The 57,671-nt window shown below is 37.2% G+C and carries 25 protein-coding genes, 3 tRNA genes and 2 pseudogenes; 14 read left to right on the top strand and 16 right to left on the bottom strand.

Annotated features, from left to right (window positions below):
* From FS875_RS03365 to FS875_RS03400, 6 genes are all read right to left on the bottom strand, one after another.
* On the bottom strand, nt 1–4,780 hold a 4,780-nt coding region (locus FS875_RS03365), incomplete at its 3' end, for a hypothetical protein (RefSeq protein WP_144753049.1).
* An 857-nt stretch (nt 4,781–5,637) separates the two neighbouring features.
* On the bottom strand, nt 5,638–13,320 hold the full coding sequence (locus FS875_RS03380) for a Vomp family autotransporter (RefSeq protein WP_166428881.1): 7,683 nt from the start codon (nt 13,318–13,320) through the stop codon (nt 5,638–5,640).
* 549 nt (nt 13,321–13,869) lie between these two features.
* Nucleotides 13,870–18,384: a Vomp family autotransporter gene (locus tag FS875_RS03385; RefSeq protein WP_144753052.1), complete on the bottom strand. Its 4,515-nt coding sequence runs from the start codon at nt 18,382–18,384 to the stop codon at nt 13,870–13,872.
* 708 nt (nt 18,385–19,092) lie between these two features.
* Complete coding sequence (locus FS875_RS03390; RefSeq protein WP_144753055.1) at nt 19,093–24,678, bottom strand: Vomp family autotransporter; 5,586 nt, start codon at nt 24,676–24,678, stop codon at nt 19,093–19,095.
* Nucleotides 24,679–25,365: 687 nt separating this feature from the next.
* Nucleotides 25,366–25,887 (bottom strand): helix-turn-helix domain-containing protein, encoded by a 522-nt coding sequence (locus tag FS875_RS03395; RefSeq protein WP_144753058.1) that lies wholly within the window; start codon nt 25,885–25,887, stop codon nt 25,366–25,368.
* Between the two features lie 533 nt (nt 25,888–26,420).
* Nucleotides 26,421–26,927: a helix-turn-helix domain-containing protein gene (locus tag FS875_RS03400; RefSeq protein WP_144753061.1), complete on the bottom strand. Its 507-nt coding sequence runs from the start codon at nt 26,925–26,927 to the stop codon at nt 26,421–26,423.
* 491 nt (nt 26,928–27,418) lie between these two features.
* Here FS875_RS03400 and FS875_RS03405 point away from each other — a divergent pair, with 491 nt between their 5' ends.
* Both FS875_RS03405 and FS875_RS03410 read left to right on the top strand, forming a co-directional pair.
* Nucleotides 27,419–27,877 carry a hypothetical protein gene (locus tag FS875_RS03405; protein ID WP_246067846.1) on the top strand — a complete coding sequence of 153 codons (459 nt, stop codon included), beginning with the start codon at nt 27,419–27,421 and terminating at the stop codon, nt 27,875–27,877.
* Entirely contained in the window at nt 27,874–28,143 is a 270-nt protein-coding gene (locus FS875_RS03410; RefSeq protein ID WP_144753064.1) for a hypothetical protein, read from the top strand. The genes FS875_RS03405 and FS875_RS03410 overlap by 4 nt, the downstream gene beginning before the upstream one ends.
* Nucleotides 28,144–28,413: 270 nt before the next feature.
* Here FS875_RS03410 and FS875_RS03415 read toward each other — a convergent pair whose 3' ends face one another.
* Nucleotides 28,414–29,625 carry an MFS transporter gene (locus FS875_RS03415; RefSeq protein ID WP_144753067.1) on the bottom strand — a complete coding sequence of 404 codons (1,212 nt, stop codon included), beginning with the start codon at nt 29,623–29,625 and terminating at the stop codon, nt 28,414–28,416.
* Nucleotides 29,626–30,248: 623 nt separating this feature from the next.
* Between FS875_RS03415 and FS875_RS03420 the strand changes: the two are divergent.
* The 3 genes and pseudogenes from FS875_RS03420 (at nt 30,249) to FS875_RS03430 (ending at nt 33,952) form a co-directional block, all read left to right on the top strand.
* Nucleotides 30,249–31,024: pseudogene (locus FS875_RS03420) on the top strand (class I SAM-dependent methyltransferase).
* 499 nt (nt 31,025–31,523) lie between these two features.
* The gene (locus FS875_RS03425) at nt 31,524–32,750 is read left to right on the top strand and encodes an MFS transporter (protein ID WP_144753070.1); all 1,227 of its coding nucleotides are present in this window, start codon (nt 31,524–31,526) and stop codon (nt 32,748–32,750) included.
* Nucleotides 32,747–33,952, top strand: a complete 1,206-nt coding sequence (locus tag FS875_RS03430; protein WP_144753073.1) for an ATP-grasp domain-containing protein — start codon at nt 32,747–32,749, stop codon at nt 33,950–33,952. The genes FS875_RS03425 and FS875_RS03430 overlap by 4 nt, the downstream gene beginning before the upstream one ends.
* Nucleotides 33,953–34,049: 97 nt before the next feature.
* Here the strand turns inward: FS875_RS03430 and FS875_RS03435 are convergent.
* The 4 genes from FS875_RS03435 to rplU form a co-directional block, all read right to left on the bottom strand.
* Nucleotides 34,050–34,139 (bottom strand) — tRNA-Ser (locus FS875_RS03435).
* Between the two features lie 622 nt (nt 34,140–34,761).
* Nucleotides 34,762–37,296: a phosphoenolpyruvate--protein phosphotransferase gene (gene ptsP / locus FS875_RS03440; protein ID WP_144753076.1), complete on the bottom strand. Its 2,535-nt coding sequence runs from the start codon at nt 37,294–37,296 to the stop codon at nt 34,762–34,764.
* Nucleotides 37,297–38,705: 1,409 nt separating this feature from the next.
* Complete coding sequence (rpmA, locus tag FS875_RS03445; RefSeq protein ID WP_139412700.1) at nt 38,706–38,975, bottom strand: 50S ribosomal protein L27; 270 nt, start codon at nt 38,973–38,975, stop codon at nt 38,706–38,708.
* A gap of 12 nt (nt 38,976–38,987) precedes the next feature.
* Complete coding sequence (rplU, locus tag FS875_RS03450; protein ID WP_144753079.1) at nt 38,988–39,434, bottom strand: 50S ribosomal protein L21; 447 nt, start codon at nt 39,432–39,434, stop codon at nt 38,988–38,990.
* 293 nt (nt 39,435–39,727) lie between these two features.
* On the opposite strand from rplU, the gene FS875_RS03455 reads away from it, so the two are divergent.
* A tRNA-Ser gene (locus FS875_RS03455) sits at nt 39,728–39,817 on the top strand.
* Between the two features lie 642 nt (nt 39,818–40,459).
* Here the strand turns inward: FS875_RS03455 and pgi are convergent.
* The 3 genes from pgi to FS875_RS03470 all read right to left on the bottom strand — a co-directional run bounded on the left by pgi (nt 40,460) and on the right by FS875_RS03470 (nt 46,575).
* Nucleotides 40,460–42,124, bottom strand: coding sequence for a glucose-6-phosphate isomerase (pgi, locus tag FS875_RS03460; protein WP_144753082.1), 1,665 nt, complete (start codon nt 42,122–42,124; stop codon nt 40,460–40,462).
* Between the two features lie 177 nt (nt 42,125–42,301).
* Entirely contained in the window at nt 42,302–45,439 is a 3,138-nt protein-coding gene (locus FS875_RS03465) for an efflux RND transporter permease subunit (RefSeq protein WP_144753085.1), read from the bottom strand.
* Entirely contained in the window at nt 45,436–46,575 is a 1,140-nt protein-coding gene (locus tag FS875_RS03470; RefSeq protein WP_144753088.1) for an efflux RND transporter periplasmic adaptor subunit, read from the bottom strand. The genes FS875_RS03465 and FS875_RS03470 overlap by 4 nt, the downstream gene beginning before the upstream one ends.
* 362 nt (nt 46,576–46,937) lie before the next feature.
* Between FS875_RS03470 and FS875_RS03475 the strand changes: the two genes are divergently transcribed.
* The 4 genes from FS875_RS03475 to FS875_RS03490 all read left to right on the top strand — a co-directional run bounded on the left by FS875_RS03475 (nt 46,938) and on the right by FS875_RS03490 (nt 51,780).
* Nucleotides 46,938–47,014 (top strand) — tRNA-Arg (locus FS875_RS03475).
* A gap of 727 nt (nt 47,015–47,741) precedes the next feature.
* A complete protein-coding gene (locus FS875_RS03480) occupies nt 47,742–49,415 on the top strand; it encodes a formate--tetrahydrofolate ligase (protein ID WP_144753091.1) in 1,674 nt (557 codons plus the stop codon).
* A gap of 167 nt (nt 49,416–49,582) precedes the next feature.
* Entirely contained in the window at nt 49,583–49,816 is a 234-nt protein-coding gene (gene rpsU / locus FS875_RS03485) for a 30S ribosomal protein S21 (protein WP_144753094.1), read from the top strand.
* A 1,406-nt stretch (nt 49,817–51,222) separates the two neighbouring features.
* Nucleotides 51,223–51,780 carry an SH3 domain-containing protein gene (locus FS875_RS03490; protein ID WP_144753097.1) on the top strand — a complete coding sequence of 186 codons (558 nt, stop codon included), beginning with the start codon at nt 51,223–51,225 and terminating at the stop codon, nt 51,778–51,780.
* Nucleotides 51,781–51,826: 46 nt separating this feature from the next.
* On the opposite strand, the gene irrA is transcribed toward FS875_RS03490, so the two are convergent.
* Nucleotides 51,827–52,339: an iron response transcriptional regulator IrrA gene (gene irrA, locus FS875_RS03495; RefSeq protein WP_144753206.1), complete on the bottom strand. Its 513-nt coding sequence runs from the start codon at nt 52,337–52,339 to the stop codon at nt 51,827–51,829.
* Nucleotides 52,340–52,573: 234 nt separating this feature from the next.
* On the opposite strand from irrA, the gene fabA reads away from it, so the two are divergent.
* The 4 genes and pseudogenes from fabA to FS875_RS10965 all read left to right on the top strand — a co-directional run.
* Nucleotides 52,574–53,083: a 3-hydroxyacyl-[acyl-carrier-protein] dehydratase FabA gene (gene fabA / locus FS875_RS03500; protein WP_120121634.1), complete on the top strand. Its 510-nt coding sequence runs from the start codon at nt 52,574–52,576 to the stop codon at nt 53,081–53,083.
* A gap of 55 nt (nt 53,084–53,138) precedes the next feature.
* A complete protein-coding gene (fabB, locus tag FS875_RS03505) occupies nt 53,139–54,359 on the top strand; it encodes a beta-ketoacyl-ACP synthase I (protein ID WP_144753100.1) in 1,221 nt (406 codons plus the stop codon).
* Nucleotides 54,360–54,407: 48 nt separating this feature from the next.
* Nucleotides 54,408–55,226, top strand: coding sequence for an enoyl-ACP reductase FabI (gene fabI / locus FS875_RS03510; protein WP_144753103.1), 819 nt, complete (start codon nt 54,408–54,410; stop codon nt 55,224–55,226).
* An 836-nt stretch (nt 55,227–56,062) separates the two neighbouring features.
* Nucleotides 56,063–56,270 (top strand): annotated as a pseudogene (locus FS875_RS10965) (integrase); the annotation flags it as partial.
* Nucleotides 56,271–56,648: 378 nt separating this feature from the next.
* Here the strand turns inward: FS875_RS10965 and gpsA are convergent.
* Entirely contained in the window at nt 56,649–57,653 is a 1,005-nt protein-coding gene (gene gpsA / locus FS875_RS03520; RefSeq protein WP_144753106.1) for an NAD(P)H-dependent glycerol-3-phosphate dehydrogenase, read from the bottom strand.
* Between the last annotated feature and the right edge of the window lie 18 nt (nt 57,654–57,671).

A 57,671-nucleotide genomic window follows, 5' to 3' on the forward strand; every position in this document is an offset into this window, starting at 1 on the left:
TACCATCAGCGTTAACTGTATTAACCTTAAAGTTAGGCGCTTTCCATTTGCCTTCCGTATCATAGCCGGCGCCACCACCTAAATAGCTCGCAAGATGCTCATTCATCGAATAGAGTTGTCCACCCGTGACTGCATCTGTAGAACCAGAAGCAATATCACCATCCAAAAGATGCGTAATCTTACTCTTTGTTTTTTCTCCATCCTTCTTATGATCTGCTACAAATGCATTATCAGTATTGCTCCATAATAAGGCATCACCCTGAACTTGTTGTGTCACATTACCAACTGCCTCTGCTAATTTCTCCTCAACTTTCTTGATGTTTGTATCAAGCTGAGCTTTGTTAACAGCTTCATTATCATTTACAGCTTCCTTAACACCGGAAAGCCTACGTGCCTCATTCATGTTGTTGGCAATATTGATTTCATCACCTGCTACTTCTTTACCAATGGTAATACGTTTTGTTTCAGGATCTTGTTTTACAAAGCTACTCGCCGCGACTTGCTTTTCGACTTCTTGCTTGGTTTTATTCAATTGTCCAAGATTCACAGCATCAGTCTCATCAGTCCCCTCTGCTACTCCTGTGATCTTTTTACTGCCTGCATCAATGCCCTCAGTCGTGATTTGTGGACCACCCGCAATTTTCAAGCCTGTGGCATCAAAAACATTCTGCCCTGCTGTTACGCTTTCCAGTGTAAGGCTCTTTGCGAGATCAAATTTTACATTATTGTCGTCTTCGCCTTTGGTAATGGTAAGGTTGTTACTTCCAGCTGTAAAATCTACTGTATCTTTTATCCCTACAGTTTGAGCATTTTTACCATCAACAGAGAGTTTCCAACCTTGATTTACGTAATCCCGTAAGGACTTCAACTGCGCAACATTCACCGCATCACTATCTTGAAGACCCGCTGCTACCCCTGTAATTTGCCGTGAAGCCCTATTAGCAATATCACCAACACTAACGGCACCGAATCTACTAAACCACTCAGGACTTACACTGTGTGATCGTCCACCTGTCAAAGGATCATAACTACCAATACCAGGACTAACATCCGCTACAGAATGTGATCCTATAGCAACGCCATCTTCTACCGTTGCTCGTGATTTTAACCCTAAAGTCACAGAAAAGGAAGCAAGTGAAGATGCCGTAGAACCTATAGCAACTGAACCAGTACCATCAGCTATAGGATCTTCAAAATCCATTCTACTCGTGTCAATTTTCCACCCTTTGGTCACTTCTTTTAGCTGTGCAAAATTTACAGCGTCGGTGCTTCTAGTACCAGCTGCAACACCGGAAAGGATTCGTGCCTCATTCTTGTTGTTGGCAATATCGATTTCATCACCTGCTACTTCTTTACCAATCGTGATGTAATTTGTCTTTGGGTCTTTCTTAATAAGGCTATCACCTTGTACATTGGTAATCGCATTATTAATCTGGTTGGTCATTTCATTTTTTATATTCGTGAAAGCAGTACCAACACCTTCAAAAGCTGCGGCTACACTTGTATAACTTTGTTCATCTTCTGTACCATCAGCTTTAACGCGTTTAATTTTAAAGGTTGGATCGGTCCATGCGCCATTTTCATAACGAGCATTACCACCAAAATAGGTCGCAACCTTATCACCTAAAGAATGAAGTTGATTACCCGTAATGGCATCTGTTGAACCAGACGCAATATTACCATCCAAAAGATGTGTAATCTTGCTATTGGCTTTTGCGCCCTCATTCTCATGCTGAGCACTAAAAGCTTTATCAGTTTCGCTCCACAATAAGGAATCGCCTTTAACAGTGTTAATCGTATTATTAACCTCTTTGGTAATCTCATTTTTAACATTCGTGATAGACGTTCCAACCCCTGTTAAAGCTTCAGCTACGTTATGATAAGTTGCATTCTCTTCGTTGCCTTCATCGGTAACAGTTTTCACTGTAAAAGTTGGATCGGTCCATTTGCCATCTTTATATCCAGCGCCACCACCAAAGGACTTGGCTATATCTGTGGCAGCAGTTTGGAGATTACTGGAAACAGTATTTACATTTTGATTTGTTTCAAACAGCTGTGAACCAGTGACAGCTTCTTTTGAATCTTTTGAGATGTCACCATTCTTTATACCCGTAAGCGTACGTGTCTCTTTGTTATTATTGGTAATATCAATTTTATCACCACCGGTATCCTTACCAATGGTGATGTGTTGCGTATCAGCATCTTGCTTAACAAAGCTATTGGCAGCTATTTGCTCTTGAACATCATTTACTGTGTCTTTGATCTCTTGCTTGACTTCCTTCAACTGTGAAAAATTCACTGCATCCGTTTCTCCTGTACCAGCTTTCACACCAGAAAAAGTTCGTGCCTCACCATCTTTATTGGTAATATCAATTTTATCACCATCTGTTTCCTTACCAATGGTAATATGTTTCGTTTCAGGATCTTGTTTAACAAAACTATTAGATGCAACTTGCTTTTCGATTTGTTCTTGGACTTCTTGCTTGGCTTTGTTTAATTGTCCAAAATTCACAGCGTCTGCCGCATCTGTACCATCTGCTACATTTGTAATCTTTTTACTGCCTGCATCAATACCCTCAACCGTGATTTGTGGACCATTCGCAATTTTCAAGCCTGTGGCATCTAAAGTATTATCCCCTGCTTTTATGCTTTCCAGCGTAAGGTTCTTTGCTAAATCAAATGTAACCTTCTTCTTTTTAGTGTCGTTTGTAATGCTGAGATTTTCACTACCGGCTGTCAATCCTAAGACATCTCCACTACCAATAACGGTATTCCCCCCATTGTCAACAGAAAGCTCCCAACTTCCTTGTTTTCTAATCAGTCCTCTTAAAACTTTTAACTGTGCAACATTTACAGCATCAGTATCTTGAGTACCGGCGGCTACACCTACAATCTGCCGTGTAGAATATCCTGGGTTACCAATACTCAACGCACCTTCCTTAGATCTCCATTCAATACCTGTTGATACTGAGGCTTGTCCTGTCTTCGGATCATAACCAGCAATATTCCCTCCAATTTTAGCACTAGAGTTAGCACCTAAAGCAATAGCTCCCGTAACATTAGGGTGCACTGTCGCAAAATAACCAATAGCCATCCCACCTTCAGAATTATTTTTAACTGAAGTGTTTGTCCCTATAGCTATGGCAAAATCGGATTTTGTCATGGGACCTTTGTAGACTGCACCAGCACCAGCACTATTCAGTTCGCTCCAGTTTGCTCCTATCGCAACACTTCCTCTCGAGGTAAAGAAATCAGGCACACCCAATCTTACTCTGTTGTTAGTCCATTCAGAAAATTCGTCTGTAGATGCCGCTGCAGATACAGCATTTTTTAACTGGGCAACATTCACAGCATCGTTATCATCAGTACCCATTGCTACATTTGTAATCTTTTTACTGCCTGCGTTAATACCAGTAGTGGTCATTTGTGGACCATTCGCAATTTTAAAGCCTGTGGCATCAAAAATGTTCTGCCCTGCTGCTACGCTTTCCAGTGTAAGTTTTTTTGCTAAATCAAATTTTACCTTATTGTCTTCTGCGCCTTTGGTAATATTAAGGTTGTTACTTCCAGCTGAAAAATCTACTGTATCGTCTATTCCCACAACCTTAGCATTTTTATCATCAACAGAGAGTTTCCAGCCCTTATCCACATAGGTTTGTAATGACTTTAACTGCGCAACATTCACTGCATCAGTAGCTGCACTCCCTGCTGCAACTCCTCCAATTTGTCGTGTTCTATTCTTAGCAATATCACCAACACTCACAGCGCCGTAAGTGCTTTTCCATGTAGAATTAGTACTTGTCGCTGCCCCCTTCAAAGAAGGGGCATAACCTGCAACACCAGCAGCAACATTCGCTATAGAATTAGCACCTAAAGCAATAGCGTAATCTGCTTCTGCTCTTGAATAAAACCCTATAGAAATAGCCCATTTTTCCGTTGCAGTTGCACGATGACCAACGGCCGTTGAACCATACTCCAAAGCCTTAGAAACAGCCCCCAAAGCTGTTGAATAATCAGCCTTAGCAGTGGTATAATCATTTGCCCCGTGTTGACTCTTTTCATTATATTCAGAACCTAATGCAACACTGCTTTTCCCCAATGCATGCGCCATACGGCCTATAGCCATGCTATCTTCGTGTGTTGCCACTGCCTGATCACCCATAGCGACAGCAAATTTTCCTGTTGCTTGTGTATTGAAACCAATAGCAACACTTTCCAACCCTGCTGCATTCGATCCTATCCCCAAATTCGTAGCATTTGACCCAGCTCTTGCGCTGGCAAACGACCTTGCACTCACTTGTATTGGATGGCTTGCTTTGCCATTCTCATCATCATCATCAATAGAAAGCTCTAAATTTTTCTGAGCCAATGCATTCGATGTTTTTTGCTTCGCTTTCTGTATAGAATTGCCCTCTTTAGCCAAAAGATTGACAAAAGAATCACCCCTTCTTTTTCTAGAAAGCATATTGTCTAAAAAATTTGCATAATCACTAGAAGCATTTATTTTTGCTGCCAGCGCTGCATTTAGCGCCGTTAAATAACCTGCCTTGGATGAAACAGAACCGTTAAAACTGTTCTGATTACCTTTGCCTTGAGAATAAACCGCTGTTGCCTTCTCTATGCTTTGAAGAACTTGTGCTATTATATCAAAGCTTTTCGCATAAACAGGCGAAATATTTGATACAAATATAGCCGCCACGGCTAATGAAAAAACTCTAACAAAAGAAAAACGAGAAACTTTCAAATGACTCGCTCTTTGTGTGGCATGCAATTTTTTCATAACAAACTCTCCAATGAAAAAATATGAAAACACACCCAAGACACAAAAAAGACATATTTTACTGTTATCCACTTACTTAGATGAAATTGGAGATTGAGTGTGGATATTTAAATAAGGGCGTTTTGAGTCTTTGTGTGTGTTTTATGTGTACTTTCTGTAATAACGTCTAAATGCGAAAATTTTGAAATATGTTTATATGGACATAAAAAAGACTCATTTAGATTCTAATAAATTTTAAGTTTACGGTTTACTCTCTAGCTTTGAAGGGAGATTTTTGGTTTTTTAAATATTAAGAGCATTTTACTTATTAAATTGTCTGATTACTTAATGAAGGTTTTATCAGGAGTTTTTTTATGAGTGTTTTTAATATATCTTTCTTGTTAAGGGCGCTGTTTATTTATTTGTTTAAGTAAATAAAAGATATAATATTTAAAAACTTTTAAATTTCCTTAAAAAATGAATTTTTTTTAGCTAGGATGTTATTTTATTGAAAGCAATGTAGTGGTATAAATCCGATTTTTTGATGTATTTATATTCATACACTTTTCTTCCTCCCTTTTGAATTGTGTTTTGATCAAAATGAGTCTTACTAAGATACTTTACGCAGCCCTATCCCCTCTATAATAAAATAGCAATAAAAAAATAAAACTTTTTATCAATTTGGATATATTTACAGAGTTGTGTGATCTTTTTTCAACAGTTTAAGTAAAATACTTAGAAAAATAATGAGAACTTATAACTCAATTTATAAATAATTGTGTTGCGTTATAAAGCGTATTGTAAAAATAAAATGTTTTTAATTTTTCATACAGGAAAATAGCATTTTAAAACCCATCGAAAAACTTAACGCCTCTCTTTCAATTCAGTTTCACTCTTAAACCTGCTCCTATGCCCCAATGTCTACCAGAGCTTGTAGCTGATATATTCGATCGGATCTTCCCATTTTCAGACATGTAACCCGCTCCAATCGCAAATGCGGATTGATTGCGCCATACTCCTGTCCCAATCGATAAACTTAAAGAGCCTGGTGTATCTTCATAACTCAAATTCGATACCGCTAAACCTACCGCTGCTGCCTGTTTGGATTCTTTGCGAAGCTTCTTAATTTCATACCTTAACGATTCAAACTTTATATCTGTATAAGATTTTGTTTCATTAACAGCATTATTGACCGTATTATTAACAATATCGTTAAAGCGCTCATCCGTATATCTCTTTGCATTCGAAAGAACAAGATTCATTTTCTGATCTGTATAATCGTATAACTGACCGCCTGTAACGGCTTCTTTTGAACCACTTTCAATACGGCCATCCGCTACATTGTCTATCAATACCGGATCACTCTCACTCATACCAATTAATGTCACTTTATTTTTTTTCTTGCCATCATTCCCTTTATCATACTTAACAGCAATATCTGCCACACTAGCAATATCTTTTACTTGCTTATCAAGCCTATTGACATGACTTTTAACCGCTTCAACTTTCTTATTCGTTTGCCAAAGTTGACTACCATTAACAGCCTCTTTCGAGCCTTCTGATACTTCACCATCCGCTACATGCTTAATCTTACTGTCTTGACCTTTATGGCGCGCGTCAAAAGCTTTCTCTGTCTCGCTCCAATTTAGACCACTCGAGAAAATACTCTGCTCAACATCATGAATACGATTGTTGATTTTTATCATGCTTTCGTTAACACCTTCAAATGCAGATGCAACATTGGTATAGTTCTCCCTTTTACTGACCACACCATCAGCAGTAAATTGTGCAACCTTAAAACCTGGCGCGAGCCACTTTCCATCCTTATATTCCGCATCCTCACTAAAATATCTAGAAAGTACATTGATGACCGAATAAAGCTGCGAACCATTGATCGCTTCCGTGGATTCTGCTGTAAGAAGCCCTGCTTTTACACCAGAAAGGCTACGCACACCATTCACACTATTTGCAATACTAATTTCACTCCCGTCCTTCTCTCCACCAATCGTGATACGCTTTGTCTTTTCATCCTGCTTAACAAGATTCTCGCTTGCTATTTTGCTAATCTCATGGGTAATTTTATGCTGAATATTCGTGAAAGAATTTCCAACCCCACTCAGCGCATCAGCAATATTGCTATAGCTCTTTTCTTCAGAGCTTCCATCTTCACCAAACTGCTTGATCTTAAAATTTGGAGCTGTCCATTTGCCTTCTTTATATTCAGCCCCCCCACCAAAATAGGTCGCTAGTTGCTCGTTTAAAAAATAAAGTTGAGAACCATTTATCGCATCACTGGAGTTTGCTGTAATATCACCATCCTTCAAATAGGTAATCTTGCTGTTTGTTCTTGTTTCTCCCTCCCCATGAAGAGCAACAAAGGCTTCTTTATTCTTATCCCATAACAAAGAATCATCGCTAATGCCTTGCGAAACTTCCTTAATACGCTCGTTGACATTCTTTATGTTGGTATTGAGACCATCAAAGGCTGAAACAATATTATCATGCTCTTTTTGTTCTACCGCCCCATTTCCAGAAATACTGAGTAATTTATAAATTGGTCCTGTAAAAATACCCTCTTTAAAGACTGCATTGCCACCAAAATACTTCACTAGTTGCTGAAATATTTTTGTAATTTGACCTCCGTTAATTGCATCATGTGATTCTTGTGTAAGTTTACCATCGGCAACATTATGCAAAGCAACGGGTTCTTTATTTGTACCACCTAAAGTGATACTCTTATAATTAACAGTATCATCCGACTGTTTATCATAAAAAACTGCAAAAGAGTCCGTAGTCTCAATCTTCTTATCGAGCTTATCAAGCTGCGCTTTGTTAATGGCTTCATTATCCTGTGTTGCTGCCTTGATACCAGAAAGCGTTCTATCCTCTTTATCCTTGTTGGCAATATTGATAATATTGCCTTCTTTTTTAGCACCAATGGTAATATTATTTGTTTCTTTCTCTTGCTGTACAAGATTCTCATCTTTTGCATGAGCAATTTCATTGTTCATCTCATTATGAATATTCGTGAGAGAAGTACTTAAACCTGATAAAGCATCCGCAACAGTTTTATAATCTTCTTGCGTTACATTGCCTTTAATATCAAATTTGTTCACTGTAAAAGTTGGAGCGGCCCAGCTTCCCTCTTCATAACTCGCTCCACCGCCTAAAGAAGCAGAAACCGCACTCCCCATTGAATAAAGCTGACTGCCCGTAATCGCATCCGTAGAACCAGAAGAAATGGCACCATCTAAAAGATGCGTAATTTTACTTTTTGTTTTTGCACTCCCCTCTCCATGATCAGCAATAAACGCTTTTTCATCCTTATCCCATAGCAAAGCATCGCCTTTAACTTGTTGCGTAATATTCGTTATATTTTTGGTAAAATCATTAAATTTATTCGTTATTTCGTTATTTGCATCTTTGATACTTGTATCAAGCTGACCTTTGTTAACCGCTTCATTATCTTTTGTTGCTGCTTTCACACCAGAAAGTATCCGATCTTCATCATTCTTGTTGGCGATATTGATAATATTGCCTTCTTTCTTAGCACCAATGGTAATATTATTTGTTTCTTTCTCTTGCTGTACAAGATTCTCACTTTCCACTTTGTTAATCACATGATTAATCTGTTCAGTCACTTGTTTTTGAATATTTGTAAAAGAAGTACCGACACTTTCAAAAGCTTCTGCTACATTGGTATAGTTCTTATCTTCTTCCTTGCCTTCAGAGTTAACAGTTTTGACCTTAAAGTTAGGTGTTTTCCAGTTGCCTTCCGCATCATAACCAGCACCTTTATCCAAAGAGGTCGCAAGCGTGTTGCTTGTAGTATAAAGCTGTTTACCAGTAATAGCATCTGTTGAATCAGAAGTAACAGCGCCATCTAAAAGAAAGGTAATTTTGCTGTTTTTTTGTTCTTCTTCTTTCCTTTTATGAAGTGCAGCAAATGCCTGAGCTTCATCGTTCCATAATAAAGCATCTCCTGTAACTTGTTGCGTAATATTCGTTATGTTTTGATTAAGTTCGCTAAACTTATTTGTTATATCATTGGTAACTTTATTCTGAACATTTGTGATAGACGTACCAACCCCTGCGAAAGCAGCAGCAACATCCGTATAAGCTTTATCTTTTTTATTGCCTTGATCATCAACAGTTTGAACCTTAAATGTTGGAGCACTCCATTTTCCATCTTTATAACTAGCTCCCCCCCCTAAGTAAGTAGCAACTTTATTATTTGTCTCAAAAAGCTGTAAACCGATAACGGCTTCATTTGAATCTGCTAAGAGTGCGGCTTCCTTTATCCCTGTAAGAGTACGCTTCTCACCACTTTTATTAGCAATGTCAATTTTATCACCGCCGGTATCCTTACCAATGGTGATGTGTTGCGTTTCTTTATCTTGCTGTACAAGGCTTTCACCTTGTATAGTGGTAATTACACTATTAATCTGGTTGGTAATTTTATTCTGAACATTTGTGATAGACGCACCAACTCCCGTTAAAGCATCGGATACATTATGATAAGTATCTTCTTTTTCCTCACCATCTCCGTTAACAGTTTTAAGCGTAAAAGTTGGAGCTGTCCATTCACCATTCTCATAACGAGAATCGCCACCGAAAGACTGAGCAACCTTATCACCCAAAGTATAAAGCTGTTTACCCGTAACGGCATCTGTTGAATCAAAAGTAATATTACCATCTAAAAGGTGTGTGATCTTGCTATTGTTTTTTGTATCATCCTTCTCATGCTGAGCACTAAAGGCTTGATCATCTACACTCCACGATAATGCATCCCCTTTTATAGTGGTAATCGTATTATGAACCTCTTTGGTAATTTTATTCTGAGCATTTGTGATAGAACTACCAACTCCACTTAAAGCTTCCGCTACATTATGATAAACTTTCTCTTCAGATTCCCCATTATCCTTAACAGTTGTAACTGTAAATGTTGGAGCACTCCATTCACCATCTTTATAACTAGCTCCACCCCCTAAGTAAGTAGCAACTTTATTATTTGTCACAAAAAGCTGTGAACCGATAACGGCTTCATTTGAATCTTCTAAGAGTGCGGCTTCCTTTATACCCGTAAGAGTACGCTTATCACCACTTTTATTAGCAATGTCAATTTTATCACCACCAGTATCCTTACCAATGGTGATATGTTGCGTTTCTTTATCTTGCTGTACAAGACTTTCACCTTCCACTTTTTGGATCACATTATTAACTTGTTCAGTCACATTATTCTGAACATTCGTGAGAGAAATACCAACCCCTGCGAAAGCTTCCGCTACATTGGTATAGCTTATCTCTTCAGCGTTACCATCAGCTTTAACTGACTTTATTGTAAATTTTGGATCAGTCCATTTACCGTCATGATATTCAGCACCACCACCAAAATATTTAGCTGTATTCGTAGCGGCAGTCTGAAGATTAGTGAAAACAGTATCTATTTTCTGATTTGTCACAAAAAGTTGTGAACCGATAACGGCTTCATTTGAATCTGCTAAGAGTGCGGCTTCCTTTATACCCGTAAGAGTACGCTTCTCACCACTTTTATTAGAAATATCGATTTTATCACCCTCTGTATCTTTTCCAATGGTGATATGTTGCGTTTCTTTATCTTGTTGTACAAGATTTTCACTCACCACATTTTTAATTTGATTTTCGACATTCGTGATAGAATTATTTACATTGGTAATTTGTTGCTTGACCTCTGTAAAAGAACTGCTCACACCAGAAAAAGCACTTGCAACGTCATGATAAGATTTGTCTTCAAAAGTATAAGTAGGCGCCTTACCATTCAGTACATTAGCATCACCACCCAAATATTGTGATGTATTGTTCGCTATTGTTGATAGATTTTTTTGAACCCCTGTCACACTCGTCTGCATCTCAGAAAAGTTACTCTTAAGAGTTGTAACATCATTATTTGTCACAAAAAGCTGTGAACCAGTGACAGCTTCATTTGAATCTTCTAAGAGGGCGGCTTCCTTTATACCCGTAAGAGTACGCTTATCACCATTCTTGTTAGCAATATCAATTTTATCACCTTCTGTATCTTTACCAATGGTGATATGTTGTGTTTCAGCTTCTTGTTTTACAAAGCTACTGGCTACAACTTGTTCTTTGACATCTTTTTCAATTTTCTTCAGTTGTGAAAAATTCACTGCATCAGTATCGTCAGCACCTTCTGATATGCCTGTTATCTTTTTATTGCCAGCATCAATACCAGCCGTCATTATTTTTGGGCCATTTGTAATCATCAAGCCCGTGGAATCCAAAGTTACTGTACCAGCTTCTTCCACATCATCTGCTAAAGCTTTTTCTCCCAATTTTACACTATCCAGCGTAACGCTCCTTGCTACATCAAATATAACCTTTTTCTCTCTGTTATCGCTTGTAATCTTAAAATTGTTACTTCCAGTTTTTAACTCTAATGTTTCACCTGGACCAATAACTGTCTTTTCTGCACCATCAACAGAAAGATTCCAACTCCCTTGTGCTGTCATCATTCCTCTTAAAGCTTTGAGCTGCGCCACATTTACAGCATCGGTATCATTCGTGCCAGCTGCGACACCTACAATCTGCCGTGTTGAGCTAATCTTATGAGTAGAACGACTTTCAACCCCAATACCGAGTGCACCATATTTAGATTTCCATTCAGGATTGGTTGATGTTGAGGCTTGTCCAGTCTTGGGATCATAACCAGGAATCTCTCCTCTAACGCTAGTAACAGTGTTAGCACCTAAAGCAATAGCTCCCTTAGCATTAGATTGTACTGTTGCAAAATAACCAATAGCAATCGCACTTTCAGAATTATTTTCAACTAAAGAGGTTGTCCCTATAGCTATTGCAAAATCAGATTTTGTCCTTGGACCTTGGAAGACGGGACCAGCACCAGCACTATTCAACTCCTTCCAGCCTGCTCCTATTACAACACTTCCTCTCGTGGTCGAGCTATCAAGTACACCCAATCTCACTTTGTTATTAGACCATTCAGAAAGATTGTCTTTAGACCCAGATCCTGAAGACGAAGCTTTTAATTGTGCAACGTTCACAGCGTCGTTATCTTCAGTGCCCTTTGCTACATTTGTAATCTTTTTACTGCCTGCATTAATCCCAGCAGTAGTCATTTGTGGACCAGTTTGAATTATTAAACCCGTTGCATCTAAGGTATTGGTGCCTAGTTTTACACTATCCAGCGTCAATTCCTTCGCAAGATCAAATTTTACCTTATTGTCGCTTTCGCCTTTCGTAATTTGAAGATTTTTATCTCCAGTAGAAAAATCTACCGTACCATCTATCCCTACAGCTCTAGCATTTTTACTACCAACAGACAGTTTCCAGCCTTTGTCTACATAAGCTTGTAATGACTTTAGCTGTGCAATATTCACCACATCAGTATCTGCACTACCCGCTGCAACTCCTCCAATTTGTCGTGTTTTGCTCTTAGCAAGATCACCAACACTCACGGCACCTAACGTGCTTTTCCATGCAAAAGTATCCTCTGTCGCCGCTTTATGTAGAAGAGGATCATAGCCTAGAACACCAGCAGCAACGTTTGCTATAGAATCAGCACCTAAAGCAACAGAATTTTTTTTCTCTGCCTTTGCATCTGCCCCTATAACAATACTGCCTTCTGCATTTGCCTTCGAATAAAATCCTATAGAAATAGCATTTTTTTCCTTTGCATATGCACGATGGCCCACAGCAGTTGAACCATACCCCAAAGCTTTCGAAACAGCACCCAAAGCTGTTGAATAGTCAGCCTTCGCAGTGGTATAATCATCATCTCCATGTTGACTCTTATCATTATATTCGGAACCTAATGCAACACTGCTTTTTCCCAAAGCATGTGCCATGCGGCCTATAGCAATACTATCTTCTTTTGTTGCCTCTGCCTGATCACCTATAGTGATCGCAAATTTTCCTGTTGCTTGTGCCTTGTAACCAATGGCAACACTTTCCACCCCTGTTGCACTCGACCCTTGACCCAAATTAGTAGCATTTGATCCAGCTCTCGCGTCTGCAAACGAACTTCCATTCACTTGTATTGGATATTTTTCCCCTGATGAACTAGGCGTATTTGAGAGAGCTGGACGACTTCCATAATTATCATCAATAGAAGACTCTAAATTTTTTTGTGTAGAGCTGCTATCTTTGTCTAAAACATTCACAGCAGTCTTACCTTTTTCAGAAAGCATAGTAATTAAGAAATCTGCATAACGACTAGAAGTATTCACTCTTGACATTATTGCTGTAGTGAGCACTGTTAAATAACTTAATTTTGATAAACTGGTATCGTCAAAGAACTCCGTATGAGGGTTATAATAATTATAATCAGAAAAAATATTTCTATTGTTTCCTTGAGAATAAACCGTTGTTGCCCTCTCTAGAACTTGAAGAAACTGTTCTATTATATCAAAATTTTTTGCATAAATGGGAGAAGTATTTGATAAAAATGCAACGATTGTGGTTCCCAACAAAAGCTTTTGAAACGAATGTCGAGAGAAATGTTCGTAATCTCTGTCATTTCTCTTTGATATGATAGATAATTCTTTCATCACAAGTGCCCCAATGAAAAAAAATCAAATCAAACATATTTATGACACAAAAAAAACATATTTCAATTTATAATATGTTGTTTTTATTAAAATATATATTAAGAATTATTGGAAAAGATTATTTTTTTCATGAAGCCATAATAAAAAAGCCACTTTAAAGGAAGTTGGAATGTTTTTGGCAGTTTTATTTTTGTGATGATGCGTTATTTGGATAATAGGCTCATTTAGGTAAATTTATAGAGGCATATTTTCATGCTAGGTTGGTGAGTTTTTACCTGTAAATTAAGGAACATATTGGTTTTACGCTCTTTTGCACTGCTTTTTTGTCAAAATAGAAGCTATTAAATCTGGTAATCTCCATTGTTATTAAACTATAAGTTGATATGTAAATAGAGCTTTAGCATTATTATTCGGCTACTTGCATATTTTTTTAAAGACTTCGTTATCTCATTTATTGACTTTATTGGCTGCTTCTTAAAATAAACTTTCGCCCTTGTCTTAAATGAGGACAAGGGCGAAATAATTTTACCCAACGTATTATGTTGATTATTAGTTCAATGTCATATTGAATCCCGCACCTATACCCCAGTGTCCACCAGAATTGGTAACAGATACATTAGACAGAACGGATCCGCTTTCAGATGTATAACCAGCACCAAAGGCAAATGCTGATTTGTTACGCCATAAGCCCGTACCAAATCCAACACTTAATTTTCCAGGTGTTTCATTATAGCGTAAGTTCGCTACTGCTATACCAATAGCCGCTGCTTGTCTTGCTTCTTTTCGCACACCCTCAATGCTGTAATTTAAAGCATCAAACTTCATATCCGTATAAGATTTCGCTTCATTAATAACATCACCCATTTGGTGATTGATAATGTCATTGAAACGCTCATCCGTATATTTCTTCGCATCTTTAAGAACTAACTCCATCTTCTGGTTTGTCTCCCAAAGTTGGCTACCATTCACAGCTTCTTTCGAATCCTTGTCTATTTTACCAGCCGCTACATTGTCTAACACTACTGGGTCACTTTCACTCACACCAGCTAATGTAACTTTATTTATCTTATCACCCTTTTCATTTTTATCATACTTAACCACGCCATTTGTAACCGTATTTTCAATATTTTCTATCTGTTGATCAATATTGTTTACACGGTTTTCAACTTTAGTAACCCTATTATTTGTCTCAAAAAGTTGGCTACCATTAACGGCCTCTTTTGAATCTTTGGATAATTCACCATCCGCTACATGTTTAATCTTACTTGGCTCTCTATTGTGACGAGCGTCGAAAGCTTTTTCTTCCTCGTTCCAATTTAAACCACTCGATGAGACACTCTGGGTAACGTTGTTAATACGCTCGTTGATACTTTCCATGCTTTTATTAACACCTTCAAACGCATCTACGACATTATCATAGCCAGTTTTATCATTACCATTTCCATCATTCTTGAATTGTGAAACATAGAATATGGGCGCTTTCCATTCCCCATTCTGATAACCCGCATCACCACCAAAATAATGAGCTATTTGATTTTTCAGAGCATAAATTTGAGACCCATTTATAGCATCCGTTGATTCAGCAGTAATGTCTCCAGCCTTAAGGTGCATAATCTTGCTATCTGCTTTTTTATCGCCTTCACCATGTTGAGCGACAAATGCTTCTTTCTCATTATCCCACAATAAGGCATCACCTTTTGTTTTATTGATCTCATTAGTAATTTCATTGGTGATCTTATTCTGAATATTCGTGAAAGATGTACCAACAGCAGAAAGTGCTTTTTCTACAGTATCATAACTTTCTTCACCTGCTGTACCGTCCTCCTTAATTGTCTTAAGTGTAAAAGTAGGTGCTTTCCATTCGCCATTCTCATCATAACCAGCGCCATCACTCAAATATGCGGCAAGGTTATTACCCATCGAATAAAGCTGAGAACCATTAACCGCATCCGTCGATTCAGCCGTAATGTCTCCATTTAAAAGGTATTTAAGCTTGCTTTTTGCTTTTTCTTCGCCATGCTGAGCAACAAAGGCATTATCACTCTCGCTCCACAATAAAGCATCGTCTTTAACCTGTTGCGTAATATGCGTTATGTTTTGCGTAAAATCGTTGAACTTATTGGTGATGTCTTTACTGACATTTTCGATACCTTTATCAAGCTGACTTTTGTTAACGGCATCATTATTGTTCTTTGCATCTGCCACACCAGAAATGATCCGACTTGCACCACTTGTGTTGCTAATATCGATTTCTGTACCTTCTGTTTTAGCACCAATCGTGAGACGCTTTGTTTCCTTATCCTGCTGGATAAAACTCTCACCCTCCACTTTGGTAATCGCATTATTAATCTGGTTGGTAATCTCATTGGTAATTTTATTCTGAACATTTGTAATAGAACTACCAACGCCTGCCAAAGCTTTTGCTACATCCGGATAAGTCTCATCTTTTTCTTCACCATCGCTGTTAACAGTTTTAAGTGTAAAAGTTGGAGCGGTCCATTCGCCATCCTTATATTCAGCTCCACCTCCTAAATACGTAGCAAGATTATTACCCATTGAATAAAGCTGAGAACCATTGATCGCATCGGTTGATTCAGCCGTAATGTCTCCAGCTTTAAGATGCATAATTTTACTATCTGCCTTTTCATCACCTTCACCATGCTGAGCAACAAAGGCATTATCACTCTCACTCCACAATAAAGCATCATCTTTAACCTGTTGTGTAATATGCGTTATGTTTTGCGTAAGCTCATTATATTTATTTGTTATTTCGTTATTGACATCTTTTATACTTGTATCAAGCTGACCTTTGTTAACGGCATCATTATTGTTCTTTGCATCTGCCACGCCAGAAATGATCCGACTTGCACCACTTGTGTTGGTAATATCGATTTTATCGCCATCTGTATTCTTACCAATGGTGATATATCTCGTCGTATCGTCCTGTTGTATAAAACTATTGGCAGCGACCTGTTCTTTGATATCTTTTTCAACTTTTTGCAGCTGTGCAAAATTCACTGCATCGGTTTCTGCCGTTCCAGCTTTCACACCAGAAAGAGTCCGAGCCCCACCAGTCTTATTGATAAGATCGATTCTCTCACCATCTGTATCCTTCCCAATAGTGATAGATCTCGTTTCATCATCCTGTTTCACAAAGCTACTGGCTGCGACTTGTTGTTCAACTTGTTTTTCAATTTTTTGCAGTTGTCCAAAATTCACCGCATCAGTTTCATCAGTACCCTCCAACACTCCTGTGATCTTTTTACCACCAGCCTCAATGCCTTCAGTCGTTATTTGAGGACCATTCTCAATTTTCAAGCCTGTAGCATCAAAAGTATTCTCGCCGGCTTTTACGCTTTCCAGTGTAAGGTTCTTTGCTAAATCAAATTTTACCTTGTTGTCGCCTTCGCCTTTGGTAATGATAAAGTTGTTACTTCCAGCTGAAAAATCTACCATGCTGTCTATAGCAATAGCTTTGGCATTGTTACCATTAACAGATAGCTGCCAACCTTTATTTACGTAATCCCGTAAGGACTTCAACTGCGCAACATTCACCGCATCAGCATCTTTACGACCCGCAGCTACCCCTGTAATTTGCCGCGATTGCATTATAGAATTATTACCAACACTAACAGCACTTTGTGTACTTTTCCATTCATAACCTTGTTTACTTGTTTCACCATCTGAAAAAGGGTTATAACCACCTACACCACTACCAACATCCGCTACAGAATGCACTCCTAGAGCAACTCCTCCGTTCACCGTTGCTTGTGATCCCTCCCCCAAAGCTACAGCGCTAGCAGCAAGTGCAGATGCCCTAGAACCTATAGCAACTGAAGATTCGCCCTTAGCGATAGCATCTTTAAAATTGTCGGCAGTCGTGTTAATTTTTAAACCTTTTATAGCCGCTGCTGCTTGTATTGCTTTTAGCTGTGCAAAATTCACAGCGTCAGTATCTGCACTCCCATCTGCGACGCCAGTTATCTTTTTACTACCAACATTAATACCATCTTTGGTTATTTGAGGGCCATCCGTAATTTTTACGCTCTCCAGCGTAATGTTTTTTGCGAGATCAAATTTTATGTTATTGTCTTTTTCGCCTTTGGTAATTTCAAGATTTTTACTTCCAGCTGAAAAGTCTACTGTACCGTCTATCCCCACAGTTTTAGTATTTTTACCGCCAACAGACAATTTCCAGCCTTTGTCTACGTAGGTTTGTAATGACTTTAACTGTGCAATATTCACGGCATCAGTATCTTTAGTACCTGCCGCTATGCCCCCAATTTGCCGTGTTTTACTCTTAGAAACATCACCAACGCTCACAGCACCTTGTGTACTTTTCCATACAAAATCAGCACCTTCTCCCTTCTTCCCAAGAGGATTATATCCTTCAATACCAGCACTAACATCCGCTATAGAATTTGCTCCTATAGCAATACTTCCCTCTGCCTGTGCTTTCGAATAAAATCCTATAGAAATAGCGTTTTTTGCCTCTGCATATGCACGATGACCGACGGCTGTTGAGCCATACTCCAAAGCTTTAGAAACAGCACCCAAAGCTGTTGAATAATCACCCTGGGCAATGGTATAGTCATTTTCTCCGTGTTCACTCTTCTCATTATACTCACCACCCAATGCGGTACTGCTTATCCCCAGAGCGTGAGCCATATAACCTACAGCAACACTCCATTCTTTTGGTGCTTGCGCTCCATCACCTAAAGAAACATTTTTGTTTACACGTTGTAATCCAGCATCACGCTCTGTGATCACTGGTAAATCATCTTGCGAGGCATCCAATATACCAATGGGCGCTGTATTTTCATCATGCTGTGCAAACTGTTGGCCGGTAGCTTTATCATAAACAGAGATAACACTTTGGGGCAACATCACAGAAACAGCTTTTATATTTGTAGAACCCCCTTCTCTTGGATCAAGATTTTTTGAAAAAACAGGAGAAACACTCGACAAAAGCGCAGCGATTGAAGTCAACGACAAAACTTTAATAAAAGGAAAACGAGAAAGTTTTAAATCACTCCCCGCTAATTGTGTATATAATTTGTTCATAACAAATTCCCCAATGAAAAAAACTTTAACTAAAAACACAAAAAAAGACACATTTAAATGCTAAAGGAGCCTTTAAGTTTAAATCTCTTTAACATCAAAATTTATGGGATTAAAAAAATAGAAGAATTGCGAATTTAGGTGTCATCGTAAATGTCCCCGCTTTTTGTGTTACTCTGAGAAAATAAGATTCATTTTTTTATATATTAGTTGATATTCGCTTAACTTCTAAGCTTTTTCGTTGTTTTTTGCAAGAGTGATATTGTTTTTCTAGCTTTTTGTTTATCACTTTTATTCATAGAAAAAGTATTAAGTAGAAATATTTTTTGTGTAAAATAAATAAAGTCTAAGACTTTTCTTCGGAAATGCGTAAAGAGGGGCATTTTTATCTTCATTGTTATCCCTCAAAATAACCTCATCATAGGCTCTGACAAATGACGAGAATAAAGATGATTTAAGTTATCGCAGGCTAATTTGGCATATCATTTTTATCACTTCTCCAGTCAAATTCAATCTGTTTTTCTTTACCTGAAGGTGAAACGTGCAGTTTTGTAGAGAGTCAGGCCAATTTATCTTTTCTTCTGAAACCTGTCGTTATCATTATATCCCTTATCAATCTCTCTATCCATATCTTTTATAGATGTAAAAAACAATTCACCCCTGCCTCATAAGACAAGGGTGAAAAGAATTTTTTATTTGGTTTGTTGATTATCAATTCAATGTCATATTGAATCCCGCACCTACACCCCAATGACCACCAGAAGTAGTAACAGATACATTAGACCGAATATTTCCATTCTCTGAAGTATAACCAGCACCAAAGGCAAATGCAGACTGACTACGCCATAAACCTGTACCAAATCCAACACTTAATTTTCCAGGTGTATCATTGTAGCGCAAGTTAGACACCGCTAAACCAATAGCCGCTGCTTGTCTTGCTTCTTTTCGCACACCCTCAATGCTGTAATTTAAAGCATTAAACTTCATATCTGTATATTGTTTGGACTTATCAACAGCTTCATCAATCGCATCAATCCTAATATTATTGATCTTTTGATCCGTATATTGCTTGGATTCATCGAGAATGATTTTCATCTGTTCTTTGGTGTAGTCATGAAGTTGACCACCATTTACAGCTTCTTTTGATCCTGTCTCAATTTTACCATCAGCAACATTATCAATCATCACAGGTTCACTAGGATCGCCACCTTTCAAAGTGATTTTATTAGTTTTTTTACCGTTTTCATCCCTATCATAGCGAACAGCATCCTCAGCAATATCGTTAACTTTATTATCAATGTTATCAACTTTAACATCAATATTGGTAACTATATCCCCAATATCAGCAATGGTATTGGAAATGTTATCAACTCTGTTGTTAAGATGCTTGACGTCTTTTTCAACACCAGAGACACGATTTTCAACATTTGAAACACGCTCATTGGTTTTCCAAAGTTGACCACCATTAACTGCATCTTTCGAGTCTTTTGCAATTTTACCATCGGCTACATTGATAATTTTACTTGGCTTACCACCGCGACCAGCATCATAGGCTTTTTCTTTATCATTCCACTTTAACGCATCGGAATCAACCTTGTTGATGACATCATCAATACGGTTATTAATGTTTGACATATTTTTATTAACGTCACCAAAAGCATCAGCAACATTATGGTGCTCTTTCTCGACAGTTTCACCATTCTCATTGACTTGAACAATCTTGAAAGTAGGTGCTGTCCATTTGCCATTCTCATATTTAGCACCACCACCGAAATAATTCGCAAGCTGGTTACTCATGGAATAAAGCTGATTACCCGTAATGGCTTCTGTTGAACCATCCGCAATTTCACCATCTACGAGATATTTAAGCTTGCTGTTTGTTTTCTTGCCACCTTTTTCATGACGTGCAACAAACGCTTCGTCTTCTTCGCTCCACAGTAAAGCATCTTTAGAGATCCCTTCAATTGTCTGATTAAACTCATTGGATACTTTCGTTAAGCGCTGATTCACATCTTGAACATTCTTATCAAGACCTGTTAAAGCCGAACCAACGTCATAAAAATTAGCCTTTCCTACCTTACCATCTACAATAGCGGATAAAGTATATTTCAGACCTTTAAAAGCACCATTAACAAATTTTGCGCCACCACCAAAAAACTTTGCAATATCTGCTGATATTTTATTAATCTGACTACCATTAATAGCATCGTGAGAGTCTTCAGAAATGCTACCATCTTTAACATTGAGAAGAGCAACTGGTTTTGTTCCTTTCTCGCCACCTAAAGTTACACTCTCATAATTAACGCTATTATCGCCATTTTTATCATAAAGAACTGCAGCAGCAGTTACTGTCTCAATATTATCCGTAATATCCTTTATGCTTTTATCAAGTTGGTCTTTGTTGACAGCTTCATCTCCTTTTTCAGCCGCTTTTACACCAGAAATGGAACGTGCTGCCTTGCCAACACCAGCAATATTGATTTCAGTTCCAGCTGTCTTCGCACCAATAGTGATAACATCTGAAATTCCCTTTTGTTGAACAAGGTTGTTTTCTTTCATTTCAGAAATCTTATTATCAATATTTGTAATAGAATAATTCACACCCGTAAAAGCATCAAAAACATTATTATATTTCTTATCCTGAATAAGGAAAGTAGGTTTTATATTTCTAAGTACATCTGTGCTACCGCCAAAATATTCCGATATATTTTTAGCAATCTTGAAGAGTTGAGACCCATTTATAGCATCTGTTGAATCTTCAGAAATTTCACCGTTCAAAAGATACGTAATCTTACTATTTGTCGTTTCATCTCCTTTTTTGTGACGCGCAACAAATGCTTGTTCTCCTTCATTCCACAGTAAAGCATCTTGAGAAAATTTATCAAATTTATTGTCAAATTCATTGGTAAAATATGTCAAACGAGTATTCACATTCTTGACACTTAGATCAAGTCCCGTCAGCGCGGAACCAACATCAGTATGCTCTTTTCGAACCACTTCACCATTGGCAGAAACATTAGATAAAACATATGTTGGTCCTGTAAAAACACCATTTTCAAATGATGCCCCACCACCAAAATATTTTGCAACATCTCCAGATATCTTACTGATTTGGGAACCATTAACAGCTTCTTTTGAATTCTTTCCGAGATCACCATCTTTCACACCCGCAATAGTCCGCTCCCCCTCAGTACCTGTGATATTAATTTTTATACCGCCTTTTTCCTTGCCAATGGTAATAAGTTTTTCGTCCTCATTCCATTTAACAAGACTATTTTCAGTTACATTATTAATCTCGTTATAAATATCCGTGATAGAAGTATCAACTGCAGCGAAAGCATCAGTTACGTTGTTGTGCTTTGTCTTCTGAACAGTAAAAGTTGGCTTGATACCATTGTATATATCTGTCTCCTTACCACCAAAAAAATCCGCTATAGTCTCTGTAATACTTAAAAGCTGATCACCATTGATTGCCTCTCTTGAATCATGGCTGATTTTTCCAGCTCTAACACCATCAATAACCCGCTCTTGGCCTTTACTATTAGTAATATTTATTTCATCACCTTCTTTTTCGGCACCAATGGTAATGCGCTTCCTATCTTCATCCCACTTAACAAGACTATCGCCAGCTATCTGGTCCTTCATTTCTTTCAACTGACTATAATTTACTGCATCAGTATCATGTTCTCCGGCTGCTACTTTTGTAATCTTTTTAGTGCCAGCATTAATACCATTCAGAGTTATTTTTGGTCCCTCACCATCAATAAACTCAAAACCTTCACTACTTATCTTGCTATTCCCTGCAGTGACGCTCGTCAATTTAAGATCATCATTCAAAGTAAATGTAACTTTATTTTCGCTATCTTTTACAATTTTGATATTTTTATTACTACCATTTGCATTATCACCGGCAACAAGATCTACTGTACTACCAGCTTTAACATCTGTAGCATTGTTACCATCAACAGAAAGTTTCCAGCCATTTTCTGCAATTTTTTGTACATCTTGTAACTGCTTATAATTTACAGCATCAGTGTTATCAGTCCCATCTGACACAGAGGTAATTTTTTTATCGCCAGCATCAATACCCTTCAAAGTTATTTTGGGCCCATTACCATCAATAAACTCAAAGCCTTCACTACTTATCTTGCTATTGCCTGTCGTAACACTCGTCAACTTAAGATCATTATTCAAAGAAAATATAACTTTACTTCCATCACTTTTGACAATTTGGATGTTTTTACTGCCACCCTCACCTGTAGCAGAAGTAAGATCTACTGTACTGCCTGCTTTAACATCTGTAGCATCACCGCCATCAACAGAAAGTTTCCAGCTGCCCCCGTTTTTTTCTACATATTTTTTCAGCTGTCCAAAATTCACTGCATCGGTATCTTTTTCTCCTGTTGCTACTCCTGTAATCGTTTTATCACCAGCATAAATGCCTTTAACAGTTATACTTGGCCCATCACCACTGTTAAACCGAAAGCCCGAAGCATCCATAATGCTTTCTCCTGCTGTGACAGACGTTACATTAATATCATCAGCTAAATCAAAAGAGACGTTTTTCCCACTTGTATTTGCAATTTTTATGTTTTTCTTATCAGTATCATTATTTGTAACAGCAAAAAAATGGACTGTGTTGCCTGTCTCAACATTTATAGCCTTTCCATTTTCAATAGAAAGCTTCCAACCGCCACCATTCTCTTTTACATATTTTTCCAACTGCCCAAAATTCACTGCATCGTTAGGCCTAACTCCATCTGCAACGTTTGTGATTTGTTTATTACCAGCATCAATACCCCCCACAGTCATACTTGGAGTATTCTCACCATTCACATAAAAGCCATCAACAGTCATGCTTGAACCGTTTTTACCACCACCCACAAAAAAACCATCATCACTCATGGTGCTTTGACCTGTAGTGACTTGCGTCAATTTAAGCTTATCATTCAAAGTAAATTGAATTTTATGCTTATTTTCTACAGTATTTTTTTCAATCTTTAAGTTGTCTTTTCCTACTTTTGTATCTTTCACTGAAAAATCTACTATATTGCCTGAATTCACGTCTGTAGGATCTATATCGTTAGCAGAAATTTTCCACCCCCCCCCTCCTCCTTCTCCTATGATACCTCTTAGAGCTTTTAACTGTGCCACATTAACTGCATCAGTATCTTCTTTACCAGCAGCCACACCAGTAATTTGCCGTGTTAATTTACCTTTGCCATCATTACCATCAGCGTTTACTTCACCAATACTAAAAACACCTGCCGTACTTTTCCATGCAAGACCGTTTTTTTCGCTCGAGACTTTACCTGTTGCAGGATCATAAGCCTCGGCACCTTTTTCTCTTCTAGAAACAGAGCCACCACCTATAGCAACACCGTCCTCAGAAAATACTTGCGCATTTACACCAAGGGCAACCGAATCTTCCGTTCTAGCATAAGCATAGGTACCTATAGCAATCGAATTTTCTTTCGCTGCTACTACTTTTCTGTTAGGTTTATTTTCTTCAGTTCTATCAGAGCGCCTCCCTCCTATTGCAATAGCACCTGAAGCTTGAGCTTCAGCATCTGTACCTATAGCAATTGTATAACTCTTTTCCGCCTTTGCCTTAGTCCCCAAAGCAATACTACTTTCACCTAATGCATTTGCAAGCCCTCCAATAGCAACCGCAGACTTTTCCGTCGCTTCTGAGCCTACACCTATAGCAACACTTGCTATACCCTCTGCAAGCGCAGAAACACCAAAAGCTTGCGCTCCACCAGCTTTTGCAGTTGCACCAGCACCAAATACCGTGGAATAATTCCCCGTTGCTGCAGAACCACAGCCCGTTGCAAAAGAATAAACACCATAAGCCTCAGGCATGGCATTTTGAACCCCATAAGTATTTGTTCCCATATAAGTAGCATTGTTGGTCAGAACCCCTTCACTTTGCCAAGTAACCTTTTCAGTGGTCGTGCCATAAGGACTGCGACCTCCAAACTGTTTCTCACCAACAAATCTGTTATATTGTTCCTCTGCAGTTATTTTTTGATTATTACTAACTCCCTGCTGTTGTTTGCCCCCACGACCGACGACGTTATCTGCACCACAGTAATCATCATCACCAGAAAAAACAATACTCCCATGGCTACCATGTAGATATGAAACGCCCTGAAGAGTTGTACTTTGACTCGCCCCTCCTACTATCGCGAGATTCGCAGCAAAAACAGGGGAAACACTCGACAAGAGTGTCGCCATTACTGCACTGAGCGAGACAGCTTTAATTAAATTTGGTGTGGAATATTTTTTTTTCATAAGAACCTCCTCCAACAGAGCTCAACATCATTACAACGCGCAAAAACACTCACGGCAAAACCCTTGTTTGCGCACCTAAAAAAAACAATAAATTAATACAACCCCCCCCTCTGATACCGATATTCACCCAGCATCAGCCTAAAATCTTTGCAACAACATCGAATCTAGAAAAGTCCCCAATCCTTTTAGCTAGAGGGATTCAAGCTAAAAAATAAATAAAAACACAAGACTTTGAAAATATACCGTTATCTCCATTCAAAAATACTGCGATTTATCTCTTAACAAAAACAGTTTCACTAAAGAGCAATTCTATCTTTCAAATAAAGCGCAACAGATGAATGGCAAGAGTGTAAAAAATAATTTTTTATAAATTTGTAAAAATACTTTTTATTAAATACAAAAAGTGTTGTTTTTATAACAGTTGTGCTTATCTATATGATAAGTTATAATTTTTTAGACTTAATTTTATAATCTAATAGATTATGCTCCTTATGAAACTTCGTTCTTTGTTATGAGATAACCTATTCTAGAAAATCATTATTTTCATAAGAAATATAGAATATTGAAAAAAATAAAAAGAAAATACTTTATAACTCATTGTTTTTACAGATGTTTTTATCACTCAATGCATTTTTCTTCTAACTGATTTTGTAGCAGAGGAGAATTTTATTTTAGAAGGCTGTTAATTCATATGCCTTGAGGCGTTTTATGTGCCTTTTCAGCCTCAATTTTACGCTTTAAATACAATTTTAAAAGTGGCAAAGTGGCTTCGACTTCTTCCATGTCGTTGAGCTTTTGAATAAGCTCTTGCAATTTTCCATAAAGCTCTGCTGCTAATTCCGCAACATCTTCAGGAGAAAGTGTTATGTTTGCATCATGATATGTTGTATAAGCTAAATATCCAAGCTTTTTCATCAAACCAGCAGGAATTGCTTGTGATCTTAAACCAGCTGCCTTCACTTTTGCCATATCTGAAAACATCTCGCCATCGCCCGTTACAAGCCAATTTAAATTGACTTTTAATTTCTGTGATAGAACAATCAAAAATTCTACATTAGGAAAGGTCGTTCCTCTCTCAGCGTGGTCATAAATGGCTTTATTAATACCTAAACGGGTTGCTATTTGATGCCTACTAAGCAGCAAACTTTCTCGTATCAAACGTAATCGCTTTGCCTGTTCTGTTTTGGGTTCAATTTCTTTTTTTGCCAAATTACACAATAATATAAATATTGCATTTACTTAATGCAATATTTATATTATACCTCTCCTTACTGCCCTTTATGTTGGGCAAAGATTTACATACATAACCCCACAAAAATGGATGTTACAGCATCCGTTTAAGCAGGAGCGAAAAATTTATGACAATCACACAAAAAATGCGATTGCCGTGGCTTTTTAATGAGCTGCACCGTTTTAATATGTTTGTAGCGAAACTCATGAAAGATCACCATACCGTCTTAAAAGTCGCAGTTGCATTTTTTTCAACAGTAAAAATGCTCACTACAACTTCCTCATCTTACTGTGCGTTAACGCCGAATACGCAAACGCACTTTCCATAGCTTTTTAATTACATAAGATAAAAAGTTTATCAATCTCTAAAAATGAATATAACTTAAGATCTTGTACAACCGAAAAGAGAAAGGATTCTTAAAATATGCTATAATTTATTGGTTCTTAAACTGGATTTTAACAATAGAAAAGATTTTTTACTTTAGAAAATTTAGCGATTTTTCTTGTTACTGTTAAAGGCGTTTTTCAGCCTCAATTTTACGCTTTAAATACAATGTTAAAAGTGGCAAAGTAGCTTCAACTTCTTCCATGTCGTTGAGCTTTTGAATAAGCTCTTGCAATTTTCCATAAAGCTCTGCTGCTAATTCCGCAACATCTTCAGGAGAAAGTGTTATGTTTGCACCATGATATGTTGTATAAACTAAATGTCCAAGCTTTTTCATCAAACCAGCAGGAATCGCTTGCAGTTTTAAACCAGCTGCTTTCGCTTTTGCCATATCTGAAAACATCTCGCCATGGCCCGTTACAAGCCAATCTAATGAAACACCACAAATTTCTTGATATTTGGAGAGCGCAGAGGCTGTAGGTTCACTGATACCCGTTTCATAAGTTCCTATAGAGCCAGCAGTGACACCAAGATGTTCAGCAAACTGCTTACGCTCTGTGAAACCAAGAGCATGACGCACTTCACGAAAACGTTTTGCCAACTCAGTTTTAGGTTTTGCTTCCGGACGAGCCAAAAAATTACTCCAAAATCAATATAATTGTTGACTAAATAATTATATTGATTTATATCTATCGTTACTGCTCTTAGAAAAAGCAGTTATCACATACATAACCCCACAAAAACGGATGTTACAGCATCCATTCCAGCAGGAGCGAAAAATTTATGACAATCACACAAAAAATGCGACCGCCATAGTGTTTTGCCAAGTCCCCACTCTCATACCCCTAGGCAAAACGCGTGGAATTCTACCAAATATCGACCTTCAGTGTCAAAAACATTTGGGCATCCTCTCATGAAAAAACAACACCTGCCATAGCCAATTATATAGCCGTCGAATAAAATTTTTATCAGCTGCTCTCTCAAAAAGCGTAGTCATATGTTTCACAGCAGTAAAAGCCCAATACGGTTCTCTTCATTGCGCGCTGTGCAATATACCATTGAAATCTTATTATAAAAATACGCAAATACACTTCTTATAGTTTTTATAAGATAAAAGGTTTATTAATGTCTAAAACTCAATATAAAAGAAGCAAAATAATTGCATTTCTACAAAAAGTGAGATTATCACGCATTCTCAAAGAGCTGAACGTTTACAAATCATGCTTACTTATTGTAGATATCAATGGCACTGATTTAGCTGTAATTGGCAATAAAGATTTCAGGATGTTTGGTGTATTGCCAAAATATTCTTCCTATGCGCAAATTAAAAGCCTTTTTGCAATGTATTTTAAATGCTATAAGTTCTATAATGAACGTATTGCCATCCATATTTACAATTGGGCGCTTCAAAATCTTGGAGTGACAAAGTTTTTAATAGGCATTGATTTAAAAGCGCGTATTTTGCAGAAAATTGATAAAACCATGAGGTTCGTATACATGGCAACTCTGAGTAATGATAGTGGAGTGATCCTCAAACAGACCAAAGCTGCACAGAAAATCGAAAGGTGGAGGAATTCAGCATGACCTCTTTATGCGATAAAGAATTATCCGATACACTAGTTGGTCTTTATGACGATTATCAACGGGGTTTTGACATTGGAGAAGAACTTAAACTATGTGTGGATTTAGCTTTATCTCTTGAATTGGAACTCAGTATCCTCCGTTTAAGTGAAACAGATGCGCTTTTAAAAAAAGATATTGTGCAAACCTTAAATCGTCGCAGAAGTTCTCATTCTAATGAGGATGAAATGGATACAATTTTTCATATGGATTTTGAAAAACAAAAATAATGTAACATTCTTCCCGTATGATTAAGAGAGCACTTTACTTTCTTCTGTGCTTAAAAAAATTTTTAAGAAGCTCTAAAATTTTGGGTCTTTGCCTCTTTACAAAAGTCCTATGAATTAAAGAAACATATCAGCCCTTTTTGGTTATCATCAAAAAATAAAGAGTATTCTATAACAATATAAATATTTGCCATCTCCTTTAAAAGTAAATGTGAAAAGCATGGTAAATACGTAATAAACATGGCATATATTGATTACGCATTTAAAGACAATTTAGTGTTTTTTATGTTTATAAAATAGCACGATGAGCATCCCAACAAATGCAACAATACTTTGAAGGAAATATATTGATTGAGGTGATATGCTACTGCTATCGTTTGCCATAATGAGATAAACTCCGAGGATAAAGCATCCAGAAAGACCATTAAAACTTGCCTGCAATCTTCCTTGGTATTCAGGATCACAAGAGAGTTGCGATAAAGAAATCGAAAGAGCCCAACTCGAAAGTCCAAATCCAATCATGAAATAAAGAGGAAAAACAGCAAACGTGTGTGTATTAATAGACAAAATAGCAAGTCCAATAGCCATAATAGCTAATAAAAATGCCAATGTTTTCCTTATGGATAAAACTTTACAAAGAAGTGGCGAAAGAAGCGCTCCTGTCAATACGCCCATAGAATAAAGCACCTCAAATATTGCAAAGATCCTGCTATCTGCATTTAAGATCTCTTGTGTATAAGGAACAAGAATAACAGGGATGGTCATTAAAAGTGTCATAATAATCATCTGGCTTATATAAGGCATAAAAAGAATTGGATTCTGCTTAAAATAATGAAGGGAGGCTGTATAACTTTCCCACCAATTTTGCTTACTTTGATTTTTAGCTCTACGCTTTTTAGGTACCCTCATTGCAAAATTAAATAAACCAGCAATAATAAAGAATATACCACCTATTAGAAGAGTTCCTTTTGTTCCTACACAGGCAAGTATAAATCCACTAAACCCCATACCGATAATTGTGCCAAGTTCATAGACCATATCAATGGTTGCATTTGCATTGATGAGTTGTTTTTTAGGAACAATACTTTGGATTAAAGGAACAGCTGAAGGCATATAAAAAGAAATAAAAATACCCAACAAAGCAGATAAGACCATCAAATCAATTTCTATACCCAATTGCCAAAGTATACTCCACCCAATAATCACCAAACCTCTGACAAAATTTGAAATAATAATCTGCGCTTTACGATTATATTTATCTGCCAATATGCCCCAAATAGGTGCAAAAATAATGCTCGGCATCCAGAGAAAAAACATCAAAAGTGCTACACCACGAATTGAATTCGTTTGACTGTAAGCAAGCCACGATAATGCAATATAATTGAGCCCATTTCCAAATGTGGCAAACAAACCGCTCAAGGTAAAATAGATGAAAGTTCTATTCTCGAATAGAGCAGCACGTTCTTTCAAATTTGCGATGAACATAAATCATCCCCTCATACACACGTCATTCAGGATGCAGTATAACCGCATTTAAAAACATATATTTAGCTCTTATTTTAATTCATTAAACTTAAAGAAACAAAATTCCTCATTTTGTTAGAGCCTGATTAATTCTTTATGAAAAAAACGCTCTAGATATCATATAGGATAATCTTAACATACTGAAGATTCATAAATATTTCTATTCTCATTAAGAATTACATTAGCGTCATAGATAGAATACAGTAGCTTTTCAATCAATTATTTTAACTTATAATAACGACAAAGCGAATAAGTGATCTCATTGTTATGATAGAGGATTTTGGATTAGTCGTTTCCACAGGCAAGTTATAAATTTGATGCTCATAAAAGACATTCAATAGGTAATCGCACCAGAAGTGAGACAGACTTTTAGAGGAATATATGGAATCTCAGCGTGATTTTCTCAAAAATAATTGACTTTTAAAATTGCATCATTTGAGGCAAAAGAAAAATTCAATATCAACCCTATAGAAGGGGATAAAGAGCAGCTCCCATTCAACTTTCTTTTAGAATTTATACTTGACATAATGGTCAAAGGAGGGTTCCTTTATGCACAGTGCAATTCGTGAGGGGGACCACACCACATGCTACAGACCATTCAATCGCAAAGTGAAAAATTTGATGGATTGGCTGATGATTATGATCGCTATCGTCCACGCTATCCCCTCAGCTTATTTAAAATCATGCTGCTTCCTTTTAAAGATAAAAAACATTTGTCCATTGTGGATGTGGGAGCTGGAACTGGCATCGCATTAGAGGGAATTATCAAACTTCTAGGCAATGAACATCAGTATCATGCGATCGATGTCTCAATAGTATGATTAAGCAGGGGAAAAGAAAATTTCCTTTTGTGCAGTGGTATCACGGTAAAGCCGAAAGCCTCTTGCCCCAAATCGGTAAGGTTGATCTTGTTGTTGCAGCACAAGCGTTTCAGTGGATGGATCGCCCTCTATTGCTTAGCATTGTCTCAAGCCAACTTCGCGCTGGAAGCGTTATGGCCGTTATTCAAAACAATCGTGATTTTAAAAATAGTCAATTTCTAGCTGCTTATGAAACATTATTAGAGGAGATGAGCCCTCACTATTCCCGTTATTATCGTAATTTTGATTTTTTACAAGAAATGCGTGATGGCCTTGGAGTCAATTCAGAAAAGGTTGATTTACATACACACAATTGGACGATGACAATCCCCTCCGAAGCTTTTATAGGTATGAGCCGCTCTTCAACGCAAGTGCAACGCGCCATTGCCAGCCATGGAGAAAAATACTTACAGCAATTGGTTGCGCTGATAAAACAATATGAAATACAGGGAAATTTGGAACTTTTATATCGAAGTGAACTCTACATCTATATAAAATAATCTTACATCTATGGTTCTCTCCATATAATATCCTAAAACAATGGAGTCATCCTATCCAAATCGATTGTATAAAACGCTACCTAAAATTGTATTAGCACACCTCAATCTGAGACCATAAAATAATTTCTGCCTGGTAATGAGGGGTGTTACCAACTCAAAATCCAAGCTTATCTCGACAATGATCAAGAATACCCATACAACCTTATATTAAACAGAGACACTCTTGAGAATACAAAAAATAACTCTCAAACGTAGCTGTGCTGATCAACTGGAAAAGTAACCTTTTATCGGCAAGGTTCCCACAAGAAACACAGCAAAAATACCCGCCTTCTCCGCTACTCAAATTTCTGAAATAAACTATTATTACAGTAAATATCAGCGTTCAACTTTATTATCATGGCCCTATCGAAACAACTTGACCTATCTAGTAATAGATGTACTAACTGTTTATGAACATGTGTATCAATTATGATATTGCGTGTTTTTAAGAGATGCCAACATGGGGGGTAATGTGCGCAAACAGCTAATGTTTCGGTTTTATGGGCTTGTTGTTCTGCTCTATTTTTCTGATATGGTGCTCTTCTTAAGTAACCTTTGGAATGCTTATCGCATAACATCCTCATCGATTTTTTTAGGGATAACCATGGCTTTGGGGACCCTTACACCCTATCTTTTGAAAAAAAGTGGTCTTGTGCATATTAAAGTCTCGTTGCAATTGGGAGATTTATATAAAAGGCGGATTGTCATCTATAGCCTTCTTTTATTGATTGCGCTTTTTCATTATGTTGACTCCCCTTTGGGTTTTATTGCGGTCTCTATTTCTATTGGTTATCTCTCGTTGATCACTTTAAGTACGCTGGAGACTTATAATACTAAACTCGCGCTTAGTGGTTATATTAACGCCCAAAAAGCTTCCCGCATTATGCAAACAGTGGTGCAGATTGGTGCCTTTTTGGGAGCAGCATTGAGTGGTTATCTCTTAGAAGCCACCAGTCCACGAGGAGAAGCAGCTGAAATCGGCTATAATGGTTTGATTGCAGCCATTTGTATATTTGACATTATCATAAGCCTTGTGGCTGGGTACATCATCTTTCGCGATAAATATAATACCAAGTGCACTACAAATGGCTTGCCATCTACCACTGATAAAGAACCAACGCTTATACCGCAAGCAGATAAGCTTTCCCTAGAGCTTAAACTTTTATGCGTCTGCATAGGTCTTATTGGCTTTCACATTTGCGCCTATAATACATTGGCAACCATTCTTTTTCAGAGTGTGAAAGATTTTGGCTCTGAATATTATGGACTGTGCAGTGCGGTTGCGGGTGTGGGCGCTTTTTTGGCTGCTTTTATCAAAATCCCGCGCTTTGAATTCATCTTCCCAGCCCTTATGTTGGGGTTAGCTGATTTTATTTTTAGCACCACACAATCACCTTATTTGGCTGTGGCCTTTTGCTTTTTTATTGGCTTTTCGATGAATACTATGCGGATTAACGCCCGCAAACATATGATTGAAGCGACAAAAACAGAAATTCAAGCAGAGCTGGTTGGAAGCTATAGCGGCATGCTTTATACGCTCTCCCAATCGGCGGGTTATGTTATTCTTGGTCTTCTTACAAGCTCTGCTCTTATGGGCCCCCAAGCAGCCATTTATCTTCTCCCCCTTATCGGGTTGATAATCTTTATCTATGTTCTTTTTCTTTCATTACAGCGGGCCCAAACATGAGCAAAACTATTCTTATTGTCGATCCTTTTTCCACGGGAGCTCTCTATGCCCCTGCTTTGCAAAAATTGGGCTATACCTGTTACGGTGTTATCTCTCAACCAGCTCCCTTTTCACACTTTATGCTCTCTTATCAGGGGGAGGGCATGGCAGAAGCAAAACTTCATAGCATCGATGAGATAAAGCAACGCTTTCCTGTCGGCACAATAAAAGCTGTGATCGCAGGTGCAGAACGAGGTATTTATTGTGCAGAACAATTGGCTGCTTATTATGGTTGTCCTGGAAATAACCCCTCAACCACCGATTGGCGGCGGAAAAAAGCAGCAATGCAAAAGCGCCTTTGTGAAAATGGTTTATCTTATATAAGGTCAAAGATTCTTACAAAAGACGATTGTGCTCTCAATGATTTTGAAAGCCTGAGCGGATATGTGATAAAGCCAAACGATTCTGCTGGGAGTGATGGTGTTTTGTTTTTCTCTAACCGTGAGGAAGTGGCAGCGTGGATTTCTGAAATTGACTGGACACAGAAAAATATTTTTGGTGTACCTAACGAGGCTTATTTGCTTCAAGAAAGATTGAAGGGAGAGGAATATATCGTAGATGCCATTGTAAAGGGAGAGGCTATAAAGATATGCGCTTTATCGCGATATAAAAAGGGTATCCATAATGGAAGTGCTTTTGTTTATGAATCGCTTGATGTGCTTGATGCTCAAGATCCCCTTTATGCCGCTCTGATCTCTTATGCAAAACAGTGCATTCGCGCAGTGGGAATTGAATATGGACCTGCGCATATGGAAATCATGCAAACCGCGCGTGGTCCAGTGATGATCGAAGTAGGGGCTCGCCTCCACGGAGGGATTGCCCCCATTTTGTTTGCGCATTGCTATGAAGATGGCTTACTTGAAAGCTCCGTTAACCTTATTGCGGGTGTGTTTTCGCCAACACCAAGTCGTTTTAAGAAAAAAGGGCGTATTATCTTTCTTATCAACAAGATCGATAATCATATTATAAAAGATATTAACTTGTGGAAGCAAAAGCTTCACTCTTGGGAAAATGTGGTTCATTTTATGCTCTTTTTTAAAGAAAATGAGCCTCTGCCCTTAACCATCGATTTAAATACCTGCCCAGCTATTGTAGCAATTTGGGGACAGAGTGATGATGAATTATCGACTCTGGAAAGGATAATTCGTAGTAATTTTTTATAGAAAAAACATCAATTGGAAATAATAAAAAAATAAATTAACAAAATCAAAGAGCTTGAAATTCCCTCACCTTTATATAATCCATTGATTTTATGATAAATGGCGGAGAGAGAGGGATTCGAACCCTCGATATGGTTTCCCATATACACGCGTTCCAGGCGTGCGCCTTCAACCACTCGGCCACCTCTCCAGAAGTCTCGCACTATACTCAGAAAGAAATAACGTGCAAGCCCAAATTATGCATTTAAAACTTTAAAAACAAATTCATTTATTAAAATAAAAGCTGATACCTTTTGAATAATAAGCACATCCTTTCTTTTTAAGAAAAAACTTTTTCCGTGGATAGTTATGTATAATACAAGAATGAGCATAAAAAGCTTATCCCCAATCATAAATTTTCATGCTTATTTACACACCTTCTGCTTTATCAAAAAACACTGCTCTTAAATTGGTAAACGATCTATATTTTCTTCACCATGGAATAATGAAACATCTCTCGCTTATTCACACTGATTATACCAACAATAAATAGAATAAGAACGATATGAATTTCATTTTAATAAAAATCATTTTCAACCCTCTCCCCTCCCCAAGAGTGAGAATTCTTAACCATGATAGATCTGATTTAAAATTACTCTCTTAAAATGAGAGCTATCTGCTTATCACTTTTATGTTTCACTTCATAGGTATAAGTTTTAATTTATCACTATAAATATTAATATATTGCCTATAAATCGCTCTAAAAGACAATGAGCCACCATACTAAAGATCTAAAACTTTACACAATGAATGTGTTTTTTCTCTTCACATTCTTACCACTGTATATCCTTGCTCAGAGCGCGTACAGCTCGTGCAGTTTCACATTGTAGTGCTTTTTGTGCTAAAATTTTCATCTCTTCGAAACTATGACTCTGCAAACACGCCTTTACTGGAGAAATATCGCAAGATATCATAGAAAGCTCATTAATTCCCAATCCAGTCAAAATCATCGCACCAAAAGGATCTCCAGCAACACCACCGCATACACTAACCCAACATTGATGTTGTGCTGCTCCCTGAATAGTCTTATAAATCATACGCAAAACTGCTGGATCAAGGCTATCCGCTTCAGATACAAGGTATGGGTTTTGCCGATCAACTGCCATTGTATACTGTGTTAAATCGTTGGTTCCAATTGAGAAAAAATCAACATGGGCACCTAACACATCTGCCATAATGGCTGCTGCTGGAACTTCGATCATAATACCAAGTTTTAATTTGGGTGCATCAACATCATTGCGGATTTCTTCTGCAATCTTTTTTATAGTAACAATCTCTGAAACAGACATCACCATTGGAAACACAATCCATAGATCTCCGCCCTCTTTTGCTGCTCGATATAAAGCACGTAATTGAGGAACCAAAAGATCACGCCGACGTAACAAAAGCCGTGTTCCTCGAACACCTAAAAAAGGATTATCTTCTTTAGATAAATGTAAATGCGTAACCTGTTTATCCCCACCAATATCGAGCGCACGAATAATTAATGGCTTATCTCCTACAGCTGCAATCATTGCTCGATATATATCAAATTGGGCCTCTTCATCCGGAATATGTGGATTCTCTAAAAATAAAAATTCTGTGCGCATGAGTCCAATACCCTCAGCACCCAAATCAAACGCAACAGGAACCTGATTTGCATAATTGGCATTAGCCATGATACGAATTCTTTGACCATCTGTCGTTTGCAATGGTAATCGAGACGCACTTATCTCACTAACACGTTTTTGCGCAACACGATCAATATGTCTTTGAGCATCTTCAATATCTTCAAGCGTAGGATTAAAATAAATGAATCCGTTATCACCATCAATAATAGCTTGAATATCAGACTGAACCGCTAAAATATCATCACCTACCGCAACAACCATCGGAATACCAAGCGTACGCGCTAAAATAGCTGTATGAGAGAGTGGACCTCCCCATGCTGTTACTAATCCTTTTACTTTTGTACCATCAAGTTGTGCGACATCAGAAGGAGAAAGATCATTTGTAACCAGAATAACACCACTTGGAATATCATTTAAAAAGAAGGATCTATAGGATGGATTTATTTCACCTAAAACACGACGACCAACATCAATTAAATTAACCGCACGCGCTGCTAACAAAGGATTATCTACCTTAGAAAACATATCTGAAAATTGCCGAACCGCTCTATCCCAAGACCAAGCAACACCATGACCTTCTGCTATAAAACGACAAGCTTGAGCTATCAGATTTTCATCTTCAAGCAAAACCATCTGCGCAGAAAAAATAGCAGCAGAATCCGCTCCCATACGCACTGTAATATCAGAAATCACCGATGCTAATTTATGTTTTGTTTTTGTAAGAGCATTTTCAAGACATGCTGTACCAACTGCAAAATCAATTGGCTGGTCTATTATGGAAATATCATTTTGCCTTAAAACAAAAATCTTACCAAATACTAACCCCGAACTTGCTCCAACACCAGAAACGCCTTTTTGCATGGAACGTGGATACCAACCATGAAAAGTCTTTGCTTGAGATTCCATCTCTCTCACCACGCATTTTTCACTAATACTCACCTTTTTTACAACAGAAATAGCATCCTGAAGAAGTTGTGCTCCTTCTGCAGCATCTGTAGAAAAAATCAGAACATCACCGTTTTTTACACCTAATTGCAATAAACCAACCAAATTTTTCATTTCAACGGCATATTGACCATGGCGAACTCTAATAGAACTTTGAATCCTTTTTGCAAAATCAACCCAAAGAGAAGCTGGTCGTGCATGTAGACCACTTGGATAATCTAAAGTCCATTCCTGACACATCGAAAGATCACCAATAAAAGTTTTTTCTTTCTTTATATCCTGATAAAATAAAGTTGTAACAATTTGCCGTTTGTCCGTAGTTGTCGCAAGTACTTCAAGTTGTTTTTTATCAAATAAAAGAGACGTCAATTTTTTGCAAATTTCTCTATAACGATCTGGAGACGCTGCAATGGCAATAATCAAATGTGCTTTCTTTCCATCTTGCCACTCAACACCTGCAGGAACCTGTATAACAGCAACAGCATCTTTGATGATTAAATCACAATTTTCAACCAAGCCATGAGGAATGGCTATACCATTCCCAAGCCAAGTATTCGTTATTTCTTCACGTGCAAGCATGCTTTCCAGATAGCATTTATCAACAGCGCCAACTTGTACAAGCAACTCAGCAGCAGCATAAATCGCATCATTTTTATGATTAAAAGCAGCTGCAAGTTGTACAGATTTCATAGACAAGATTTCACTCTCCGTAAAATCTACATTCATTGCTTCTGCTTTCTCAAATCCCATCATGAATTCAAACTACCTTACATTTGAATACAAATATCCCTGATAAATTTCACTTCAAAGCCACATTTTTAAAAATATAAGATGTGCACAACATCATGACCTTTGATTTTATGCAATTCAATAGAACTAAGTGAGGTGCTTAAATACCTCAATATAACCGATAAAACAATTGGATATTATAATCCTGCGGGTAGCTTAAACCATCACAAGCAAATTTAACTCTTAACTTTTACTTTACAAAGATAAAATCTCAATTTTTACAGCCCCAATCACCTGAAAAACTATGTTTTAAAACGCTCTCTTCATCCAAAGTTACTCAACATAACTTGCCATTACTCTCCCTTTAAGAAAGCATTCTCCTCAATCATTTGTAACTCAGCTAATATTTTAACTTTTCCTCCAGATTTAACTTTCTGTGTCCCTTTTATCAATTTATTACACCATCAAAAATTGTTCCATGCAACTTACTATCTTTAAAATTCTATGCGGCGCACCCTACGATACCCATTCATCAATTATATAACATTGATATATTTTAAGCTAATCCTTTGCTTCAATCAATATCGCAAACACATAATACTCTCTGATACAGATTTGCAAAGAACGCATATCCCCCAAACACGATCATCAAGCAATAAAACGAAAAAACTCTATAAATAATCTTACTTTCTAGACATTTCGACAAATGAGATAAATAAAGCACAAAACTTAAAAACAATTACTACCTTCACCTTAATCCTTATGCTGATTTATTTTCAACTACACACAATAAAGAGTAAAATTAGAACTAAATACTCTCGAAGATAGCTGATTGCACATCGACTGTTTTTATATTTTCAGTCCTCCTTCAAAATATAATTTCACTCTCGATTGACTGAAGCTCTTTAATATATTCCCTTTACAGCAGCTTTAATCATTCAGTCTTATGGATTTTTATTCCTTTTTTTAAAAAGAACGCCCCCCGTACACCCATCACCAGCATACATGACTCTAAAAATTTCATTTTTATCAAAATAATTGTATTAAATCTCTCAATAATTTTACAAAAACAAATTGTCTCTTTTATAAATAAACCACTTAGCACTTCTTTATGCATAAAAAGAAAGTAAATTCTTCTCGCCCTTATCATATACAAATTTACCAATAAATTCCATCATAACATCAATACCTTCAATGCAAACACAACACAGCAAAAATCTTTCCCCTTCTTGAGAAAACTCATTGCCTCAATTTTACCTTTTTTGTCTTCCGTATATTTTTTAGATTTATTATATTACCAATAAAAATAAGGGAAAGATAATACTTATCTTTCCCTTTTAGTGCTTATTAATACGTAAAAATCACAACTGCAATTCAATGAAATTACAAAACTCAATGAAACTCCAGTTGATTGTTCGAGAAAATGCTACAAATTACTCTGCTGCCTCCACCATAGGGATAACTGAAACATAGGAACGGTTACCTGCTTTCCGTTGAAAAGAAACCTTTCCTTTTGATAAAGCAAAAAGCGTATGATCTTTTCCCATGCCGACATTATCACCAGGATGCCAACGTGTACCACGCTGACGGATGATGATATTTCCAGCGATAACGGTTTCACCACCAAATTTTTTAACGCCTAGACGTTTCGATTCTGAATCGCGACCATTACGCGAGGAACCACCAGCTTTTTTATGTGCCATAGACGCTCTCCTTTAATCTTTCTTACTTTTTGATGCTACAGCCGCTTTCTTCTGCGATGAAGCCTTTTTTTCAACAGCGGCATTTTCTGTTTCTTTTGCGGCCGTTTCTTTTATAGGTTTTGCAACGGCTTTTTTAGACGTTGAACCACCCATTAAAATTTCTAAAATACGCACTGTTGTAAATTCTTGACGATGACCACGCGTGCGTTTAGAGTTTTGACGGCGGCGTTTCTTAAACGCGATAACCTTGCGCCCACGTGCCTGTTCTAAAATCTCTGCTTTCACCAACGCATCAGCAACCACAGGGGTTCCGATAACTGCATTACCTTCTTGCCCAACCATCAAGATATCATTGAATTCAACAACATCGCCCGCATTTCCAATAACTTTTTCAACTTTTACCACTTGGTTAGCAACAATGCGGTATTGCTTACCACCAGTTTTAATGACTGCGAACATTTTTTATCCTTCCGTTCACTCCAGCTCTTATTTAATTTTTACCTTGAAATAAGGGAAAATAGGCTGCTTTTTATCAGTCGTAATCAATTTTAAAGAAGGACAAAACCTTCCTCAACAAAAATATGCGCAGATTTCCCCACGCTCATATCTTGCATATATGAATGAATTTCTATTCTCTGTCAATAAAGTTCCATAAAAAATAAAAAAAGGTTGTACCAAAAACAATTGAAGGTTATCTACCATCATATATTATGCTTAACTTAAATAGTGGACATTTTTGTTGCACTTCATATGGAGAGGTGGCTGAGTGGTTGAAAGCACCGCACTCGAAATGCGGCATAGGGGTGACTCTATCGAGGGTTCAAATCCCTCTCTCTCCGCCATTAATTTAAAACGAATTTGTCTATGCTCAGTATAGCATAGCTTAAAGCTTAGCATTTACAGGATTTTTTGTTTAAAATTGACCAGCCCACACCAATTTACACCTATCATTATACATCCCTAGAAATTGGTATTAGATTCCCACGAATTTTATAATTTCTAACCCCCTTGTCTTCCGATCTTTAGATTTCCTAATCCGGTATAAAATATCTCTTTAAAATATTATTGAAGAACTTTTGCCAATCACCAATCTTTAATAGAGTTTTAGAAACAATGGTGATTATAGAGCTCTTTGCAATTCTGTTGATTAACGGACTCAATGCATTTTACCCATATCAGAGGTTTTATGTTAACAAGCATCTCAGCTTTTTTCACACAATGTGCGCATTTAGAATGAGAATATTATAAGTATTTATGCAAAATTTTTCTCTCTTCCTATAATCACAAAAAGGCGTGTAATAATTGAATATTGTTCATACAGCACTTTCTTTTATTTATAAGCTTTTTAAGTAAATAGATAGTACACCGCTTGCACAAAAACTTGTCAAACATCCAATCAAAAATAAAGGAGCGTAGAATAAAAATAGAGAATTGTCTCATATTTCTCTCTCACTCTACCGTCAGAATCTATGATCAAATTATATTTATTTTGCGCGTCTTGCTTGAATATGGGCGAGCAACCCTAATGTTGAACTATCGCGATTATCCGCTTTACTTTCTCCACGAAGAATGGGGAGTAACTCATTTGCTAATTCTTTACCAAGTTCAACACCCCATTGATCAAACGAATTAATATTCATTAAAATTCCTTCAACAAAAATACGATGTTCATAAAGCGCAATGAGGCGACCGAGTGCAAACGGCGTTAATGAATCTTGAACCAGCGTCATGCTGGGACGATTTCCTTTAAAACTTCTATGAAGTGCTAAATAATCTGCTTCACATTCATCAACACCATTTTTTATCAAGATATGCCGAGCATCTTCAACACTACGTCCTTTCATCAAGGCTTTTGATTGTGCTAAACCGTTTGCTAGCAACATCTCATACATGGAATGTAAATTTTTCTCATGCCCTTTTATAAATAAAATAAATTCTACAGGAATAACATCTGTTCCTTGATGCAGAAGTTGAAAAAAAGCATGTTGACCATTGGTTCCTGAATCACCCCAAACAACTGGACCACTTGAAAAATTTAATGGTTTGCCATCCAGCGAGACTTGCTTCCCATTTGATTCCATATCAAGTTGCTGTAAATAAGCTGGAAAATGCGCTAAACGCTGCGCATAGGGAATAACAGCACGTGATGAATAACCACAAATAACACGATGCCAGAACCCTAAAAGAGCAAATCGAATAGGAATATTTTTATGCAAAGGCATGGTTTTAAAATGTTGGTCCATTTGCAAAGCACCATTGAGAAATTGGCGAAAGTTTCGCCCCCCTATTGCAAACATAACAACAAGCCCAATGGCAGACCAAATTGAATAACGTCCCCCAACCCAATTCCAAAATTTAAAAACTCTTGAAGAATCTATGCCAAATTCTGTTACTTTATCAAGTGCACTCGAAACGGCAACAAAATGCGTGTGGATAGCTTCTTTCCCTAAATATGAACAAATCCACTGACGGGCAACTTGAGCATTGACCATTGTTTCAGCCGTTGTAAAAGTTTTAGAAGCAATGACGAAAAGCGTTGTTTCCGGATTCAAAATAGAGAGAGTATCAGAAATATGAGCACTGTCAGCGTTAGAAACAAAATGACAACGTGGACCATCATGATAAGGTTTTAAAGCATTTGTGACCATTGCAGGACCAAGATCAGAGCCTCCAATACCAATATTTACAATATCACTAATTCTTTTTCCACTGCTTCCCTTATAGCTGCCATCACGTACCTTTTCAGAAAATCTTTCCATATCTTTAAGGACGTCTTGAATATCGCCAATAAGATTATGACCATCCAGCATGAAAATTTCATCAGCAGGTAAACGTAATGCAATATGAAGAACGGAGCGTTTTTCAGTTGTATTAATGGCTTGGCCCGAAAACATTGCATCACGCCGCCCTAACACATCTGCTGCGACAGCTAAATCATCTAGAAGTTGCAATGTTTTAAATGTTACACTACATTTTGAAAAGTCAAAAAGAAGATCATCAAGTCTGAGAGAAAAATGAGAAAAACGCTGGTCATCCTCTATAAAATGCTGACGAATATCATAGACCCTATCCTTTGCAGCATGGCTTTTTAAAGCTCTTAATGCGGCTTCAAAAGCCTTTTCATTTCGAGTCGAAAAGCTATCTCCCATAAGCTTATCCTATATGATTATTGATCATGAAATCTCTGTCCAAACAATAACAAAGCAAAAAACGTCTCCTCGATTGCTTGCTCTTTACACTGTTCACACAAAAATAATGAAGGAATATAAAATCCGAGAATGATATTTTTGTAAAAATAAACTTTCAACTCTTTTCTACTCGAACCATCATTTAACTTGATTGAGTTCTTTTGTTAAGCGCAAATCTTCTTCTGCTTTTGATCTTATAAAACGCCCTAAAAAAAGATAAACAACCGGAGTAACGTAAAGCGTAAAAATAGTTGCTAAACCTAAACCACCAACGATAACCCAACCTAAAGCTATACGAGCTTCTGCACCAGCACCTTTGGCTAAAACCAAAGGAATACCCCCTAAAATGGCACAAATCATTGTCATGCAAACTGGACGAAGGCGAATATTTGCTGCTTCTTCTACAGCTTCACGCACATTTCTTCCCTGATCACGTAATTGATCTGCAAATTCAACAATCAGAATACCATTTTTTGCCATAACGCCAATTAACAAAATTAATCCAATTTGACTATAAATATTAAGACTCACACCACTTAAGAGCATAGCAATTACAGCACAACCAATCCCTAATGGAACAGTGGCCATGATAATGAATCCAGAAATAAAGCTTTCAAACTGAGCCGCTAGAACCAATAAAATAATCAAAAAGGCAATGCCAAAAACAATCATAAAATTGGAAGATGTTTCATTAAGCGTTTCGGCTTCTCCTAAGGGAACCACGTAGGTTCCTTTTGATAACAAAGGAGAAGCAATTTTCTGCACAGTTTGGTAAGCATCCCCTAAAGTGATATCTGGAGCAAGATTTGCGCTTAAAATGACAGCGCTCATGCGCTTTTCCCGTTTTAATTGGGGGGCGATAGCTTTTTCATGCAAACGCACAATAACAGATAAAGGAACATATCGATTGTCTTTGGTCTTTAAAAAAATATTTTCTAAATCACTAGGGCTCTTCATAGGATTTTTACGCGATATCAATTTAACATCGTAAGAGTGATTATCCACGTTAATGGAACCAATCTTTTTACCATCCAACATTGCTTGTAATGTATCGCCCAAACTGGTGATATCAATCCCTAAATCAGAGGCTTTTTTTCGATTTATTTCAATAAAAAATTGTGGTTGTGTAGCATCAACAGTAAGACGTGGGCGAATAAAACGCCGATCAGCTTGTAAAGCACGTACCAACTGATCAGCAATGGATTGTAATGTCGCATAATCATTGCCAAGAATTGCAAATTGTAACCCTTGCCCCGTTCCTCTCACACCTAGAGAGTTTCCCTGTGCAGCAAACACAAAAACTGCTGGAAATTGTCTAACTTTCGCATTAACATCTTTCACAATTTCTTGCTGATTACGTAAACGTTTATCCCAAGATGAAAGCAATAAAACCAAAAAAGCAGTATTGGGTGAACCGCCAATACCCGCGATAGAGTAACTATTAACTATCTCACCTGCATCACGTAATGGCTGTAAACTTTCTTCAATTTGCTCTACTTGCTCATTCAAATATTGTGTTGAAATACCTTGTGGTCCATTAATGACCAAAAAGATAAGAGCTCTATCTTCTGCTGGTGTTAATTCTTGTTGCAACTTCGTATAGCCTCCAACACAAAGCGCTGCAAAAACAAGTGAAGCAAAAACAACAGCCCAAGGCTTTTCTAAACACTTATGCAAACTGTACGTATAGGCCTTATGAAACAAAGAACCCCATTTATATAAAAAAGTAAAATGATGATGGGCTTTTTCCTCTTTCTCCTCAATATGTTCTTTGAGAAAACGTGAAGCCAACATAGGACAAAGCGTTAAGGCAACGATTGAAGAAAGCAAAATAGAAATTGCCAAAACAAAACCAAATTCTCTAAAAAGTCCTCCAACTTGTCCAGGAAGAAAAGAGATAGGAACAAACACAGCCACTAAAGTCAATGTTGTTGCGATAACAGCAAAAAAGACTTCACGGGTTCCTAACACCGCTGCAGCCCTAGAACCTATCCCCATATTGCGCCATCGCACAATATTTTCCAGAACAACAATGGCATCATCTACAACAAGCCCTGTTGCCAAAACAAGCCCTAAAAATGTGAGAATATTCAATGAAAATCCTACAAGATAAATAGCGGCAATAGTTCCAATCAAAGCGACGGGAAGAGATACAGCAGGTATCAGCGTTACACGAATGTCTCTGAGAAAAAGAAAAATAACCAAGATAACGCTCAAAATAGCTATGACCAATGCAACCTCAACCTCATGAAGGGCGCTTTTAATAAAAATTGCATCGTCACTAATAACGTCTATATGTACGGAAGAAGGAACAACACTTTTGAGATTATTAACAACAGCTCTCACGCCAGAAGAAATATTAAGCGTGTTGGATTGTGCTTTACGCACAATACCTAATCCAATCCCTGTCTTTCCGTTGATACGAAGAATAACATTTTCTATATCAGGTGATAAAGTTACATGCGCAACATCACCAAGATGTACATGAGGCTTTAAAACAACTTGTTCAAAAGATTCTGGTGTTGTTAAACGTGCAGTGGCACGAACAACTAAAGTTTGTTTAGAATTGCGCACTGATCCTACGGGCACATCCGTTGTCATATTAGCAAGAACACGTGAAATATCTGCGACAGTTAATCCATAACTTGCAAGTTTTGCTTGATCTATATCAATCTGAAAAATCTTTGTACGAGCACTTGCAACCTGAACATCACCAACACCATCAACAGCAGAAATTGCATCAACAATCTGATCATCTACAACTGTTGTTAAGTCATCAATACTCATTGTTGGTGATGTCACAACCAAATACATCATGGCAGCAGCATTCGAATCTGCTTTAATGATCAAAGGAACATCTGCATTTTTGGGTAAAGAATAAGCAATACGAGACAGAGCATCACGGATATCAGATGCTGCTACATTCAAATCAACACCAACATTAAAATTAATCTGCACAAGAGAGCGCCCAAAAGAAGACGTTGAAGAAATCGTCTTAACACCTGAAACACGAGAAACAGCATCTTCTATAACTTTTGTCACTTCACGATCAATTGTTTCCGCCGACGCTCCAGAAAATATCGTCACAATCGTTGTTACTGGCGTATCAACATCTGGTAATTCTCGCACATCAACATTCAACCATGCTGCAAATCCTGCAATGATGATCATGGCATTTATAACAAAAGTAAAAACCGGTCTTCGAATAAATAAAGCAATAAGGCCACCTGGCTCCGCCTGTGACATTGGCTGTTTTGTGCTCAACTCTTGGCTCATTGTATATCCATTCCATAAACTGCTGATAATTGCTGTTGATGGGATTTTGGATCATCAATAATTACTTTACTCCCTGGATACAGCATTTGCACCCCTTGAATAACAACTTGATCACCATTTTCCAGAGGGGCTTTCACAAAAACTTGATCTGCTTTATGCTGAATAATCGATACAGGGATAGACTCTACTTTTCCTTCTCTCACACGCCAAACGAATGACCCTTTACTATTCCATTGAATCGCGAGAGGATTAACGATGGGGAAAGATCCACCATGGAATTGTAAGGCAACAGAAAAGGACATACCAGACATGAGTGTGTCTTGTTCATTATTGATTTCAACCTGAGTATGAAGTGTACGACTTTCTGGATCAACAACATTGTCAATCGCGTAAATATGACCAATAAAAGCTTTATCTGGCTGCGCTGTTAATGTTGCTGTTACTTTATCTCCTTTATGGATACGCGATACATATCGTTCAGGAATCCATATATCGACCAAAATACGTTTTCTATTCTCAATACGACCGATTACAGTATTAAGGGTCACATTATTCCCCACATCAACAGGTAGAATACCAACAACTCCAGGAATCGGTGCGCGAATTGTTCGCCGCTCGAGGTCTACCTCAGCGTTACGCAAAACCAAATTTGCGTTATCCAACTCTAAGCGCGCTGTAATTTCTTGCACTTCCGTTGCTGTATTGCTGGCACGTAATTTAAGAATCCGTGAAAGTGTTAAAGCATTATTATCACGTTGTACTTTTGCTTTTGCGGCTGCTATTTCTTCCTTTTTAGAATCAAGTTTTGCAATCACGTCTCCCACTTGTACTTTTGTACCAGCAGACACAAAAAGCTTATCGATAACACCTGATGATAAAGGGGTTAAATCTACTTCAGCAAATGCTTTTCCACTTCCAATAACGTTAAGATGTTCATAAAAATCTTGCGTTTTTACAAAATCAACAACAACATTCGTCGGTGGTCTTCCTATTTTTCCCTTTGAAGCTTTATACGATAGACCCGTTTTATCCACTGTAGAAATAGGTTGCTCTGCACTCTGTTTTCCAAACCAATAAGCGACCATTAAAACGACAATTAATAACACCAATGGAAAGATCTTTTTTAATAACGCCATACATCTACCCTTGCTGTATCATGTTTACCTGAAATAGTTTTCAACAGTAATATCGGCGTTTTACATAACAACCAAACAGCAGGTATATATCTTACCCCCCACCGCAAAAACATATCTTATCTCTGGCTGACTACCGTTCATAGACTGAAACGTCAAGTTAACTATCGTTCATATTACTTTGTACGATCATAACGAAAAAATGATCTTATCAAAAATTCAATTGAATCCATAATATATTATAACTTTTTTAATATATCATAAAAAAAGAGATTTTTTTTATGATAACCTAAGTTTCACTTGCATTTCTTTAATGAAACGATTAGGAACCTTTTGTCTTAGACATATAGAAAATTGAAATGTGTGCACCCGTAGCTCAGCTGGATAGAGCACCAGACTACGAATCTGGGGGTCAGGAGTTCGAATCTCTTCGGGTGCGCCATCTATCCGATAAATTCAATATCTTGCTCATAATTCAAGCTTTTTGAATTTCTTTTATGTGATTTATTTTTTACTTATCTTTAGTCTTCTTATGGCTGTTCGTTCCATTCTATAGTGAGTCGTTGCTTAGCTATTTTGATAGAATGAGATGTTTGGGGACTTTAATTTAATCCAAAAGTTTTTTCATTAGCAATAATCGTAGCGATTGCATAAGTTGGTGGGTGTTGTTGCTTTCTTTTCGCAGCCTATGCGCTTGTTTTTGATTTATTCTGGATTATCCTTTTTCATCAAAGGATCTTTCTGAACGTTTCATTTCTATCCTCTCCATCTTAAGAGGAGCTTTATAGGTATATCCCCACAAATTGTGGTCTAACGCATTCTAAAATTTTTTCAACGGGTTATCCGGAATAACAAATATTAAGATATCAATATCGCTGCGTAAAAAGCTTTTAAATTAATTACCCAAAAACTTTCTTCTGATGTTCATCATGAGCTCGTGTCGAGAATGATATTGTAAGCTGGTTAAAAACTTATCGAAACTAAAAATACAGAGTTTTTTCTAAAAAAACGCTAAAACTCTTCTTGTGCTCTTTTAGCATTATCGCTTGCGCGATACATCATTGATCTCTATGCTATCTTATACCTTCTATTCTCTATGGATTTTTTTCATTAATCCATAAAGTACAGATTCCAAATGTTAATAAAAGCTCCATTTAAAGAATTTTTCCATGCCTAAAACAGATATTGAAATTGCTCGCACTGCTAAAAAGCAGCATATTACTGAAATTGCACAAAAAATTGGTATATCACATAAAAATCTCATTCCCTATGGCCATGATAAAGCTAAAATTTCTTCCTCCTACATAAAATCGCTCAATAAAAATCCAGATGGTAAACTTATCCTCGTCACGGCCATCAATCCTACACCTGCTGGAGAAGGCAAAACAACCACAACTGTTGGACTAAATGATGCTCTTAATCTCATTGGCAAAAAAACAATAGCCACTTTGAGAGAACCATCTTTAGGCCCCTGTTTTGGTATAAAAGGTGGTGCGGCAGGTGGTGGTTATGCACAAGTCGTTCCAATGGATGACCTTAATTTACATTTTACTGGTGATTTTCATGCTATTACAGCAGCGCATAATCTTCTTGCCGCAATGATTGATAATCATATCTATTGGGGAAATACTCTTAACATTGATCCACGTCGCATTGTTTGGAAGCGCATTCTTGATATGAATGACCGTGCATTGCGTGATATCGTTATTTCATTGGGAGGCGTAACAAATGGTTTTCCACGTCAAACAGGTTTTGATATTACTGTTGCATCAGAAATTATGGCCCTTCTTTGTCTTTCTGAAAATCTAGAAAACCTTACACAAAGACTCAAAAAAATTATTGTTGCCTATCGTTATGATAAAACATCCGTAACAGTGGCTGATCTCAATGCAGAAGGTGCAATGGCAGTTCTTCTCAAAGATGCCATACAACCCAATCTTGTACAAACAATTGAAAATAATCCTGTTCTCGTTCATGGAGGACCTTTTGCCAATATTGCTCATGGCTGCAACTCAGTTATAGCAACAAAAACGGCGTTAAAACTTGCTGATTATGTTGTCACAGAGGCAGGATTTGGAGCCGATCTTGGAGCAGAAAAATTCTTCAACATCAAATGTCGGCAAGCAGATATTGTACCAAATGCAACAGTAATTGTTGCAACGATTCGTGCATTAAAAATGAATGGTGGTGTGGATAAAAATAACCTGACAGAAGAAAATATCACCGCTTTAGAAAAGGGATCAGCTAATCTTTTACGACATATCAAAAATATGGAGCTCTACGGTATCCCTTGTGTTGTAGCGATTAATCATTTTGACAGTGATAGCGATGCTGAAATAAAAACATTACAAAAAATAGTTGCAACAACTGGACACAAAGCTATTATTTGTAAGCATTGGGAGCAAGGTGGTAAAGGCGCAGTAGCACTTGCACAAGAACTTGTCACCTTAATTGAAAAGCAAGATTCCCATTTTAAAGTTCTCTATCAAGATGATCTTCCCCTCATTCAAAAAATTAATTGTATTATAACAAAGCTATACGGTGGGCGTGGCGCCATCATCTCAGCTCCTATTCTTAAACAACTTGAATCTTGGGAAAAAGAAGGTTTTGGTACCTACCCTATTTGTATGGCAAAAACACCTTATTCTTTTTCTGCTGATCCTAAGCAATATGGTGCTCCTGTTGATTTTGAAATTCCTGTACGAGAAGTTCGTCTTTGTGCGGGAGCCGGCTTTATTGTTGTCATTTGTGGAGATGTTATGACCATGCCCGGCTTACCGCATTATCCTGCCGCTGAAAAAATTTATCTTGACGAAAATGATCAAATACAAGGACTTTCATAAGTTTATAACCGTAAACTCTATCATTTATTACAAAAAGAATAGAATTTTAAAAAGCTATATAGACAAATGTCTTATTTGTATGATATAAGCCTCTGTCCCTTTAGATATGCCTTTAAAGGGACGTAGGTTTTCCTATCATTTATGACTCTGAAAAAGCAGGATAAATAGTGCAAGTACTCGTTCGTGATAATAATGTTGACCAAGCGCTCCGCGCGTTGAAAAAAAAGATGCAGCGTGAAGGTATCTTCCGTGAAATGAAAATGCGTAGTTATTATGAAAAGCCATCTGAGAGGCGTGCTCGTGAAAAGGCTGAGGCTATTCGTCGTACACGTAAGCTTGCTCGTAAGCGTGCGCAAAGAGAAGGTTTTGTTAGTAACGGACGAACTGGTATAATGAAGTAATGTGCTTTTGATGCATTATAGAATTGCATAAGAAATAAAAAATAAGATACTCAGAGATTTTATCTTTATAGGTAATTGCAATAGGTTGCTGAAGCGTGGTGTTTTGTATGCGATGTTGTCTAAGACTTTAGTTATATAAACGAGCGTGTTAATTATCTACAAAGTGATGAATTTTTTCTTATAGAGATGCCGTTTACTTCATTCTTATGATTTTAAATAATAGATAACAAATGGCACTTTATAGATTTATTAAGTGACTTGTTCTTATGTAAAAACTACGGGTTGAGTGTAAGATGTTTTATTATCACTTTTCACTATAGTTTTTCTCCTTCTTTTTGTCTCTCAAATAACTGTTTCTTATATGCACATCTGATGATGATTTTCTTTTTTCGTCCTTAAATATTCTACATCTTTTGAAGATGTTAGACCTGTTTGCAAAATACATAATTCTTTTTCTCTTTACTCATGGTAATTAAACCCATAAGCATATTGAATAATGCATCTTATTTTTCAAACCTTTTTATATTGAGTTGAAATAAACGAAAACTGAAAATAAACAGAGAAAACACTCTTATTTTAATATGAGTGTAAGTGTCTTATATATCCATCTTTGATGAAAATGTTTTTACAATTTAAATAACAAATTAAAATTTATAACTTATTGATTTATCATCATAAGTAATCTTCTTTCATATCAGATAATAACGTCGCATAAAGCAAATTCTCTCAACATCCTCTCATATTGAATCAATCTTTTTTCTTGTACATCAACCGCAAGGGGCGTCTGCAAATAAAATAAAAATGCATTTTATAAACGTTTTAAATAATAGGAACTGTATAACATTGAGACCTGTGACATAGAATGATGGTGTACCTGCTTTATGAACGTACGGATAAACAATATCATTGCATAAGATCTCATATATCACCTACTCTATAATGTTGCTCATATTTTTAAACTTAAATGCTTTATTCAGCGTATTCTTTTGTCCATCCAAAATATCCCTTAAAGCCAAACCATAATCCTTTTACTGAACAGTTTTCGTATTCATAACATGCATAATTATACTTTTATTTAGAGAAACACTGTTGAAAAAAAGAGACAACATTTTAGCTCTGATTTCCTATAAAAAAACTGTTCCAGTCACGATATATTTTGCTATTTTAATATTTTTCTCACACATACAACTCGCTAAAAATCCGATATTTATTTCTAATTATCTCCTCAACACCACCCTAAGCACTCAGAAATTCAAACTTTTATTTGCCTTATTTGCCTCTTCTCGTAACAATTCTTTCATTGTTTAGATCTCGTTAACGGGCGATATGGCATAATTTTTATCAGTTTCCAACCTTATCTTCCAGATTTTAACTTACCCATATATAACGGAATAAAGGAGTTCAGTGTGAAAAATTCTCGTTGGTTTCGCGTTTTAATGCTTGCATGTATCTTAATAGCAAAAATCATTGTATTGGGTTCACCCCGTTTGTTGCACGCACAAACATTTAATCAGAATTTAGGACCTAGTGGTTTACCGCTTCCACGATTTGCTTCAATTAAACCTACTCGTGTTAATGTCCGTGTTGGACCTGGAAGCAACTATTCTATTATTTTTACCTACAAAAAGAAGGGACTACCTATTGAAATCATCCAAGAATATGATCAATGGCGCAAAATTCGTGATGCAGAAGGCGATGAAGGGTGGGTATATCAATCGCTTTTATCAGGAAAACGAACGGCTATAACTATCCCATGGCAAAAAGATAAAACAAAAAGACTGATTCTACGAAAAAACCCCACCGATAACGCACAGCTTGTTGCAGAGGTAGAGCCTAATGTTATTGGCAATATTCACCAATGCGATGGACAATGGTGTGAAATCACTCTTAATAATATTCACGGATGGCTCCATCAACCTCAATTATGGGGAATCTATCCTGATGAAAAAATAAAAGGCTGGTGAATGCTCAAACGTATCAAATTTAATTTTTATTCCTTATTGAATATTCCTACTCCCTATCACAAGATTGATTTTTTGGTTTTAATCGCACGATTAAATCAACATTTGAAATTTTCATACCTTCTGGTGGTGTAGGCAAATTTCCAATAATGGGAAATTCTTCTAAATTGCAAGGAATATCAAGAATATGATTTTCACCTTCTATATAAAAATGATAGTGATCAGAGGTATTTGTATCAAACCAAGTCTTCGAGCCCTCTACGGCAATAATCCGTAACAATCCTGCTTCCGTAAATTGATGAAGCGTATTGTAAACCGTTGCTAAGGATACAGGCACACCTGCTCTCACCGCTTCCTCATAGAGCTCTTCAGCAGTAATATGACGATTTCCTTCTGAAAAAATCATATGCGCAAGTTCCAAGCGCTGACGTGTTGGACGCAAACCATTTTCACGCAAACGTTTTTCTAACATAGAAATGGAATAATACTGCTCACCTTCTCCACGTTCTTTTGTGGACTGCTGCTCTTCATTCATATCTAAATTGTCTGCATTTCCTGACATATTACAAACCAAAATATCTTCCTGCTTTAAGTAAGATAAAAATATAAAAAAATGGGAACAGTATGGTGCAATCTTGTATTCCATTTTTAAATAATTATCTATGTAGAATACATAAAAAAGGGCTTTTGTCATTAAAAATGATATAAAATTGTTTCCCTCTCTTTAAAATTTGCTCTAAAAGTAGATTGGGGAAAAGCGCAGAAATAAAGATATATGCAAATAAATGGAGTAACCATGGCTGAACAAAAGTCTCGCTACACTTATGAAGAGCTTCTAAGCTGCGCTCGCGGCGAAATGTTTGGTAAGGGTAATGCGCAATTGCCGGCACCGCCAATGTTGATGATTGATCGAATCACTCAAATAAGTGAAACTGGTGGTAAATACGATAAAGGAATGGTTCGTGCTGAATTTGACATTACACCAGACCACTGGTTCTTTAATTGTCACTTTATAGGTGATCCCGTTATGCCAGGATGTCTTGGATTGGATGGTATGTGGCAATTAACAGGTTTTTTTCTTGGTTGGTTGGGAGAACCAGGGAAAGGGAGAGCAATATCAACAGGTGAAGTAAAATTATCAGGTATGGTAACACCACAAACCAAACTTCTTGAATATGAAATAGATTTTAAGCGTATTCGACGGGGAAATTTAGTCTTAGGAATAGCTGATGGATGGCTCAAAGCAGATGGAGAAACTATTTATAAGGCAAATGATTTACGCGTTGCTTTATTCAAAGAAGATTGAGTTTATTTTCATCAGGAAGATTTTTTACTATTCTGTATAGAATAAGGAGGTATGAATGCGTCGAGTCGTTGTGACTGGTATGGGAATTGTTTCCGCGATTGGAAATGACCCCCAAGCTGTTTTAACCAGTTTACGTGAAGCAAAATCCGGAATTTCTTACGCACCTCAATATGCTGAGTTAGGCTTTCGTAGCAGAGTTTATGGTAAACCTGATATTAATATAGAAGAACTCGTAGACCGACGTGCTCTACGTTTTCATGGACGTGGGACAGCATGGAATCATATCGCCATGGATCAAGCAATTGCTGATTCAGGTTTAGAGCCCCATGAAGTATCCAATGAAAATACAGGCATTATTATGGGCTCTGGAGGTGCTTCAACGCAATCAATCGTAGAAGCAGCCGATATTACACGCCAAAAGGGTCCAAAGCGTGTTGGGCCTTTTGTAGTCCCTAAAGCAATGAGTTCTACAGCATCGGCAACACTGGCAACTTTTTTTAAAATAAAAGGGGTCAATTATTCAATCTCATCGGCTTGTGCTACCTCCAATCATTGTATTGGGAACGCTTATGAAATGATCCAATATGGTAAACAGGATCGCGTCTTTGCCGGCGGCTGTGAAGATTTGGATTGGACACTCTCTGTTTTATTTGATGCTATGGGCGCTATGTCTAGCAGATATAATGACACCCCTCACAAAGCTTCACGCGCCTATGATGTCAATCGTGATGGATTTGTTATTGCTGGAGGCGCTGGTGTTTTAGTCCTTGAAGAACTAGAATGTGCTAAAGCACGTGGGGCAAAAATCTATGGAGAAATCATTGGATATGGTGCAACATCCGATGGACATGATATGGTCGCTCCATCAGGAGAGGGAGCAGAACGATGCATGCGCATGGCCCTTGCAACAGTCCACAATAAAATTGATTATATCAACCCCCATGCGACAGCAACGCCTGTTGGGGATCCTCCTGAAATAGAAGCTATCCGCCGTATTTTTGGAGCCGGTGATCAATGTCCTCCCATTTCTGCTACCAAATCTCTAACAGGGCATTCCTTAGGAGCCGCAGGTGTTCACGAAGCAATCTATACATTGTTAATGATGAATCATAATTTTATCTGTGAAAGTGCCCATATTGAAGAACTTGATCCAGCTTTTGCTGATATGCCAATTGTTCGTGAACGGCGCGATCATCAACAACTGAATACCGTATTGTCAAATACTTTTGGCTTTGGCGGTACCAATGCAACGCTTATTTTTCAACGCTATGTATAAATGAAAGTTCTTAGTAATTGAAAAAAATACGGTCTTACGGAGAATAATATGAAAGGTTTGATGGAGGGCAAACGTGGCCTTATTATGGGAATTGCGAATGACCATTCAATTGCTTGGGGCATTGCCTGTCAACTCGCACAAGCAGGAGCTGAATTAGCATTAACTTATCAAGGAAATGCTTTCGGAAAACGTGTTCAGCCCCTAGCAGATAAGCTTGGCTGCAAATTAGTTCTAGAGTGTGATGTTGAAAAAATTGAAAATGTCGATTACGTCTTTGAACAACTTGAAAAAGAATGGAAAACAATTGATTTTATTGTCCATGCCATCGCTTTTTCAGATAAAAATCAACTAAAAGGGCGTTACGTTGATGTTACAACGCGTGAAAACTTTCAACGTACAATGGTTATTTCAGCTCATTCCTTTACTGAAATTGCTCAACGTGCGGAGAAGCTTATGCCTAATGGAGGAGCACTTTTAACCCTTACCTATGGTGCTTCACAGCAAGTTGTGCCTAATTATAATATCATGGGAGTTGCCAAAGCTGCTTTAGAGGCTATGGTCCGTTACTTAGCAGCGGATTTTGGCCCGCAAAATATCCGCGTTAATGCGATTTCAGCTGGTCCTGTTAGAACCTTAGCAGGTAATGGCATTGCAGCTGCGCGTGCAATATTTTCACATCAACGACGTAATGCCCCATTACGTCGTACTGTGAATATTCATGAAATTGGAAAATCTGCTCTTTATCTGCTCTCTGACTTATCATCAGGCGTTACAGGTGAGATTCATTATGTCGATTCAGGCTATAATATCATGTCTATGCCAATACTTGAAGAGCTGAAAAAAACTGACGATCCCCAAGAAGGATAAAAACATCCGACTAAAAAATAAAATCGATTCTCTATAGAATGCTTTAGTCGTGTATTGAAGAATGTTGCTTCTACTAGACCAAATCTCATGGGGAAAGCTTTCAAATCCAATCTGTTACACATATGATGTACATACAATTCTCACCAAGGGAATACGATTGGTTTCAGAAAAAATTGTCACGAGATAGCCAACAGCTTGTTTCAAAAATTTTTAATACCTCTGATGAAACAGAAAACGGAATCCTGTTGTAGTATTACGTTTTCTCTTCAACTTTTCGAGCCAAGGATAATCTATATATTTTTCTCAATCTAATCTTTATGAATATAACGCAAAGAACGTGTATGCCCCTCTATAAGGATAAGAAAGCACAAAACCAATTGTGTTATTAGTACTGTTTTGCAAAGTATTTTATAAAAAGCTGGTTGATCTCTCCAATTCATTTTGCTGGAAAATTTTGTGTTTTATGGAGTTCTTTTCCTAACAAAGCCCATGCGCTTTCTGCTTTTTGTAAATCAAGATCCAACCCCAAATCAGAAACATATTTAAGATAAATATTAAGACGATTTATTGCTGTCTTTGCTGTTACAGTTTCCGTATGCTAGATAGGAGAAAATATGTCGCGTATCTCCGTTTGATTTATTTCTGAAACGAAGGGAGACAACTTACTTCAGGGAAAAATATAAAGGCATAAAAATAGGAACCATCTTCTGGTTTTGCTATCATCCTTTAATTGAGATCTCACGCTTTTTAAAAATATCTACCGCAATATTTTTTAATTATAAAGATTATACTTTACCTCATACTATTATTTCTCTCATTCTTTAATGAAAGCATAAAATAATCTCCATTATTTAAAAAATATTTTTGAATGCCTTTGCAAATCGTAAAACTGAATAAAAAATGATGGTAAAGATGTAAATTGGACTTTTTAAAACTTTCATATTCTTCCTAAATTAGGCTGTCTTCTTGTTTCAGAAATTACACAAACAGAGATACGTAATACCCTCCCCCTTCTAGCATACAAAAGCTATTACACGCAGCAAATAATATTGGAAACTTGATAATAGCAATGATATTTCTAGCTTGTATAAATTAAGAAACTGCTCTCTAATGAATCTTCTATTATTCTGTTTGCAAATATCATTATGAGAAGCATTTAAGAAAAAATTAAAATATCTCTTTCATTACATGAAGAAAACATATGTAAGTGGAGATAATAAATTATTTTCAAAGAGTGACTTAACAAGAGCCAAAACTTTTATATTTCAACTCTACTTTATAAAAAATTGAATGATATGAATCTGTAATTTTTTTGAGATGTAATAGTCTTTATACAATAATCAACACAATCTATTTTATAGTGCTATCACAGGATGTTGCTATTTTTTTATGATTGGAATTATTTAAAAATACAGAATAGTATTATATTTCGTCCTTGAGAGTGCGACTTAGTAATGTATTAGCCGCTTCAGTTATGTCTTTACCACAATAGAGAATTTGATAAATTTGTTCTACAATAGGCATTTCCACCCCAATGCGTTGCGCTAACATATGTACTTCCTTGGTATTTAAGTACCCTTCCACAACCTGACCAATTTGTTTTTCCGCTTCTTTTATACCTATTCCTTTACCAAGTAGTATTCCAAAACGGCGATTACGCGACTGATTATCAGTACATGTCAAAACCAGATCACCTAGGCCTGTCATTCCCATAAATGTGGAAAGCTCAGCACCCATAGCACCCCCTAAACGGCTGATTTCAGCGAGTCCTCGTGTGATGAGAGCTATTCGTGCATTTGCCCCAAATCCCATGCCATCTGATATTCCTGCACCAATAGCAATAACATTTTTGACAGCTCCCCCTAATTGAACACCAATCATATCTGAGCTTTTATAAACTCTAAAATTTTTGTCACAATGAAAAAGTTGCTGTAATTCTTTACCAAACCCAACATCAGAAGCTGCTATCGTCATTGCTGTAGGCCAACCGATAGCGAGTTCTTTAGCAAAAGTTGGTCCAGAAAAAACAGCTAAAGGGACTTTTTCACCTAAGATCTCACGAGCAACTTCTTGTAAGAGACGTCCTGTGCCATGTTCTAAACCTTTCGTTGCCCAAATAACGCGTGAATATTGATCCAAATAAGGCTGAATATTATACAACACTTGATGAAATACATGGCTTGGAACAGCAATTAGTATATTATCACTTGCTGTTATCGCAGTTTTAAGCGAAGCTTCAAGGAATAAGTTTTCAGGAAATTGAATGTCAGGTAAATATACTTGATTACAGCGTTGTTCTTGTAATCTCTTGATGTGTTGAGAATTATATCCCCAAAGTAAAACATTATGACCATTACGAGCAAGAGCAATCGCTAACGCAGTACCAAAAGAACCAGCACCAATAACTGTCATTGCAACGGTTTTCATTAAGTTTTCTGATTATTC

The sequence above is a fragment of the Bartonella saheliensis genome (genome assembly GCF_902162175.1).

Coding starts and splice junctions, on each gene's coding strand:
- FS875_RS03380 (WP_166428881.1), bottom strand. CDS start 13,320: ATGAAAGAATTATCTATCATATCAAAGAGAAATGACAGAGATTACGAA.
- FS875_RS03385 (WP_144753052.1), bottom strand. CDS start 18,384: ATGAACAAATTATATACACAATTAGCGGGGAGTGATTTAAAACTTTCT.
- FS875_RS03390 (WP_144753055.1), bottom strand. CDS start 24,678: ATGAAAAAAAAATATTCCACACCAAATTTAATTAAAGCTGTCTCGCTC.
- FS875_RS03405 (WP_246067846.1), top strand. CDS start 27,419: ATGTCTAAAACTCAATATAAAAGAAGCAAAATAATTGCATTTCTACAA.
- FS875_RS03410 (WP_144753064.1), top strand. CDS start 27,874: ATGACCTCTTTATGCGATAAAGAATTATCCGATACACTAGTTGGTCTT.
- FS875_RS03415 (WP_144753067.1), bottom strand. CDS start 29,625: ATGTTCATCGCAAATTTGAAAGAACGTGCTGCTCTATTCGAGAATAGA.
- FS875_RS03425 (WP_144753070.1), top strand. CDS start 31,524: ATGGGGGGTAATGTGCGCAAACAGCTAATGTTTCGGTTTTATGGGCTT.
- FS875_RS03430 (WP_144753073.1), top strand. CDS start 32,747: ATGAGCAAAACTATTCTTATTGTCGATCCTTTTTCCACGGGAGCTCTC.
- ptsP (WP_144753076.1), bottom strand. CDS start 37,296: ATGATGGGATTTGAGAAAGCAGAAGCAATGAATGTAGATTTTACGGAG.
- rpmA (WP_139412700.1), bottom strand. CDS start 38,975: ATGGCACATAAAAAAGCTGGTGGTTCCTCGCGTAATGGTCGCGATTCA.
- rplU (WP_144753079.1), bottom strand. CDS start 39,434: ATGTTCGCAGTCATTAAAACTGGTGGTAAGCAATACCGCATTGTTGCT.
- pgi (WP_144753082.1), bottom strand. CDS start 42,124: ATGGGAGATAGCTTTTCGACTCGAAATGAAAAGGCTTTTGAAGCCGCA.
- FS875_RS03465 (WP_144753085.1), bottom strand. CDS start 45,439: ATGAGCCAAGAGTTGAGCACAAAACAGCCAATGTCACAGGCGGAGCCA.
- FS875_RS03470 (WP_144753088.1), bottom strand. CDS start 46,575: ATGGCGTTATTAAAAAAGATCTTTCCATTGGTGTTATTAATTGTCGTT.
- FS875_RS03480 (WP_144753091.1), top strand. CDS start 47,742: ATGCCTAAAACAGATATTGAAATTGCTCGCACTGCTAAAAAGCAGCAT.
- irrA (WP_144753206.1), bottom strand. CDS start 52,339: ATGTCAGGAAATGCAGACAATTTAGATATGAATGAAGAGCAGCAGTCC.
- fabA (WP_120121634.1), top strand. CDS start 52,574: ATGGCTGAACAAAAGTCTCGCTACACTTATGAAGAGCTTCTAAGCTGC.
- fabB (WP_144753100.1), top strand. CDS start 53,139: ATGCGTCGAGTCGTTGTGACTGGTATGGGAATTGTTTCCGCGATTGGA.
- fabI (WP_144753103.1), top strand. CDS start 54,408: ATGAAAGGTTTGATGGAGGGCAAACGTGGCCTTATTATGGGAATTGCG.
- gpsA (WP_144753106.1), bottom strand. CDS start 57,653: ATGAAAACCGTTGCAATGACAGTTATTGGTGCTGGTTCTTTTGGTACT.